The organism is Ruegeria sp. BB7 (genome assembly GCF_056539365.1).
The window spans coordinates 168,528-224,144 of sequence record NZ_JBQFUV010000003.1; the positions used below are offsets into that span (position 1 = coordinate 168,528).

The 55,617-nt window shown below is 58.3% G+C and carries 55 protein-coding genes and 1 pseudogene (2 of these 56 running past the window's edge); 37 read left to right on the forward strand and 19 right to left on the reverse strand.

Annotated elements, in window-relative coordinates; all coding sequences use genetic code 11:
* The 8 genes from ACR0D7_RS08735 to ACR0D7_RS08770 all read left to right on the forward strand — a co-directional run.
* Window positions 1–229, forward strand: the 3' end of a protein-coding gene (locus ACR0D7_RS08735) for a cytochrome c oxidase assembly protein (protein WP_170384963.1). The gene continues 347 nt to the left of window position 1, outside the view; the window shows 229 of its 576 coding nt (coding positions 348–576); the start codon falls outside the window, past its left edge; its stop codon occupies window positions 227–229.
* A 22-nt stretch (window positions 230–251) separates the two neighbouring features.
* On the forward strand, window positions 252–1,067 hold the full coding sequence (locus ACR0D7_RS08740; protein WP_170384960.1) for a cytochrome c oxidase subunit 3: 816 nt from the start codon (window positions 252–254) through the stop codon (window positions 1,065–1,067).
* Window positions 1,068–1,223: 156 nt separating this feature from the next.
* Window positions 1,224–1,901: an SURF1 family protein gene (locus tag ACR0D7_RS08745; protein ID WP_480678684.1), complete on the forward strand. Its 678-nt coding sequence runs from the start codon at window positions 1,224–1,226 to the stop codon at window positions 1,899–1,901.
* Window positions 1,898–3,286 (forward strand): threonine synthase, encoded by a 1,389-nt coding sequence (gene thrC / locus ACR0D7_RS08750; RefSeq protein WP_480678685.1) that lies wholly within the window; start codon window positions 1,898–1,900, stop codon window positions 3,284–3,286. Before ACR0D7_RS08745 ends, thrC begins: the two co-directional genes overlap by 4 nt.
* Entirely contained in the window at window positions 3,283–4,545 is a 1,263-nt protein-coding gene (locus ACR0D7_RS08755) for a M16 family metallopeptidase (RefSeq protein ID WP_480678686.1), read from the forward strand. Before thrC ends, ACR0D7_RS08755 begins: the two co-directional genes overlap by 4 nt.
* Entirely contained in the window at window positions 4,545–5,129 is a 585-nt protein-coding gene (locus tag ACR0D7_RS08760) for a GNAT family N-acetyltransferase (protein WP_170385421.1), read from the forward strand. The genes ACR0D7_RS08755 and ACR0D7_RS08760 overlap by 1 nt, the downstream gene beginning before the upstream one ends.
* Before the next feature lie 102 nt (window positions 5,130–5,231).
* A complete protein-coding gene (locus tag ACR0D7_RS08765; RefSeq protein ID WP_480678687.1) occupies window positions 5,232–6,050 on the forward strand; it encodes an MBL fold metallo-hydrolase in 819 nt (272 codons plus the stop codon).
* A gap of 38 nt (window positions 6,051–6,088) precedes the next feature.
* The gene (locus tag ACR0D7_RS08770; RefSeq protein WP_480678688.1) at window positions 6,089–7,501 is read left to right on the forward strand and encodes an FAD-binding oxidoreductase; all 1,413 of its coding nucleotides are present in this window, start codon (window positions 6,089–6,091) and stop codon (window positions 7,499–7,501) included.
* Between the two features lie 39 nt (window positions 7,502–7,540).
* Here ACR0D7_RS08770 and ACR0D7_RS08775 read toward each other — a convergent pair whose 3' ends face one another.
* The 3 genes from ACR0D7_RS08775 to ACR0D7_RS08785 form a co-directional block, all read right to left on the reverse strand.
* Window positions 7,541–8,023, reverse strand: a complete 483-nt coding sequence (locus tag ACR0D7_RS08775) for a fasciclin domain-containing protein (protein WP_480678689.1) — start codon at window positions 8,021–8,023, stop codon at window positions 7,541–7,543.
* A 168-nt stretch (window positions 8,024–8,191) separates the two neighbouring features.
* On the reverse strand, window positions 8,192–8,731 hold the full coding sequence (locus ACR0D7_RS08780) for an adenine phosphoribosyltransferase (RefSeq protein WP_170326870.1): 540 nt from the start codon (window positions 8,729–8,731) through the stop codon (window positions 8,192–8,194).
* A gap of 80 nt (window positions 8,732–8,811) precedes the next feature.
* On the reverse strand, window positions 8,812–8,946 hold the full coding sequence (locus ACR0D7_RS08785) for a hypothetical protein (protein ID WP_302477946.1): 135 nt from the start codon (window positions 8,944–8,946) through the stop codon (window positions 8,812–8,814).
* 105 nt (window positions 8,947–9,051) lie between these two features.
* On the opposite strand from ACR0D7_RS08785, the gene ACR0D7_RS08790 reads away from it, so the two are divergent.
* Window positions 9,052–9,225 carry a hypothetical protein gene (locus ACR0D7_RS08790; RefSeq protein WP_170384937.1) on the forward strand — a complete coding sequence of 58 codons (174 nt, stop codon included), beginning with the start codon at window positions 9,052–9,054 and terminating at the stop codon, window positions 9,223–9,225.
* Between the two features lie 3 nt (window positions 9,226–9,228).
* On the opposite strand, the gene ACR0D7_RS08795 is transcribed toward ACR0D7_RS08790, so the two are convergent.
* Window positions 9,229–9,858, reverse strand: a complete 630-nt coding sequence (locus tag ACR0D7_RS08795) for a LysE family translocator (protein WP_480678690.1) — start codon at window positions 9,856–9,858, stop codon at window positions 9,229–9,231.
* A gap of 217 nt (window positions 9,859–10,075) precedes the next feature.
* On the opposite strand from ACR0D7_RS08795, the gene ACR0D7_RS08800 reads away from it, so the two are divergent.
* On the forward strand, window positions 10,076–10,942 hold the full coding sequence (locus tag ACR0D7_RS08800; RefSeq protein ID WP_480678691.1) for an alpha/beta hydrolase: 867 nt from the start codon (window positions 10,076–10,078) through the stop codon (window positions 10,940–10,942).
* Window positions 10,943–10,948: 6 nt separating this feature from the next.
* Here ACR0D7_RS08800 and ACR0D7_RS08805 read toward each other — a convergent pair whose 3' ends face one another.
* Window positions 10,949–11,821, reverse strand: coding sequence for an S-methyl-5'-thioadenosine phosphorylase (locus ACR0D7_RS08805; protein ID WP_480678692.1), 873 nt, complete (start codon window positions 11,819–11,821; stop codon window positions 10,949–10,951).
* 204 nt (window positions 11,822–12,025) lie between these two features.
* Here ACR0D7_RS08805 and ACR0D7_RS08810 point away from each other — a divergent pair, with 204 nt between their 5' ends.
* Window positions 12,026–13,660, forward strand: coding sequence for a SulP family inorganic anion transporter (locus ACR0D7_RS08810; RefSeq protein ID WP_480678693.1), 1,635 nt, complete (start codon window positions 12,026–12,028; stop codon window positions 13,658–13,660).
* 136 nt (window positions 13,661–13,796) lie between these two features.
* On the opposite strand, the gene ACR0D7_RS08815 is transcribed toward ACR0D7_RS08810, so the two are convergent.
* Entirely contained in the window at window positions 13,797–14,402 is a 606-nt protein-coding gene (locus ACR0D7_RS08815) for a flavin reductase family protein (protein ID WP_480678694.1), read from the reverse strand.
* 73 nt (window positions 14,403–14,475) lie between these two features.
* On the opposite strand from ACR0D7_RS08815, the gene ACR0D7_RS08820 reads away from it, so the two are divergent.
* The 5 genes from ACR0D7_RS08820 (at window position 14,476) to ACR0D7_RS08840 (ending at window position 17,538) form a co-directional block, all read left to right on the forward strand.
* Entirely contained in the window at window positions 14,476–14,970 is a 495-nt protein-coding gene (locus ACR0D7_RS08820) for a GNAT family N-acetyltransferase (protein WP_480678695.1), read from the forward strand.
* 53 nt (window positions 14,971–15,023) lie between these two features.
* A complete protein-coding gene (locus tag ACR0D7_RS08825) occupies window positions 15,024–15,767 on the forward strand; it encodes an EcsC family protein (protein ID WP_480678696.1) in 744 nt (247 codons plus the stop codon).
* A gap of 120 nt (window positions 15,768–15,887) precedes the next feature.
* The gene (locus ACR0D7_RS08830) at window positions 15,888–16,373 is read left to right on the forward strand and encodes an NUDIX hydrolase (protein ID WP_480678697.1); all 486 of its coding nucleotides are present in this window, start codon (window positions 15,888–15,890) and stop codon (window positions 16,371–16,373) included.
* Between the two features lie 50 nt (window positions 16,374–16,423).
* The gene (locus ACR0D7_RS08835; RefSeq protein ID WP_480678698.1) at window positions 16,424–16,879 is read left to right on the forward strand and encodes a DUF1178 family protein; all 456 of its coding nucleotides are present in this window, start codon (window positions 16,424–16,426) and stop codon (window positions 16,877–16,879) included.
* Between the two features lie 20 nt (window positions 16,880–16,899).
* Window positions 16,900–17,538, forward strand: coding sequence for an SDR family NAD(P)-dependent oxidoreductase (locus ACR0D7_RS08840; RefSeq protein ID WP_480678699.1), 639 nt, complete (start codon window positions 16,900–16,902; stop codon window positions 17,536–17,538).
* Here the strand turns inward: ACR0D7_RS08840 and ACR0D7_RS08845 are convergent.
* The gene (locus ACR0D7_RS08845) at window positions 17,532–17,885 is read right to left on the reverse strand and encodes a hypothetical protein (RefSeq protein WP_480678700.1); all 354 of its coding nucleotides are present in this window, start codon (window positions 17,883–17,885) and stop codon (window positions 17,532–17,534) included. The genes ACR0D7_RS08840 and ACR0D7_RS08845 overlap by 7 nt on opposite strands.
* Before the next feature lie 163 nt (window positions 17,886–18,048).
* On the opposite strand from ACR0D7_RS08845, the gene ACR0D7_RS08850 reads away from it, so the two are divergent.
* The 6 genes from ACR0D7_RS08850 (at window position 18,049) to ACR0D7_RS08875 (ending at window position 26,846) form a co-directional block, all read left to right on the forward strand.
* A complete protein-coding gene (locus ACR0D7_RS08850; RefSeq protein WP_480678701.1) occupies window positions 18,049–19,287 on the forward strand; it encodes an aspartate kinase in 1,239 nt (412 codons plus the stop codon).
* 46 nt (window positions 19,288–19,333) lie between these two features.
* On the forward strand, window positions 19,334–21,577 hold the full coding sequence (gene ptsP / locus ACR0D7_RS08855; RefSeq protein WP_480678702.1) for a phosphoenolpyruvate--protein phosphotransferase: 2,244 nt from the start codon (window positions 19,334–19,336) through the stop codon (window positions 21,575–21,577).
* Between the two features lie 138 nt (window positions 21,578–21,715).
* On the forward strand, window positions 21,716–23,161 hold the full coding sequence (gene zwf, locus ACR0D7_RS08860; RefSeq protein WP_480678703.1) for a glucose-6-phosphate dehydrogenase: 1,446 nt from the start codon (window positions 21,716–21,718) through the stop codon (window positions 23,159–23,161).
* Window positions 23,162–23,163: 2 nt separating this feature from the next.
* A complete protein-coding gene (gene edd / locus ACR0D7_RS08865; protein ID WP_480678704.1) occupies window positions 23,164–24,969 on the forward strand; it encodes a phosphogluconate dehydratase in 1,806 nt (601 codons plus the stop codon).
* 3 nt (window positions 24,970–24,972) lie between these two features.
* A complete protein-coding gene (locus ACR0D7_RS08870) occupies window positions 24,973–25,605 on the forward strand; it encodes a bifunctional 4-hydroxy-2-oxoglutarate aldolase/2-dehydro-3-deoxy-phosphogluconate aldolase (protein ID WP_480678705.1) in 633 nt (210 codons plus the stop codon).
* 50 nt (window positions 25,606–25,655) lie between these two features.
* Window positions 25,656–26,846, forward strand: coding sequence for a pyridoxal-phosphate-dependent aminotransferase family protein (locus ACR0D7_RS08875; RefSeq protein ID WP_480678706.1), 1,191 nt, complete (start codon window positions 25,656–25,658; stop codon window positions 26,844–26,846).
* Window positions 26,847–26,881: 35 nt separating this feature from the next.
* Here ACR0D7_RS08875 and ACR0D7_RS08880 read toward each other — a convergent pair whose 3' ends face one another.
* Window positions 26,882–27,988, reverse strand: a complete 1,107-nt coding sequence (locus tag ACR0D7_RS08880; RefSeq protein WP_480678707.1) for a pyridoxal phosphate-dependent aminotransferase — start codon at window positions 27,986–27,988, stop codon at window positions 26,882–26,884.
* 133 nt (window positions 27,989–28,121) lie between these two features.
* Here ACR0D7_RS08880 and ACR0D7_RS08885 point away from each other — a divergent pair, with 133 nt between their 5' ends.
* Entirely contained in the window at window positions 28,122–28,904 is a 783-nt protein-coding gene (locus tag ACR0D7_RS08885) for a crotonase/enoyl-CoA hydratase family protein (protein WP_480678708.1), read from the forward strand.
* Here the strand turns inward: ACR0D7_RS08885 and ACR0D7_RS08890 are convergent, their stop codons facing one another.
* The 3 genes from ACR0D7_RS08890 to ACR0D7_RS08900 all read right to left on the reverse strand — a co-directional run bounded on the left by ACR0D7_RS08890 (window position 28,905) and on the right by ACR0D7_RS08900 (window position 33,733).
* Window positions 28,905–29,237, reverse strand: a complete 333-nt coding sequence (locus tag ACR0D7_RS08890; protein WP_480678709.1) for a DnaJ family domain-containing protein — start codon at window positions 29,235–29,237, stop codon at window positions 28,905–28,907.
* Window positions 29,238–29,276: 39 nt separating this feature from the next.
* Window positions 29,277–30,467, reverse strand: coding sequence for a benzoate/H(+) symporter BenE family transporter (locus ACR0D7_RS08895; protein ID WP_480678710.1), 1,191 nt, complete (start codon window positions 30,465–30,467; stop codon window positions 29,277–29,279).
* 110 nt (window positions 30,468–30,577) lie between these two features.
* The gene (locus tag ACR0D7_RS08900; RefSeq protein WP_480678711.1) at window positions 30,578–33,733 is read right to left on the reverse strand and encodes a valine--tRNA ligase; all 3,156 of its coding nucleotides are present in this window, start codon (window positions 33,731–33,733) and stop codon (window positions 30,578–30,580) included.
* 138 nt (window positions 33,734–33,871) lie between these two features.
* On the opposite strand from ACR0D7_RS08900, the gene ACR0D7_RS08905 reads away from it, so the two are divergent.
* Both ACR0D7_RS08905 and ACR0D7_RS08910 read left to right on the forward strand, forming a co-directional pair.
* Window positions 33,872–36,163: a xanthine dehydrogenase family protein molybdopterin-binding subunit gene (locus tag ACR0D7_RS08905; protein ID WP_480678712.1), complete on the forward strand. Its 2,292-nt coding sequence runs from the start codon at window positions 33,872–33,874 to the stop codon at window positions 36,161–36,163.
* Window positions 36,141–37,217, forward strand: a complete 1,077-nt coding sequence (locus ACR0D7_RS08910; protein WP_480678713.1) for a DUF2235 domain-containing protein — start codon at window positions 36,141–36,143, stop codon at window positions 37,215–37,217. Before ACR0D7_RS08905 ends, ACR0D7_RS08910 begins: the two co-directional genes overlap by 23 nt.
* A 446-nt stretch (window positions 37,218–37,663) precedes the next feature.
* Here ACR0D7_RS08910 and ACR0D7_RS08915 read toward each other — a convergent pair whose 3' ends face one another.
* The gene (locus tag ACR0D7_RS08915) at window positions 37,664–38,239 is read right to left on the reverse strand and encodes a GcrA family cell cycle regulator (RefSeq protein ID WP_480678714.1); all 576 of its coding nucleotides are present in this window, start codon (window positions 38,237–38,239) and stop codon (window positions 37,664–37,666) included.
* A 126-nt stretch (window positions 38,240–38,365) separates the two neighbouring features.
* Between ACR0D7_RS08915 and ACR0D7_RS08920 the strand changes: the two genes are divergently transcribed.
* The 4 genes from ACR0D7_RS08920 to ACR0D7_RS08935 all read left to right on the forward strand — a co-directional run bounded on the left by ACR0D7_RS08920 (window position 38,366) and on the right by ACR0D7_RS08935 (window position 42,121).
* Window positions 38,366–39,169 (forward strand): ABC transporter permease, encoded by an 804-nt coding sequence (locus ACR0D7_RS08920; RefSeq protein WP_480678715.1) that lies wholly within the window; start codon window positions 38,366–38,368, stop codon window positions 39,167–39,169.
* A 369-nt stretch (window positions 39,170–39,538) separates the two neighbouring features.
* Window positions 39,539–40,726, forward strand: coding sequence for an acetylornithine transaminase (locus tag ACR0D7_RS08925; protein ID WP_480678716.1), 1,188 nt, complete (start codon window positions 39,539–39,541; stop codon window positions 40,724–40,726).
* 67 nt (window positions 40,727–40,793) lie between these two features.
* On the forward strand, window positions 40,794–41,720 hold the full coding sequence (argF, locus tag ACR0D7_RS08930) for an ornithine carbamoyltransferase (protein ID WP_480678717.1): 927 nt from the start codon (window positions 40,794–40,796) through the stop codon (window positions 41,718–41,720).
* Window positions 41,721–41,776: 56 nt separating this feature from the next.
* Window positions 41,777–42,121: a 5-carboxymethyl-2-hydroxymuconate Delta-isomerase gene (locus ACR0D7_RS08935; RefSeq protein ID WP_480678718.1), complete on the forward strand. Its 345-nt coding sequence runs from the start codon at window positions 41,777–41,779 to the stop codon at window positions 42,119–42,121.
* 28 nt (window positions 42,122–42,149) lie between these two features.
* Here the strand turns inward: ACR0D7_RS08935 and ACR0D7_RS08940 are convergent, their stop codons facing one another.
* Window positions 42,150–42,716, reverse strand: a complete 567-nt coding sequence (locus ACR0D7_RS08940; protein WP_480678719.1) for a ferric reductase-like transmembrane domain-containing protein — start codon at window positions 42,714–42,716, stop codon at window positions 42,150–42,152.
* Between the two features lie 33 nt (window positions 42,717–42,749).
* Entirely contained in the window at window positions 42,750–43,229 is a 480-nt protein-coding gene (locus tag ACR0D7_RS08945; protein WP_480678720.1) for a twin-arginine translocation pathway signal, read from the reverse strand.
* Between the two features lie 149 nt (window positions 43,230–43,378).
* Here ACR0D7_RS08945 and ACR0D7_RS08950 point away from each other — a divergent pair, with 149 nt between their 5' ends.
* From ACR0D7_RS08950 to ACR0D7_RS08960, 3 genes are all read left to right on the forward strand, one after another.
* Window positions 43,379–44,212, forward strand: coding sequence for a phytanoyl-CoA dioxygenase family protein (locus ACR0D7_RS08950; protein ID WP_480678721.1), 834 nt, complete (start codon window positions 43,379–43,381; stop codon window positions 44,210–44,212).
* Window positions 44,213–44,342: 130 nt separating this feature from the next.
* On the forward strand, window positions 44,343–45,305 hold the full coding sequence (locus ACR0D7_RS08955; protein ID WP_480678722.1) for a pirin family protein: 963 nt from the start codon (window positions 44,343–44,345) through the stop codon (window positions 45,303–45,305).
* A gap of 66 nt (window positions 45,306–45,371) precedes the next feature.
* Window positions 45,372–46,346 carry a 2-dehydropantoate 2-reductase gene (locus tag ACR0D7_RS08960; protein ID WP_480678723.1) on the forward strand — a complete coding sequence of 325 codons (975 nt, stop codon included), beginning with the start codon at window positions 45,372–45,374 and terminating at the stop codon, window positions 46,344–46,346.
* A 7-nt stretch (window positions 46,347–46,353) separates the two neighbouring features.
* On the opposite strand, the gene ACR0D7_RS08965 is transcribed toward ACR0D7_RS08960, so the two are convergent.
* From ACR0D7_RS08965 to hrpB, 3 genes are all read right to left on the reverse strand, one after another.
* On the reverse strand, window positions 46,354–47,832 hold the full coding sequence (locus ACR0D7_RS08965; protein WP_480678724.1) for an inorganic phosphate transporter: 1,479 nt from the start codon (window positions 47,830–47,832) through the stop codon (window positions 46,354–46,356).
* Between the two features lie 92 nt (window positions 47,833–47,924).
* Window positions 47,925–48,383: an NUDIX hydrolase gene (locus ACR0D7_RS08970; protein WP_170384838.1), complete on the reverse strand. Its 459-nt coding sequence runs from the start codon at window positions 48,381–48,383 to the stop codon at window positions 47,925–47,927.
* Between the two features lie 110 nt (window positions 48,384–48,493).
* On the reverse strand, window positions 48,494–50,935 hold the full coding sequence (gene hrpB / locus ACR0D7_RS08975; RefSeq protein ID WP_480678752.1) for an ATP-dependent helicase HrpB: 2,442 nt from the start codon (window positions 50,933–50,935) through the stop codon (window positions 48,494–48,496).
* Window positions 50,936–51,065: 130 nt separating this feature from the next.
* Here hrpB and meaB point away from each other — a divergent pair, with 130 nt between their 5' ends.
* The 4 genes from meaB (at window position 51,066) to ACR0D7_RS08995 (ending at window position 54,069) form a co-directional block, all read left to right on the forward strand.
* Window positions 51,066–52,043 (forward strand): methylmalonyl Co-A mutase-associated GTPase MeaB, encoded by a 978-nt coding sequence (gene meaB, locus ACR0D7_RS08980; protein WP_480678725.1) that lies wholly within the window; start codon window positions 51,066–51,068, stop codon window positions 52,041–52,043.
* A gap of 474 nt (window positions 52,044–52,517) precedes the next feature.
* Window positions 52,518–52,805, forward strand: coding sequence for a 50S ribosomal protein L28 (gene rpmB / locus ACR0D7_RS08985; RefSeq protein ID WP_039532366.1), 288 nt, complete (start codon window positions 52,518–52,520; stop codon window positions 52,803–52,805).
* 400 nt (window positions 52,806–53,205) lie between these two features.
* Window positions 53,206–53,556, forward strand: coding sequence for a hypothetical protein (locus ACR0D7_RS08990; protein ID WP_480678726.1), 351 nt, complete (start codon window positions 53,206–53,208; stop codon window positions 53,554–53,556).
* 39 nt (window positions 53,557–53,595) lie between these two features.
* A complete protein-coding gene (locus ACR0D7_RS08995) occupies window positions 53,596–54,069 on the forward strand; it encodes a copper chaperone PCu(A)C (protein WP_480678727.1) in 474 nt (157 codons plus the stop codon).
* 88 nt (window positions 54,070–54,157) lie between these two features.
* On the opposite strand, the gene ACR0D7_RS09000 is transcribed toward ACR0D7_RS08995, so the two are convergent.
* Both ACR0D7_RS09000 and ACR0D7_RS09005 read right to left on the reverse strand, forming a co-directional pair.
* Window positions 54,158–54,766: an HdeD family acid-resistance protein gene (locus ACR0D7_RS09000; protein ID WP_480678728.1), complete on the reverse strand. Its 609-nt coding sequence runs from the start codon at window positions 54,764–54,766 to the stop codon at window positions 54,158–54,160.
* Between the two features lie 60 nt (window positions 54,767–54,826).
* Window positions 54,827–55,522, reverse strand: a pseudogene (locus tag ACR0D7_RS09005) (NAD-dependent deacylase).
* A 28-nt stretch (window positions 55,523–55,550) separates the two neighbouring features.
* On the opposite strand from ACR0D7_RS09005, the gene ACR0D7_RS09010 reads away from it, so the two are divergent.
* Window positions 55,551–55,617, forward strand: the beginning of a protein-coding gene (locus tag ACR0D7_RS09010) for a low molecular weight protein-tyrosine-phosphatase (RefSeq protein WP_170573123.1). 377 nt of this gene lie beyond the right edge of the window; the window shows 67 of its 444 coding nt (coding positions 1–67); it begins with the start codon at window positions 55,551–55,553; its stop codon lies off the right edge, out of view.

The following is a 55,617-nucleotide window of genomic DNA, read 5'->3' on the forward strand; positions in this document are numbered from 1 at the left end:
GGCTGGCGGATATTTCCAGAAAATCGCCTGTTTCTGCTTTGAAGAGCAGGTGCTTCAGCCCGGCGAACGGGTTCAGATGCCGGTAACTTTCTTTGTCGACCCGGAAATGGTCGACGATCTGGAAGCAAAGTATGTTCATACGATCACTCTGTCGTATACATTCTACGAAATTGACCTGCCCGAGGGCTACGCCGCCCTTGAAACGCAGGCAGATACAAACACGAACTAACGCCTGTAGGTGAGGGACGCTGATGGCACACGCAAAAAACCATGATTATCACATTCTGGCCCCGTCGATCTGGCCGCTGATCGGCGCGATCGGTGGCTTTGTGATGTTGTTCGGAGCAGTCCTTTGGATGCACGGTATCACGCCGTTCATGTTCTGGGCTGGTCTGGTGGCCGTTCTGTACACCATGTTCGCCTGGTGGTCCGAAGTGGTGGCGGAAAGCCGCGCGGGCGATCACACGCCAGTCGTCCGCATCGGTCTGCGCTATGGGTTCATCCTGTTCGTGATGTCCGAGGTGATGTTCTTCTTTGCCTGGTTCTGGTCGTTCTTCAAACATCGCATGTACCCGATGTACGACTATGCTGGCACCGAGTACATCCAACCGGATATTCACGCGGTTGACCCGTTCCACCTGCCGCTGATCAACACGCTGGTTCTGCTTCTGTCTGGCTGTGCGATCACTTGGGCCCACCACGCTCTGGTTCATGACAATGACCGCAAAGCGCTGATTCAGGGGCTGGCGATTGGCATCGTTCTGGGCATTGCGTTCACCGCGCTGCAGGGCTTTGAGTACTACGAACTGCTGGCCCATGAGGGTTGGAAATTCGGTGGCGATCAGTTCTATTCGAACTTCTTCATGGCAACCGGTTTCCACGGCGCGCATGTGATTATCGGCACGATCTTCTTGACCGTCTGTCTGATCCGAGCGCTGCGCGGTGATTTTACACCAGAGAAACACGTCGGGTTCGAGGCTGCTGCTTGGTACTGGCACTTCGTTGACGTTGTGTGGCTGTTCCTGTTCTTTGCAGTCTACATCTGGGGTCAGGCACCGCTGATGTAACGCCGCTCAGGTGATCCAATTGTAAAAGCCGCCCTCGGGGGCGGCTTTTTCTCTATTCGGGGCGCAAGATTGCGCCCCATACAATTGTGTGGTTGCAATTCGGCCCGCACGCCCCTTAACAAGACGCCGGTTCCCGCCACGAGGTTCGACCCTGATATGCGCCGTATTCTGTTCCTGCTGATCTTCGGTCTCGCCGGTTTGGGCGTGCTGCTGTCGCTGGGCATTTGGCAGGTGCAGCGGTTGGGGTGGAAGCAAGACGTGTTGGCCGAGATCGACGCCCGTATCTCAGCCGAACCCGTCACCTTGCCGCCTCAGGTTTCGGAAGGCGCGCATAAATACCTTCCCGTCACGATCTCGGGTGAGATGGAGCCGGGAGAAATTCACGTTCTGGTTTCGGTCAAACAGGTTGGGGCGGGGTATCGGATTATCCAGTCGTTTAACACCGGAGATCGAACTATCCTGGTCGACCGGGGCTTTGTTCCGACAACGGCCAAATCGACCGAGCGTTTGACCGGACCGATGGAGGTGACCGGTAATCTGCACTGGCCTGATGAGATTGACAGCTACACGCCAGAAGCTGATATCGACGCCAATATCTGGTTCGCCCGCGATGTGCCCAATCTGGCCGCAGCTTTGGGGGCCGAGCCGGTGCTGCTTATCGCCCGTTCCCAAACTGACCCGAACATAACGCCCTTGCCGGTAGATACGGCGGGTATTCCAAACGATCACCTGCAATATGCAATCACCTGGTTTGGTCTGGCTCTGGTCTGGGCCGCGATGACCGGGTACTTCCTGTGGCGCAGCCGTGCCAATTCTGAGAGTGACGCGACATGAAATATATCTCGACCCGCGGGCAAGCGCCCGAACTGACATTTGAAGAGGCGATGCTGACCGGGCTGGCCCGTGACGGCGGCCTGTACCTGCCCGCCGAGATTCCGGTGATGTCGCAGGACGAGATCGCGGCGCTGGCTGGTTTGCCTTATGAGGAAATCGCATTCCGCGTGATGTGGCCTTATGTTAGCGGCTCGTTTGCCGAGGATGAGTTCAAACAGATCATCGCGCGGGCATATGAAGGTTTCGGCCACGACGCCCGCGCGCCGCTGAAACAGCTGAATGAGAACCATTTCCTGCTGGAGCTGTTCCACGGTCCAACGCTGGCGTTCAAAGACTTTGCCATGCAACTGATTGGCCAGTTGTTTCAGGTTGCCCTAAAGCGACGCGGTGAACGTGTGACCATCGTAGGCGCGACCAGCGGAGACACAGGTTCGGCCGCGATTGAGGCCTTCCGGGGGCTGGACGCTGTGGACGTGTTTATCCTGTTTCCCCATGGTCGTGTGTCCGAGGTCCAGCGCCGTCAGATGACGACGCCCGCCGACAGCAACGTGCACGCGCTGGCCGTGGATGGCGATTTTGATGATTGTCAGGCTGCTGTGAAAGACATGTTCAACGATTTCGACTTCCGCGATGGCGTGAAGCTGGCCGGTGTGAACTCGATCAACTTTGCCCGTGTTCTGGCGCAGGTGGTGTACTATTTCTCGGCTGCCGTCAGCCTGGGAGCGCCGCACCGCAAAGTCAGCTTCACCGTGCCCACCGGCAACTTCGGTGACATCTTCGCAGGCTATATCGCCAAGCGTATGGGGCTGCCCATTGACCGTTTGGTCGTAGCAACGAACCAGAACGACATCCTGCATCGTTGCCTCTCGGGCGAGGGGTATTTCAAGGGCGACACCATCCCTTCGATCAGCCCGTCGATGGATATTCAGGTCAGCTCGAACTTTGAACGCGCGCTGTACTATGCCTATGGCGAGGATGGCGCAGCAGTCGCGCAGTTGATGGATGAACTCAAAACCGGCGGCTTCAACGTCAGCCAAGGGGCAATGGAGGCGCTGCGCGAGAATTTTGACTCGGGCCGTGTGTCTGAAGACGAAACGCTTGCCACTATCAAATCCACGCTGGTCCACAGCGCTGAGCTGGTTTGCCCCCACACCGCTGTCGGCATCAATGTCGCGGACGAGCACCGCGCCGCCGACGTACCGATGGTCACGCTGGCCACAGCACACCCGGCGAAATTCCCGGCGGCGGTCGAGAAGGCAAGCGACGTGCATCCGCCTCTTCCATCCCGCATGTCTGATCTGTATGAACGTCCGGAACGGGTGACCCGCATCGCCAATGATCTGGGCGCCATCGAGGATCATATCAAAAGGCATATTGCTGAGTGACTGTCAGACAAGACCAACTGAAGAACGGATTTCGTATCGTCAGTGAACATATGCCGGGGCTGCAATCTGCGGCCATCGGCATCTGGGTAACCGCCGGCGGGCGGCATGAGCGGATCGAGCAGAACGGCATCGCACATTTCCTTGAGCATATGGCGTTCAAGGGGACCGAACGCCGTTCCGCCCTGCAAATCGCCGAAGCGATTGAGGACGTAGGCGGCTATATCAATGCCTACACCTCGCGCGAGGTGACGGCCTATTATGCACGCGTCTTGAAAGACGACGTGGCGCTGGCGATGGATGTGATCGGGGACATCGTCCTGAACCCGGTGTTTGATCCGCGCGAAATCGAAGTTGAGCGTGGCGTGATCCTGCAGGAAATCGGTCAGGCCTATGATACGCCCGACGATGTGATCTTTGACTGGTTGCAGGAGCAGAGCTATCACGACCAGCCTTTGGGCCGGACAATCCTTGGACCGTCCGAGCGGGTCAGCGCGTTCTCGCGCAAGGATCTGTCGGGCTTCGTGGCAGAGCACTACGGACCCGAGCAGATGATCCTGTCCGCAGCTGGCGCCGTAGACCACGACCAGTTGATGGCTATGGCCGAAGAGATGTTTGGCCACCTGCAACCGCGCAAGGGTCTGATTGCCGAACCCGCCCGTTTCACCGGAGGTGAGGCGCGGCAGGAAAAAGACTTAGAACAGGCTCATTTCGCACTGGCGCTGGAAAGCCCCGGCTATCGTGACGATGCGATCTATACGGCGCAGATTTACTCGACCGCTCTGGGCGGCGGGATGTCTTCGCGACTGTTCCAGGAAGTTCGTGAGACGCGTGGGCTTTGCTACACTATCTTTGCGCAAACCGGGGCTTATGCGGATACGGGCACGACGACGATCTACGCAGGCACCTCGGCTGATCAAGTGGGTGAATTGGCAACGATCACCATCGACGAGATGAAGCGCGCCGCCGAGGACATGAGCCCGGAGGAGGTCGCGCGTGCCCGTGCGCAGATGAAAGCGGGGATGCTTATGGGGCTTGAGAGCCCGTCGAACCGGGCGGAACGTCTGGCGCGGCTGGTGCAGATTTGGGGGCGAGTGCCGTCTCTTGAGGATACGGTTGCCAAGATTGATGCGGTCAGCACCGAAGACGTGCGCGCATTCGCCGAAAATATGGCGGTTCGGGCCCCGGCAGCGCTGGCACTATATGGACCGGTTTCAGGGGCGCCATCATTGGCAGATTTGCAGGAGAGGCGCGCCGCGTGATGCTTTTGGGCCGACGCAAGCTGAAACTCGAAACCGAGCGCCTCAGCCTGCGCCCGCCGGTGCATTCTGACTTCAACGACTGGACAGCACTGCGACGTGCTTCCAAGGAATACCTGACCCCGTGGGAGCCGGTCTGGGCCAAGGATCACCTGACCCGAAAATCTTTTACCAACCGTGTCTACTGGGCGCAGCGGTCCGTGGCTAGCGGCACCGCGATCCCCTTGTTCCTGTTTCGGCGCTCAGATGATCTTTTGGTTGGGGCGATCACGCTGGATAACATCCGCCGCGGCCCGGCGCAGGCGGGTACGCTGGGGTATTGGACTGGTCAGGCCTTTGCGCGCAATGGTTATATGCGCGAAGCCATAGGTGCGGTGGTTCATTACGCATTCACCCGTTTGGACCTGAGCCGGATCGAGGCAGCCTGTTTGCCAGAAAACACCCCCTCGCGAGGGTTGCTGGAAAGCTCGGGTTTCAAATACGAGGGTGTGGCGCAGTCTTATCTGCAGATCAACGGGCGTTGGCGGACACATGTTTTGTACGCCAGTCTACGTTCGGATCGACGAGGCAAGACAGACGCGGGGTAGGGGGCTCTGCAGCTGCCACGGCAGGCCACGACTCCCGCGGGATATTTATTGCCAGATGAACAAAGGGCATGACTTGGGGGTGTTCTGCGCTACACTTCCGACATGCGCTGGATTGTTGCGGCATTGATGGTAATCTCGGGTGGGGCCGCAGCGCAGGAGCGACGGCCGAGCCATTGTATCGCCATCGCGGATGCTGCGCCTGGTATCGAGTATGTTTACAAGGCCGCCTGGCAAGACCCGATCCCGGACTACTCGGTGCGGATCAGTTATATCGCCCATGCCTCGTTCCTGATCCAAACGCGCGGCGGCTTGAACGCAGTGACGGATTTCACCGGATTCATTGGCAGCGCCGATCTGATCCCCGATGTAGTCACCATGAACCACGCTCACAGCACCCATTGGACCGCGCATCCCGATCCGGCCATTCCACATGTGCTGCCCGGCTGGGGCGAGTTCGGGCAGGGGATCGAACATCATCTCGATCTAGGAGAGATGCTGGTGAGGAACGTCTCGACCGATATCCGATCCGCCTACGGCGGGGTTGAGGAGCGCGGCAATTCCATCTTTGTGTTCGAGATCGAAGGGCTATGCATTGGTCATCTCGGCCACTTGCACCATGTGCCGTCAGACGAACAGTTCGCAGCTTTGGGGCGGTTGGATGTGGTGATGGCTGCGGTGGATGGGGGCACGACCATGCCGCTGCCCGACATGATCTCGGTTCTGAAGCGGTTGAAAAGCTCGGTGATCATCCCGATGCACTGGTTTTCCGGCTTTTCGCTGGATCGGTTTCTGGTCGATATCCGCAATGACTTTCCGGTCGAAAGAGACGGTGTTTCGGAATTGACCGTATCGCTGAAGACGCTGCCGGACCGGCCCACGGTCGTGGTGCTTGAGCCGCGCTATCTGATTGAATTGGAATAGGGCTTGTGGCGGTAGTGCCGCATGGGCAAGGAATAGGTATGACACTGAATCCTGCCGACGATACCCTTGCCAAACTGATCCGCTCTGAATTGGGCGACGATATCCTGCGCCCCGTCTCCGAGCGATATCTGGAAGAACCGCGCCGCCGGATTGTCGGGCGCGCAGGGCTGCTCGCCATGCCGCGGACAGTTGAGGATGTGTCGGCGCTTGTGCGGCTGGCGTCAACCGCGCGGGTGCCAGTAGTGCCCTATGGTGGTGGCACTGGGTTGGTGGGCGGGCAGGTCATGCCCGATGGCCCTGCGCCGCTGTTGATCTCGCTGGAGCGGATGACGGCGATCCGTGCGGTCTACCCGACCGAGAACATTCTGATTGCCGAAGCTGGCGCAATTCTGTCCGATGTGCAGGCCGCTGCTGAGGGGGCCAACCGGCTGTTCCCGCTGGCGTTGGCGGCGCAGGGGTCGTGCCGGATCGGTGGCAACCTTGCCACCAATGCAGGCGGGGTGAATGTGCTGCGATATGGCAATGCACGCGATCTGTGTCTGGGGCTAGAGGCGGTTTTGCCGAACGGCGATATCTGGCATGGGCTCAGCCGGCTGCGCAAGGACAACACTGGGTATGATTTGCGTGACCTGCTGGTCGGCTCCGAGGGCACGTTGGGGGTCATCACGGCGGCCTCGCTGCATCTGTTTCCGCGACCCGAAGCGGTGGGGACTGCTATGGTGCAGGTTGCCTCGCCCGAGGCGGCCATCGAGTTGCTGGCACTGGCGCGGGATCAGTTGGGGGATGGAATCTCTACATTTGAACTGATCCACCGGCAAGGGCTGCAATTCCTGACCGAGGTGCTGCCTGAAGTGCGGCAGCCCTTTGCAACGCAACCCGAATGGTGCGTGCTGATCGAGTTGGGTTTGTTTGCCGGGCAATCACCGTCAGAGGCGCTGGAAGCGCTTTACGCCGCGGCGGAGGAGGCTGGCCTTGTTGGCGATGCGGTCATCGCGCAGAGCAAGGCGCAGCGCATGGACCTCTGGGCCGTTCGTGAACGCATCCCGGAGGCGAACCGTCTGATCGGGTCGGTGTCGAGCCACGATATCTCGATTCCGATCTCGCGGATTCCCGAGTTTATTGTTCGTGGCGCCAAGGTGGTGTCGGCGCTTGGCCCGTTCCGCATAAACTGCTTTGGACATCTGGGGGACGGCAATCTGCACTACAATGTGTTCCCGCCGCTGGGTCGTAACCGGTCCGATTTCGATGGGCAAAGGCAGGCTGTGAAACACGCCGTGCATGACCTAGTCCACGCGTTTGACGGGTCTGTCAGTGCCGAGCACGGGGTTGGTCGCCTTAAATCCGGTGACCTTGAGAGATACGGGGACGCGACAAAGCTGGCGGCGATGCGCGCCATCAAAACTGCGCTGGACCCTTTGGGGATCATGAACCCGGGCGCGGTTTTGAGGTAAAGACGCGGCCCTTGGATGTGTCGGGCCGCGTTGGGGCGATTACGAGCCCGGCAGGATAACCTTGTCGATGACGTGGATCACGCCGTTCGAGGTCTCGATATCGGCCTGAACCACTTTGGCGTCATTCACCATCACTCCATTGTCCAGATCAATGGTGATGTCTCCACCTTGAACTGTGGCTGCAGTCATGTCGTCGGACAGATCACCCGACATCACTTTGCCTGACACCACATGATAGGTCAGGACCGCGACCAGTTGGTCCTTGTTCTCGGGCAAGAGGAGTGTTTCTACAGTGCCTTCTGGCAGGACGGCAAAAGCCTCATCCGTGGGGGCGAACACAGTGAACGGGCCTTCACCCTTCAGCGTGTCCACCAGATCAGCGGCCTGAACGGCGGCGACCAGGGTTTCAAAGCTGCCGGCACCGACGGCGGTATCGACGATGTCCTTCGAATGCCCATCAGCGAAAGCGGACGTGCCGACGAACAGGCTGGCCACGCCGGCGTAAGCAAGTTTGCGAAACATGATACAAATCCCTTGTTGAAATGCCTCAAGCGGCATCAACACGGATACGGGTGACCCTCGCGATAAGATCACTGAATGTGCCTATGGGATTGGGTTGATATTGCGTCGTGCCGCGCTAAGCCCGCTTGGCTTTGAATATCCACTCACGATTTTGTGAACACAGGGTGCTTAAAGCCCTTCGAATTCGCACAGAATATGTACGTCCATGCCCATCTCTTCCAGCACCTTGCGACCGCCCAGTTCCGGCAGGTCGATGATGAAGGAACACGAGACGATTTCACCGCCCAGCCGCTCGATCAGCTTGATCCCGGCGGCGGCGGTGCCTCCGGTGGCCAACAGGTCATCGACGACCAGGATTTTCTCGCCCGGTTGGATGGCGTCATCGTGGATCTCAACGATGGCCTCGCCATATTCTAGTTTGTAGTCTTGGCTGATCGTGGTTCCCGGTAGCTTGCCCTTTTTGCGGATCGGGACAAAGCCGACGCTCAGTTGGTGGGCAATCGCGCCGCCAAGGATGAAACCGCGGGCCTCAAGGCCGACGACCTTGTCGATCTGTTCTCCCGCATAGGGGTGCAGCATCTGGTCGATCGCCATACGGAACCCGCGCGGATCGGCGAACAGGGTGGTGACGTCCCGGAACATGATCCCTTCGTGCGGGAAATCAACGATAGTTCGGATGTAATCCTTGACCGACTTGTTTCTGGACATGACCAACCCCTTTGGCGTCAAAACACGCGGGCGTGTTTGGCCCATTGGGGTCAGCCATGCAAGGAAAGATTGCCGTCGCCTTACTTGCGACGTTGCGAAACAGAGTTTGGCAGGCTTTTGTACCGATAGAGCGCGGCAGGCAGCCACGACAGATGCGGTTTGCGCCAGTTGCGCTGGTCTCGCAAAAGAAATGCCTGAGCAGTATGAAGGTTCATTGCCATAATCCTTTTTTATTGTTAGGTGCTCGATAACTACAATTTCTATGCCATGTATATACATTGCATTGCTAAAAGAATCAAGTGTTCGACGGGGAAAAGAACGTGGCAAAGAAAGATGGTAAAGGTTCTACAAAGAAAAACAGTCAGTTGGTTTTGCGTCTGGACAAGGACGAGCGCGACGCATTTGTCGAACTTTGCAAGGAACTGGATACCTCAGCCGCGCGGGAAATCCGGCGCTTCATCCGTGGTTTCATGAAGGAACACGCCGAGGATTGATCCTCAGGCCGGGCGGCGCAGCACGGCGGTCGCAACCCCCATTCCGATCAGGGTCAGCCCTCCGAACCGGGTCATTGCAGTAATAACGCCGGACCGTCCAATCAGTTGTCGCAGGCGGTCCGCGAGCAGTGCATAGGCCAAGGCGTTCAGCCAGGCGAGGCCGACGAATGTTGCGATCAGGATGGAAAATTGTGGACCCAAAGCGTCATCGGGGCGCAGGAATTGCGGCACGAATGCAATGAAGAATGCGATGGATTTAGGGTTCAGTGCAGTGACGGCTGCAGCGTGACCAAAAACGCTGTGCGTGGTAACTTCCCGTAAAGTGTCCGGTGTTTCCAGCCCGCCCGAAGGCGCACTGCGCAACAATTTGATGCCCAGCCATACCAAATAGGCCGCGCCAATCCATTTCAGAATCGAAAACAGCGTGGCCGAGGCCAGAACCAGCGCACCCAGTCCCAACAGAGACGCCGTCATGGCCAACAGATCCCCCACCGCAACCCCAGTGGCCGACGCCACGGCCACGCTGCGCCCTTTGGACAACGCATAGCTTAGAACTAGCAGTACGGTTGGGCCTGGGATCAGAAGCAGGGCGGTCGAAGCGGCCACGAAGGCCAGCCAAAGGTCAATGGGCATGTGGTTTCCTGTCAGTGTGTTGCCCATACCAAGACCCGACGCAGCGTTGAGGTCAAGTCTGTAGCGCCCCTCAAGCAAAAGAGGGAAGCAAGCCAGGTATCCATGACAGTGCCAAACCTATGGAAGTTTAAGTTTGCATTAAGGCGTGCACTTCGGCCTTGAAAATACGCGGAACTTTCCCGACTTCTGGGTGAAGCCCGCAGGACCGGAGGGGATAATGACGCGCTTACATTCGTTGGAACACAAGGTGTCTTCAGACCAGCCCCAACGGTCGAAACTCGAATGGCTAAACAAGGCGCTGGTCCTTTTGGTTCTTGTTGCTGTCGTGCTTTATGCGGCCATCGTTGGGTATATGTACGCAAAGCAGGATACGCTGCTGTACAAGCCTTCTGGCGAACTGCCGGATCCAAAAGCGATCGGAATGGCAGATGTCGATGTCGTCTCGTTGCCGATGGCCGACGGGGTTATGTTGACCGCATGGTCCGCGCCTCCGGCTATTGAAGGCGCCCCTACGGTCCTGTTCTTTCACGGTCAAAGCGGCAATCTGGGCGACCGGGCTGACCGGTTGCGGGAAATCCTCAACAGCGGTTTTGGACTGCTTGCACCCAGTTATCGGGGATTTCCCGGAAGCGGGGGTGAACCCTCAGAAATCACGCTGATTTCGGATGGGGTGGAGATGTTCGATATGCTGGATGCCGAAGGCGCGGAAGTTGTCCTGCACGGGCAGAGCCTAGGCACGGGTGTTGCTGCGGCCGTGGCCGAGCAGCGACCGGATGCGCAACTTCTGGTTCTTGAGGCTCCGTTCACGGCAACCGTGGATATTGCGGCTGAACGGTATCCGTTGCTACCTGTTTCGGCGCTCATGAAAGACCAGTTCGCCACCCGAGACCTGATCAACCAGATCGCGATGCCGATCCTAATCTTCCACGGGGCCGAAGATGAAACGGTCCCGTTGCACCATGGTGAGGCACTGGCAAAAATGGCTGGAGACAATGCCCAGCTTCACGTTATCCCAAATGGGGGCCATAACGACCTGTGGTCGCATGGATTGTGGGACGAAGTTCAGAACACCCTTACGCAATAGCGCGGATTAAAGAATCCGGCCAGCGACTGCATCCAGCTTGGCCAGCAGGGCCGGGTCGCGCTTTTCGGGCGCCGTCAGGATGGCGTATTCCAGCGCCCGGTCGCAGCCATGAGGACAAGGAGCACGCTCGGCCCCCAACAGGTCGGGCAAGCCTTTGACCATCGCGCGGCCTTTTTCTGCGTTACCGGTCAGGGTGGCGATGATGGCGGTCACGTCGACCTCTCCGTGGTCCGGATGCCAGCTGTCGTAATCGGTGACCATGGCGATCGAGGCATAACAAAGCTCGGCCTCGCGGGCGAGTTTCGCCTCGGGCATGTTGGTCATCCCAATCACGTCACAGCCCCATTGTTCGCGGTACATTTTGGATTCAGCCAGTGAGGAGAACTGAGGCCCCTCCATCGCCAGATAGGTGCCGCCGCGGTGCATGGTTATGCCTGCGGCCTTGCCTGCGGTCTCACAGGCGTCCGACAAGCGGGGGCATGTGGGATGGGCAACGCTGACATGAGCAACACAACCGGTGCCGAAAAAGCTTTTCTCGCGTGCAAAAGTTCGGTCGATGAACTGATCGACAATAACAAAATCTCCCGGTGCCATATGTTCACGGAATGACCCGCAGGCAGAGACCGAGATCACATCCGTTACCCCCAGACGTTTCAATGCGTCGATATTGGCACGATAGGGCACCTCGGTCGGCGAATGTACATGGCCGCGTCCGTGGCGTGGCAGGAACGCCATGCCCACGCCGCCCAGAGATCCAGTCAAAATTTGGTCCGACGGCTCGCCCCAAGGGGTTTCTACGCTGACCCATTCCGCATTCTGCAGACCGTCAATGTCATAAATGCCTGATCCGCCGATGATGGCAATCTTGGTTTGGGTCATGGTTGCGCTCCGTTAGAAAAACCGTTGCGCAATGTCTGCTGGGCAGCAGTGGATTTGGCAAGTGGGTTCAACGGTTTGTGTTGGCTCTCAAGGTAGGTATGCGCCAGGCGCATATCAGGGTCCCACCTGACGCGGTATCTTAGGCGGGCTATGATCGCTAAAAGACCCCTTTCGCGCGAACAAAAATACCAACAGGATCGTCCCATGCCCCGAGCCATGCTGGCAAGCTTTGCCAATCGTATTGTCAGACCCGATCTGCGTTGGGTTCCGGATGAGGGGTTGACCGTTTCTCGCCTGCGGATCGAATTGCTGTCCGGTCTGACTGTGGCGCTGGCGTTGGTGCCCGAAGCTGTGGCCTTTGCCTTCGTGGCTGGAGTGCATCCGCTGGTCGGTCTCTATGCTGCCTTTATGGTCGGTCTGATCACCGCGCTGATTGGTGGCCGTCCGGGCATGATTTCGGGCGCAACCGGGGCACTAGCTGTGGTGATGGTGGCGCTGGTGGCTGAGCACGGGGTTGAGTACCTGTTCGCGACAGTTGTTCTGATGGGAATCTTGCAGGTGATTGCCGGGGCCATGCATTGGGGGCGGTTCATCCGCTTGGTGCCGCATCCGGTGATGCTGGGATTTGTGAATGGCCTGGCCATCGTGATTTTCCTTGCACAACTGAGCCAGTTCAAGGTTCCGGGGACCATGGAAAACACTGGCCACGGCGTTGGTGGTGGTGAGTGGCTTTCGGGATTGCAGCTTTACACTATGCTGGGTCTGGTTGCTCTGACGATGGCGGTTATCTGGGTCATGCCGCGCATCACGCGCATCATTCCTGCGCCGCTGGCCGGTATTCTGGTCGTCGCAGCATTGGTGATTGGATTTGGGCTGGATGTGCCGCGCGTCGGCGATCTGGCCTCCATCGAGGGGGGCCTGCCGCCGTTCCACATCCCGATGGTGCCACTGAACTGGGAAACCTTCGAAATCATTCTGCCTTACGCAGTCATTCTGGCCGCAATTGGCCTGATTGAATCCCTGCTGACGCTGAACCTTGTTGGTGAAATCACCGGAAAACGCGGTGGGGCCTCGCAAGAATGTATCGCGCAGGGCGTTGCTAATGTGGCCACCGGTTTCTTCGGTGGCATGGGCGGCTGTGCCATGATCGGTCAGTCGATGATCAATGTGAAATCTGGGGGGCGCACTCGGATTGCAGGCATCGCGGCGGCGCTGTTTCTGCTGGGCTTTATCCTGTTTGCGTCTCCGCTGATCGAGCAAATCCCGCTGGCCGCTCTGGTAGGCGTGATGTTCATGGTGGTGATCGGCACCTTTGCCTGGAACTCGTTCAAGATCATGCGGAAGGTGCCGCTGATGGACGCTTTCGTCATCGTGTTGGTGACGGTTGTAACGGTGATGGAGGACCTTGCGGTCGCTGTTGTGGTCGGTGTCATCGTCTCGGCTTTGGCGTATGCCTGGAACAACGCTAAGCGTATCCATGCGGTTACACGCGAGTCAGAGACCGAAAAAGGCGCCAAAGTCTATGAAATCCAGGGCCCGCTGTTCTTTGGATCTTCTGAAGGATTTGTTGAACTGTTCGATGTGCCGAACGACCCCGAAACAGTGATCGTGGACTTTGCCGAAAGCCGTGTTGTCGACCAATCCGCCCTTCAGGCCATCGAGAACATAGCGGCGAAATATGAGGCTGCGGGCAAACGTGTCATGCTGCGTCACCTCAGCCGGGATTGCCACACCTTGCTGAACAAGGCGGGGCATCTAATGGTCGACAGTGATGATGACCCGGATTACGAATTGGCCGTGGATTATTCGGTCCGCACCGGTATTCTGGGCGGCCACTAAGCAGTTTGCGAGGCTCTGCCTCGCGCTCCGAGATATTTTGGGCCAGATGAATTTAGGATCCATTGCTTCATCTGGCTGAAAATATCCCGGGGGAGGCGCCCAAAGGGCGACGGGGGCAGCGCCCCCTGATCCGTCACTAGTCGTCCGGACGGTTGAGTGAAAACAATTCGGTCACAGTCAGGTAATCTCGGTACCCAAGACGCGCGAGCGGTTGGAATGTCGTCACATCAAAAATGCCATCGCGGAGGCAATCGTCGCGCAGGTGAATGCCTGTTACCTCGCCAAAGACGACGCGGTTCGCTTCTCCCGGTAAAGTAACAATTTTGGTCAGTTTGCATTCCAGTGCGGCAGGGGCGCCGTCGATCCGCGCACAGGGGATGGTTTCACATTCGACCGGAGTTAGGCCGGCATGGGCAAATTCGTCCGTGCCACTTTCCAGCCCCTGAGAACTTGCATTCATAGCGTGGCGGCTGGCGTATTCCACAACGTTAACGCAGAACACTCCGGTTGCTTCGACGTTGGCAGCGCTGTCCTTTGTGCCACTTTGGTCCGGTTTGGCACCGGTTGATGCAAACATTACCTGTGGGGGTGAATAAGACACGCCGTTGAAGAATGAATATGGAGCCAGGTTATTGATGCCGTCTGCACTGCGGGTCGAAATCCAACCGATTGGACGCGGGGTGATAATGGCATTGAACGGGTTATGCGGCAGGCCGTGGCCGTCTTCGGGGCGATAGAACATTCACATCTCCAAGCGTTTGCCCAAGGCGTATCGAAGTGCTAGGGCGAATGCCAGTAAGGAAATGAGGGACGGAGTGCAGCAGTTCGGGATCAGGCCGGAAGAGCCGGATGATTGGTGGGAGGTCGAAGCCCTCTATGATCTGTGCTTTGCGCCCGGGCGCGAGGCGCTGTCCTCTTATCGTTTGCGTGATGATGTGCCGCCTGTTGAAGGCCTTTCTCTGGTCGCGCGTGACGGGCAGGGCATTCTGGCCGGTGCGATCCGGTTTTGGCCCGTGCAAGTGGGGAACCACGATGCGCTGTTGCTGGGCCCTGTGGCCGTACACCCCACCCATCAGGGTGAAGGCTTGGGTGGATATCTGATACACAAAGGGCTGGAGGCCGGGCGCGCGCGCGGTTGGGAACGGGTCATGTTGGTGGGCGATGCCCCCTACTATGAGAGGTATGGATTTTCCCGTCTGAATGGGGTCGAAATGCCGCCTCCGACAAATCCGGACCGGGTTCTGGGGCTGGAGTTGTCCCCCGGAGTCTGGAACGGAGTGAGTGGGCTTGTCACCCGCTGGATCTGCTGACCTATTGAAAGACTGGCCATAAATTCCGATGTCTTATGGGCAGGAGGGTATTTATGCAGGACGTGGTCCTTGTTGAAAAACTGGATGCCGAGGCCGAATTGGACCGATTGGCCGCGTATTATCGGTCTGCCGGAGGTCCGGGTGTTAAATTGCTCAATAGCCTGGGTGGTTCCGCGGAAACCTTACTGGATCAATTGCCAGAACCGATCAGGCAGGGCCTGACGGGCGCGACGGAGCATGCCCTATGGTTTGCAATGCACGCAGCGGAAGGATCACGCCGAGCGGTTCCAGATCAGCATCCTTGGGTGAACACAGCCGTTGCTACGGCTATGGGCGCGGCCGGGGGGCTGGGCGGTATGTCGACAGCTTTGATGGAGTTGCCAGCGACCACCGCGATGCTTTTGCGGGCAATACAGGGTGCCGCAGCGCGTGAAGGTTTCGATCCGTCCGAAGAGGGAGTGAAATTCGATTGCGTGCGGGTTTTGTCCGCTGCCGGTCCTTTGGCCAATGATGACGGCGCCGATCTGGGTTTCTTTTCAGTGCGCCTGACGTTGACAGGTCCGGCCATGCAACGGCTGATTGCTGCAGTTGCGCCGCGCTTGTCCGTCGTGCTGGGGCAGAAGCTGGCGGCCCAGTCCGTGCCCGTTTTGGGGGCGATCGCCGGGGGCGGTACGAACTATGTCTACACTCGGTATTATCAACAAATTGCTCGCGTGCATTTTGGCCTGCGGCGTCTAGCGGTTGATGCCGATATTCCCCATGATGAGCTGGTGCGTAAATTGATTGCCCGCATGTGATATCTCTGCTCAGGCTTGGAGATAGACGCATTATATGGTATCCATGATCAGAAGTTCCGCAAAATAAACGAAAATAATGCGGAGCAACAGGCGCGGTTTCCAATTGAAAGGCGGCTCTGCATGAATGATGCACGGCTATCGCCCCATGTTTCGAAAAAAGCTCGGCGGCTGCCAGTGCGTCAGCAAGCGGCTGCAATGTGCTATCGCTTTGAACACGGGCGATCCGAGGTATTGTTGGTCACCACACGCAAATCGGGTCGTTGGATTTTCCCGAAAGGATGGCTGATCGATGGTTTAACACCCTCTGAGACCGCGCAGCAGGAAGCCTGGGAAGAGGCAGGTATTCGTGGTAATTGCGACGCACGGCCCATGGGGCGTTTTCTATACCAAAAGCGGCATCGGAAAGAGGGCTCGGTGCTGTGCGTCGTGGACGTGTTCCCACTTCTGGTAACCTCGTTTTTGTCGCGGTTTCCCGAATGCGGGCAACGGAAGAGAAAGTGGGTTACGCCGAAAAAAGCAACGCAGTTGGTCAATTCTCCGGAATTGGCACTATTGTTACGAAAGCTCGAGCCTGCTAGGCACTGGGACGCCTTTCAAGGGGCTTGATCTTGCCATGCCCCTTAGGAACTAATCGGCAACCGACATCTGGATGGACCATGATTCAATATTCATTGAAATGCAGCAACGGTCATACATTTGACAGCTGGTTTCAGTCGGCCGCGGCTTACGACAAACTGGCATCTTCGGGCATGGTGACATGCGCGGTATGTGGGGGTGTGGATGTTGAAAAGGCAATCATGGCACCGCGTATACGTCCCGACCGCAAAGTCGATACACACGTAGAGCCGAAGTTGCAGGAAGCAGAAACAATTGATGTAGCCACGCCGAGTCCAGACTTTGAAAAGGCCTTTGCGGAATTGCGCCGTAATGTCGAAGAGAATTCGGACTATGTCGGTAAGGATTTCGCTCGTGAGGCCCGCAAGATTCACCTAGGCGATGCGCCTGAGCGTGCGATCTATGGCGAGGCAAAGCCGGAAGAGGCAAAAGCCCTGATTGATGATGGGGTGCCAGTTGCGCCTTTGCCTTTTGTTCCACGCAAAAAGACAAATTAAGCAGAAAGACAAACTAAATCGTGCATATTGTGATTACGGGGGGCAATCGTGGGATTGGCCGGACATTGGCGGACGCCTATCGCGCCCGCGGAGATTCTCTGACTGGTACAGCGCGGGACGGCACCGCGGAGCTGGTTCTGGACGTCACCGATCCAGCCCAACATGCGGATATGGCAGTGCAGCTAGGCGACCAGCCGGTCGATCTGCTGATCTGTAACGCCGGAGTTTATCTGGACAAAGAGCAGGACATCGATGGGTATCCCGCTGACATGTGGGCGCAAAGTTTTGCCGTGAACGTGACTGGTGTGTTCCTGTCTATTCAGGCCTTGTTGCCCAATCTGCGCGCTGCGCAAGGCAAGATCGCGATCCTTTCTTCGCAAATGGCGTCGCATACCCGCGCGCCAGGGGGGAGCTATATCTATCGTGCCTCAAAGGCTGCGGCTTTGAATCTGGGGCGCAATTTGGCCACCGATCTGCGCGATGAAGGTATTGCGGTGGGAATCTATCACCCCGGCTGGGTGTTGACGGAAATGGGCGGACCCACGGCCGAAATCACCACGGATCAGGCCGTCGAGGGCCTGATAGAACGGTTTGATGCGTTGTCACTTGAAACGACAGGTTGTTTCGAAACCTGGGATGGTCTTCCCCACGCCTACTGACGCTTCAGTGCCGCTGTGGGAATTTCGTAAACTTCATCAGGGTCTATGAAAATGACCGTCAGATCACCGCGCGTTTCGTGGCTGATCTTGGCGGGCGAGCTGCTGGATGTGGGGATTCCGTCGGAAAAGTAGATGCTGCGCACCTCACCGCCGCCCAAACCTACGGCCAGAGTGGTGGTGCCATCGTCGTGGTGACGCAGTTCAGCGTGACAGCTGGACAGAGGCGCACCACCCGTAGCGCAAGGGACAGTGCCCAGAGCGTTTTTGCCATCGGTCGCGGCCAGAGTGGAGACCTGCGCGATGGCAGGGGTGGATAGCAGGATGGCTGCGATTGCAAGGCGGAGCATGGAATACCTCTTGGAAAATGCGTCACCTAAGGCTGACACTCTGACCTACGGAAGTAAAGCGGCCCCATGACGCAATTGGGAGGGTTTTGAACACTTGCCCTTACGGCCCCCCTCGCATAAGACGCACGAGATCTGAATTCCAAGGCGCGGAGAGACCACCCCCATGCCCGTACTCGTAATGAAATTCGGTGGCACATCGGTTGCCAACCTTGACCGCATCCGCCGCGCGGCCAAACGTATCGGCGTTGAAGTGGCCAAGGGTTATGACGTTATTGTCATCGTTTCGGCCATGTCCGGAAAGACAAATGAGTTGGTGGGTTGGGTCGACGAGACATCTCCGCTGTATGATGCGCGTGAGTATGACGCAGTGGTATCCTCGGGTGAGAATGTGACCGCTGGTTTGATGGCGCTGACCTTGCAGGAAATGGATATTCCGGCCCGCAGTTGGCAAGGTTGGCAGGTGCCGCTGATGACCACCAGCGCACACAGCCAGGCCCGGATCGAGGAGATTCCAACCGATAACATCGGTCAGAAATTCGACGAAGGCATGAAGGTGGCCGTTGTCGCAGGCTTCCAGGGCATCAGCCCCGAAGGCCGCATCACAACGTTGGGCCGGGGTGGTTCGGACACCACTGCCGTGGCCTTTGCGGCCGCGTTCGATGCAGAACGTTGCGACATCTATACTGATGTTGATGGCGTCTATACCACTGACCCGCGCATTTGCGAAAAAGCGCGCAAGCTGGATCGCATTTCGTTCGAAGAAATGCTCGAACTGGCCTCGCTTGGGGCCAAGGTGCTGCAAACCCGTTCGGTCGAGCTGGCGATGCGGTATAAGGTAAAGCTGCGCGTGCTCTCAAGTTTCGAAGAACAATCCGACGAGGCCGGTACGCTGGTCTGCGATGAGGAGGATATCATGGAATCCAATGTTGTGGCCGGTGTGGCCTATTCCCGCGACGAGGCCAAGATGACCGTCGTTTCCGTGGCCGACCGCCCGGGCATCGCGTCGATCATCTTTACTGCGCTCAGCGATGAAGGCGTGAATGTGGACATGATCGTCCAGAACATTTCGGACGAGGGGCGCACTGACATGACCTTCTCATGTCCGACCGATCAGGTGACCCGCGCGGAAAAAGCGTTGCTTGCAATCAAGGAAGCGGGTGAGCTGAACTACGCCGAACTGGTTGCGGATAACGATGTCTGCAAGGTCTCGGTCGTGGGGATCGGCATGCGCTCGCAGTCGGGTGTTGCGGCCAAAATGTTTAAGGTGCTCTCGGATGAGGGGATCAACATCAAGGTCATTACAACCTCTGAGATTAAAATTTCCGTCCTTGTTGATAGGAAATACATGGAACTTGCTGTTCAGGCGCTGCATGATGCGTTTGAATTGGACAAGGCGGCCTGAGCATTTCAGCCAAGGATTTCGCCTGACACACTAATTTGGTTGGGCCATGGTGGACGGCACCGAAACAGAATCCCGCAAGCTGCTGGGGCGGCTGCGCGAAGAGATGGCGAGCGAGGCCGCCGGTCAGGAACGTCTTGACCGGATCACGCATCTGATTGCGGACAGCATCAGGGCCGAGGTCTGCTCGATCTATCTGTTCCGCGACGAAGATACTCTGGAGCTTTGCGCCACCGAAGGATTGGCACCGGAAGCGGTGCACAAGACCCGGATGCGGATGGGCGAGGGGCTGGTGGGCCGAGTAGCTCAATCCGGCAAGGTTGTGAACACGGCAAATGCTCCGTCGGCCAAAGGTTTCCGCTATATGCCGGAAACCGGGGAGGAGCGGTTCTCGTCTTTCTTGGGTGTTCCCATCCAGCGACTTGGTGAAAAGCTGGGGGTATTGGTCGTACAGTCCCGTGAGGCGCGGGAGTTTTCCGCAGACGAGGTGTATGCGCTGGAAGTGGTAGCCATGGTTCTGGCCGAAATGGCTGAGCTGGGCGCTTTTGTGGGCGAGGGTGCGGCCCTATCGCCGCTGCACCAGCAATCGGTTCTAATGCGGGGCGGTCCGGCGCAGGAGGGCGCGGCTGAGGGCCATGTCTGGCTCCATGAACCGCGTGTTGTCGTGACCAACCCCATCGCTGAAGACCCGCACCGGGAACTCGAACGGCTGACCGAAGCAGTTGATGAATTGCGTGTCGGCGTCGATAAGATGCTGGAAATCTCGCAGGGCGGTGACAAAGAACAGCTACAGGTTCTGGAAGCCTACCGTATGTTCGCCAACTCCAAAGGATGGATGCGGCGGATGGAGGAAGATATTGGTCTGGGCCTCAGTGCCGAGGCGGCAGTCGAGAAAGAGCAATCCCAGGCCCGCGCCCGAATGGGGCAGGTAACAGACCCCTATCTGCGCGAACGGCTGGCCGATCTGGACGATCTCTCGAACCGGCTGCTGCGTATTCTAACAGGGCAGGGCAACGCTAATGGCACTGACTTGCCGCCCGACCCGATCCTGATCGCCCGAAACATCGGCCCCGGAGATCTGTTGGAATATGGCCGGTCATTGAAAGGCATTGTGCTCGAGGAAGGCTCGGTCGGTAGCCATGCCACTATCGTTGCGCGTGCACTGGCCATTCCGCTGATCGTGCATGTGGGCCGCATTACAACCGAGGCGCTGAACGGCGACCATATTCTGGTTGATGGTGATCAGGGTGTGGTGCATCTGCGCCCCGAAGACACCGTGGTCAATGCCTTCCGCGACAAGATCGCGATGCAGGCCAAGGCGCAAGAGCGCTATGCCTCGATCCGTGAAACCCCAACGGTCACGCGGGATGGCGAGCGGATAAATCTGGTGATGAACGCAGGTCTGATGGCCGATCTTCCCTCGCTGGAGAATTCAGGTGCTGAGGGCGTTGGCCTGTTTCGGACTGAATTGCAGTTCTTGGTGCGAAACCAGATGCCAAAGCGTTCCGAACTGGTAACTCAGTATCAGCGGGTTCTGGATGCAGCTGGTGACAAGCGCGTGGTGTTCCGTACGCTGGATATCGGTTCAGACAAGGTTCTGCCCTACATGAAGCACGTGGCCGAGCCGAACCCGGCATTGGGTTGGCGCGCGATTCGAGTGGGATTGGACAAACGTGGCGTTATGCGTATGCAGTTACAGGCTTTGTTGCGCGCTGCCGATGGTCGCCCATTGACGATCATGTTCCCCTTCGTGGCTCAGGCCGATGAATTCCGTGAGGCTCGATGGGAGGTCAACAAGACCATCGAGCGTGAAAAACGTCTGGGGCACGTCCTGCCGGAAACACTTGAGGTCGGTGCGATGTTGGAAACCCCGTCGCTGGCCTTTGCGCCGCAGAAATTCTTTGATGAGGTCGATTTCGTCTCGATCGGTGGTAACGACCTGAAACAGTTCTTCTTTGCCGCCGACCGCGAGAATGAATTGGTCCGCCGCCGCTATGACACGCTGAATGTCAGCTTCCTGAGCTTCATCGAACGGATCGTCGAACGCTGCAACATATCGAATACGCCGCTTTCCTTCTGCGGTGAGGATGCGGGTCGCCCGGTCGAGGCGCTATGTCTGGCTGCGATGGGTATTCGAACCCTATCGATGCGCCCTGCGTCGATCGGGCCAGTTAAAAGTGTTCTGTTGCGGGCTGATCTGAAATCATTGCGCAAGATTATCGCCGACGCGCGGCACCGCGGAGAGCAGTCTGTGCGACCCGCCGTTATGGAATGGCTGCGCAATCAAGGGTGATATCCCAAATCCGGGCTTGCTTTCTGCATCTGCATTGCCTATTCAAGCGGCAAATGTTAGCGATAACATGACCTGTACCACAGGCACTGCGGAATTGTGGTGCTATGTTGGCTCAGGTGAGAACTGGAGGAGCCACGGATGGTTTCACGCGTAATACCGGTTAACCCGTTTGACTTGGTGCTGTTCGGTGCGACAGGCGACCTGGCACAGCGTAAGATTCTGCCGGGCCTCTATCACCGGTTCGAAGTGGGGCAGATGCCCGAGGACGCCCGGATCATCGGTACGGCCCGTTCGGACATGGATAGCGACGCGTTTCGCAATCAGATCCGCGCTTCGATGAAGGAATTTGCGCCGAAATTCAAAAAGGACGTGCTGGATAAGTTCTTAAGCCAGGTTGAATATGTTTCTGTTGACGCGCTGGGCGAGGCGGGCTGGACTGATTTGGCCAAATCCCTGCGTCCGGATGTGGTGCGCGCCTTCTACCTATCGGTTGGCCCCAACCTGTTTTCGGGTATCGCACAACGGTTGCATGACCATGGTATCGCCACACCAGACAGCCGTATCGTTGTGGAAAAGCCCTTTGGTCACGATCTGGCGTCGGCCAAAGCGCTGAACGAAGGATTGCGCGCGTGTTTCGAAGAGCATCAAATCTACCGGATCGACCACTACCTTGGCAAAGAGACGGTGCAAAACCTGATGGCCCTGCGCTTTGCCAACTCGCTGTTCGAACCGCTGTGGAATTCCACGCATGTCGACCACGTGCAGATTACAGTTGCCGAAACTGTTGGGGTTGAGGGGCGCGGCGCGTATTACGACCAGTCCGGTGCGATGCGGGACATGGTGCAGAACCATCTTGTGCAGCTGTTGTGCTTGACGGCGATGGAGCCGCCCTCAAAGTTCTCTCCGAACGCGGTACGCGACGAAAAGGTCAAGGTCATAGAAGCATTGGAGCCGGTGGACCCGAAAGACATTGCGCGGGGACAATATCGCGCCGTAGACGGCGCGGGCGGTTACGTTGATCATGTCGGTAACCCGGCCAGTCGCACCGAGAGTTTCATTGCGCTGAAGGTCCATTTGGGCAACTGGCGCTGGGCTGGGGTGCCGTTCTATCTGCGTACCGGTAAACGTCTGCGAGCACGGGAATCTGAGATCGCCGTATATTTCCGTGATCCGCCGCATACGATTTTCCCCAATGTTGGACCGCTGCATGGCAACGTGCTGGTGATCCGTCTGCAACCCGATGAAGGCATCACATTGCGTACCACTATCAAGGACCCCGGACCGGGCGGGTTCCGCCTGTCCGATGTGGCGCTGGACATGAGCTTTGCTGATGCGCTGGGCGCTGAAGCCAGCGCGCCGGACGCCTATGAACGATTGGTGATGGACGTCATTCGCGGCGACCAGACCCTGTTCATGCGCGGGGACGAAGCCGAGGCCGCATGGGCCTGGGTCGATCCCATTATTCAGGGCTGGGAAAATCGCGGCGACCGCCCTGCACGCTATGATCAGGGCAGTTCAGGCCCAGAAGAAGCATTGATGCTGATGCATCGCGACGGCCGTCGTTGGCGTCAGATCGGAGGTTAATCATGGTTCACTCTGTCATCACCGACGTCACAAAGCGGATCATCGACCGCAGCGCCGACTTGCGCGGCCCGCATCTAGAGCGGATGGAACAGGCGCGTTCCAAGGGACCAGCCCGTGCACATTTGTCCTGCAGTGGTCAGGCTCACGCCTACGCCGGTGCGGGCACGGATCAGCAAGCGATGGTTACTGGTACCGCTGGGAACCTCGGTATCGTAACGGCCTATAACGATATGCTCTCGGCTCATCAGCCGTTCGAACGCTATCCGGAACTGATCCGTCAAGCGATCCGCGCCGCAGGCGGCACTGCGCAGGTTGCGGGTGGCGTGCCAGCCATGTGTGATGGCGTCACGCAGGGTGAGGCCGGAATGGAGCTTTCCCTGTTCTCGCGCGATGTAATCGCTCTGGCGACTGGCGTGGCGCTGAGCCACAACACCTATGATGCAGCTGTTTTTCTGGGCGTCTGTGACAAGATCGTACCGGGCCTTGTGATCGGTGCGCAGGCCTTCGGGCATTTGCCTGCGGTGTTTCTGCCCGCCGGGCCAATGACCAGCGGTTTACCTAACGACGAAAAGGCCAAGGTCCGTCAAAGATTTGCCGCTGGCGAGGTTGGCCGGGAAGAACTCATGGCGGCTGAGATGGCCGCGTATCACGGCCCCGGAACCTGTACATTCTATGGCACGGCAAATACCAACCAGATGCTGATGGAGTTCATGGGCTTGCATCTGCCGGGCTCCAGTTTTGTAAACCCGAACACCCCGTTGCGGGATGCCCTAACCGAAGAAGGCGCGCGGCGTGCTCTGTCGCTCAGTGCGCTGGGCAACAGCTACACGCCAGTTTATCAGGTGCTGGACGAGCGTGCCTTTGTGAACGGGATTGTTGGCCTGATGGCCACGGGTGGCTCGACCAACCTGCTGATCCACCTGATCGCCATGGCGCGGGCAGGCGGTATCGTGTTGGATTGGCAGGATTTCTCGGACATTTCTGCCGTGGTTCCTCTGGTTGCACGGGTCTACCCGAACGGCCTAGCCGACGTGAACCATTTCCATGCGGCTGGTGGTTTAGGCTATTGCATCAGCACCCTGCTTGAGGATGGTCTTCTACATCCTGACACTCTGACCGTGGCGGGGCATGGCCTGCACAACTACACCAAAGAACCCAAGCTGAAAGATGGCGAACTGATCTGGGAGGAGGGCGCAGGCCATAGCCTGAACGAAAAGATCGTGCGCCCGGCCAAAGACCCGTTCCAGCCCACTGGTGGCCTGTCGCGCCTGACCGGCAATCTGGGTACTGCCGTCATGAAGGTTTCAGCCGTAGCTCCCGAGCATCAGGTGGTTGAGGCGCCCGTTCGCGTGTTCCACGATCAGGACGAGGTCAAAACAGCCTTTAAGGCTGGCGAGTTCACCGATGATGTTATCGTCGTAGTTCGTTTTCAGGGTCCCAAAGCCAATGGCATGCCGGAACTCCACTCGTTAACCCCGATCCTGTCGATCTTGCAGGGCAGGGGGCAGAAGGTGGCGTTGGTTACCGATGGTCGCATGTCCGGTGCGTCTGGCAAGGTTCCTGCTGCGATCCATGTCTGCCCCGAGGCGCTGGATGGCGGGGCCATTGCGTATCTGCAGGACGGAGACCTGCTGCGCGTCGATGCGGTGAAAGGTGAGCTGGAAATTCTCACTGAAGGCGTGTTGGATCGGGCGCCTATCACTGCCGACCTCTCGGCCAACCAACACGGGGTCGGGCGGGATCTGTTCGGCGCCATCCGCGCCAATGTCGGATCCGCTGACGCCGGCGCCAGCATTTTCGGAGCGTAATTCATGCCCAAAAACCAACGTACCCGTGAAATCTGCGGTCTGGCCCCCATTGTCCCGGTCTTGGTTGTCGACGATGCAGCACACGCCCGACCTTTGGCCGAGGCTCTGGTGGCCGGTGGCCTGCCCGCACTAGAGGTCACCCTGCGCACTCCGGCAGCGCTGGACGTGATTCGCGCCATGGCTGAAATACCCGGCGGTGTGGTCGGGGCGGGTACTCTGGTTACGCCGGATGATGTCCGCGCCGCTAAAGACGCGGGCGCGCAGTTTGGTGTATCGCCCGGTGCGACCGACGCATTGATCGCTGCCTGCGAAGCCGAGGGGCTGCCTCTGCTGCCCGGTGCCGCAACGGCCAGCGAGGCGATGGCTTTGCTGGAGAAGGGCTATGACATGCTGAAATTCTTCCCGGCTGAGGCTTCTGGCGGTGCTCCTGCGCTCAAGGCGATCGGATCGCCTCTGCCGCAAATTACCTTTTGCCCGACCGGCGGTGTTTCACCTTCAAATGCGCGCGATTACCTCAGCCTTTCGAACGTGGTCTGTGCCGGTGGAAGCTGGGTTGCGCCCAAGCAGATGGTTGTTGATGGTGATTGGGCAGGGATCGAAGCGCTGGCACGCGACGCTGCAAAACTGAAGGATTGACGCCTATTCGCGTGGCGCTAGGGTAGGATCGATTCTTACAGGTTGATCCCATGACAAAGCCGATCTCTCTCGTGTCTGGGCGCGAGTATCTGGCCATTCCCGGCCCTTCAGTTATGCCCGACGCGGTGTTGCAGGCCATGCACCGCCCGTCGCCCAATATTTATGACGGCGAGCTGATCGAGATGATGCCCGCCCTAACGCGCGACCTGAAACGCGTGGCGTGCACGGACCACAATGTGGCCATCTACATCTCCAATGGCCACGGCACGTGGGAGGCGGCTCTGTCCAACGTGATCGCACCGGGGGAAAGGGTGTTAGCTCCGGCCTCGGGCATGTTTACTCACGGGTGGGCCGAAATGGCTGAGGGGATTGGGGCCAAGGTCGATCTGATTGATTTCGGTATGTCTGCGCCCTGGGACACGGATCGCATTGCCGAAGCCCTGCGTGCCGATAATGACCATGAAATAAGGGCCGTTCTGGCGGTTCACGTGGACACCTCGACCTCAATCCGTAACAACATCCCGGCCTTGCGGGCCTTGCTGGACGATCTGAACCACCCGGCGCTGCTGATGGCCGACTGCATCGCCTCGTTGGGGTGCGACCGGTTTGAAATGGATGCTTGGGGCGTGGACGTTATGGTCACTGCCTGCCAGAAGGGGCTGATGACCCCGGCGGGCATGGGCTTCGTGTTTTTCAATGACAAAGCGCAGGCAAAACGCGCCGAGATGCCCCGCGTTTCGAACTATTGGGACTGGCAACCGCGCGTAAAGCCACAGTTGTTCTACCAGTATTTCAATGGAACGGCGCCGACACATCACCTTTATGGCCTGCGCGCCGCGCTCGATTTGATCCACGCTGAGGGGATCGAGCAGGTCTGGGCCCGTCACGAACATCTGGCCAAGGCCATCTGGACGGCGTGTGAAACATGGGCCGAGGGTGGAGCGCTGGAACTCAACGTCGCCGAGCGCACCCACCGGAGCCGTGCAGTGACTGCCTTGCGGTTGAAGGACGGGCAGGGAACACGACTGCGTCAGTTCACCGAAACTCAGTTGGGCCTAACACTTGGTATTGGGTTGGGGATGGCGGACTGGGACGGCTGTTTTCGTCTGGGGCATATGGGCCACGTAAACGGTCAGATGGTCATGGCGATGTTAGGAGGCGTGGAAACCGCTATGGCCGCGTTGAACATCCCGCGCGGTAGCGGTGCACTCGAGGCAGCAGCGGCTGCTTTGGCCGGCTAACTGACGCCACACCACCAGCAGCCTTTGCTCCTGGGTCAGGCTGAACCCTCGGCTGCCGCCAGCGCTTTCGGCAGCGCGGTGGCAAAGGCATCCAGATCAGCCGCCGTGCCACAGCTGACGCGGATGCAGCGATTCTGAGGTGCAGCAAATGGCATTCGTACAAAGATGCCTTGCGCCAACAGCCCGTCCAGAACGGATTTGGCAAAAGTATCATCCCGCCCGCAGTCAATCGCCACGAAGTTTGCGGCCGAGGGCAATGGCTCAAGACCATTTTCCCGCGCGATCTGACCGATCCGCTCACGGGCCGTATCAATCTTGGCCTGAACTTGCGAAAGCCATTCGCCATCTTGCAACGCTGCCAACGCGCCTGCCTGTGCCGCCCGGTTCATGCCGAAATGGTTGCGTACTTTGTTGAAGGCAGCGATCAGCCCCGGTGCACCAATCGCATAGCCTACGCGGGCTCCGGCCATTCCGTATACCTTGGAGAACGTGCGCATCCGGATCACGCGTGGGTCATCTGCGGCGATTGGGGCCGCCGTTTCTTTGGGGGCGCATTCCACATAAGCTTCATCCAGCACCAGTAAGCATCCTGCGGGCAAAGCCTCCATTGCTGCCACGATGTCTGAACCTCTGTGCCAACTGCCCATCGGGTTATCAGGGTTGGCAAGATAGACAAGCTTGGCATCAACCTCGGCGGCCTTTGCAAATAATGCATCCGGGTCCTCACGGTCCTCTCGGTAGGGCACCTTGTGTAACGTACCCCCGAACCCAGCCACGTGGTAGTTGAACGTCGGATAGGCCCCGTCCGAGGTCACGACTGCATCGCCAGACCCAACCAAAAGTCGGACGAGATACCCCAGCAGGCCGTCAATGCCTTCGCCGACCACGATGTTTTCCGGTCTCACCCCGTGATGCTCAGCCAGTGCATGTCGCAGGTCGTGGTTCTCGGGGTCGCCATACATCCAGATATCCGTTGCGGTCATGGCCTGAATGGCGCGGGGAGAAGGGCCAAAGATGCTCTCATTTGCACCTAATCGGGCGACAAATGGCGCGCCGCGCTGACGCTCCTGTGTTTCCGGACCAACAAAGGGGACGGTTGCGGGGAGCGACAGCGCAAGGGGAGTATAACGTGGGTCAGTCATGCAGCGAGATAAACCCATGAATGCGCATCAGGCAACCATGTGGTGTAGGATCGGCCACGCCTGCCCCGACGTTGAGGTGGAAGTTGATGGCCCTTCCGGGCATGGTTGGAACAAGCGAAACCGGGAGGCCCGCATGACACGCGTATCCGTCAAATACAAAGATCACATCGCCCATGTCACGCTGACGCGCGGTGACAAGATGAACGCGCTGGATGATGCGATGATCAACGCGCTGCTGTCCGCTGGGCAAGAGGTGGCCGCCTCGGATGTACGGGCCGTTGTCCTATCGGGTGAAGGCAAAAGCTTTTGCGCCGGGCTTGATATGGCGAGCTTTGCCAAGATGGCCCATATAGACCCGACCGAATGGCTTATGACCCGCAGCAATGAAGACGCCAACGAAATGCAGGAACTCGCGCTGATCTGGCGGCGCGTGCCTGTTCCGGTGATCTGTGCCATTCAAGGCGTGGCCTATGGCGGCGGGTTGCAGATCGCGCTGGGCGCGGATATTCGCATCGCCCATCCCGAGGCAAAGCTTGCCGTGATGGAGATGAAGTGGGGCATCGTTCCCGACATGGGCGGTATGGTGCTATTGCCGCAATTGGTGCGTTCGGACGTTCTGCGCTTGTTGACTTATACGGCCCGTCCCATTGGCGCCCAACAAGCCGCCGATTGGGGGCTGGTCACGAAAATCTCGGATGATCCACTGACCGAGGCATTGGCGCTGGCCGAAGATATTGCGGGCAAAAGCCCCTCGGCCATCCGCGCGGCAAAACGCCTGATCGAAGTGGCCGAGACCAAAACCCGCGCCGAGGTTTTGCTTGCTGAATCTGCCGAACAGGTTGATCTGATCGGCAAGCCGGATCAGATGGAGGTTGTCATGGCGCAGATGCAGGGCCGCAAACCAGAATTTAAATAATTATCGCATGAAGGCCCGGCGTGCATCACGCGCCATGTTATACCGCATCTCAAGATCGGCGATTTTGGCCATGACTGCCTTGCGTTCATCAGGATCGGTTAATCCTGCGAAGGTACTTCTGGCTGCATCAAGTGCTTTTTTGATTTCGAACTCTTCAGGAAGTACGCCTGCCTGCGCCATGATCCGATGGCCGACTGTGATGGCGGGATCGCATTGTGCTTCGCTGGAACGGTCGGGCAGGGGGTGTCCTTGGCCCTCCAAATCCTGCAATTGGCCCTCGGCCTGCGCCTTTTTGATCTGGCGTTCAATCAGTTTTCCAAGCGATCCAAACATGACGAAAGAGTACCCCAGCCTTTCCTGCGTTGAAAGTTTCTAACGTGTTCGGTTTGTAACCAGATAAGCAATGCCACCGATCAGCAGGCCCCAAACCGCGGCGCCCAGACCAAAAACGGAGATACCAGAGGCCGTGATAGCAAAGGTCAGAATAGCGGCTTCCCGTTCGGCGGGCACCTCAAGCGCGGCATGGGTGGCGTTGGCCAACACTCCAATTAGTGCGATCCCGGTGAGTGTGCCCATTAGCAACGGGTCGGCATGTACGGCAAACCCGGTGATGGCCACGGCGAAAATGCCGAACAGACAATAGAACACTCCGGCCATTGCGGCTGACCAATATCGTTGGGCCGGATCCGGGTGGCTGTCCTCGTTGGAACACATTGCGGCGGTGATCGCTGCGAGACAGGTGGCGGGCGCACCGAATGGGGCTGACAAAATGCTGGCTGCCCCGACCCAGGAAAACATCCTGCCGGGGGCAGGTGTATATCCAAAGCTGCGCATTACAGCGATGCCAGGAATGTTTTGCGTGGCCATGGTGACAATGAACAACGGGATGCTGATCCCGATGATGGACGCAAGTGAAAAGCTTGGCATCATCCAAACTGGCGCGGCGACCAGATGGGAAGGTGTAACCGATGCCTCGCCCGCATTCAGCACCACGACAATGGCTGCCGCTACCACGGCGGTGGGAACAGCGAACAGGCGATTGATCCGTCCTGCGATGAACCATGTCAGGATGACAGGCAAGGCTTGCCATGGCAGGTCAACTGCGGCCTTGAACGGGACAATGCACAAGGGCAACAAAACCCCACCCAGCATCGCCTGTGCCAAGGTTGTCGGGATGGCCGCAGCCAGCCTTCCCAACGGACGCCAAAGCCCGGCCAAAACAGTCAGCGCACCCGCACACAGGAACGCGCCTGTCGCCTCAGCAAAGCCTGCTGCGGGCATTGCAGAGGCGGCCAAGAGGGCGACGCCAGGTGTGGACCAGGCAACGCTGATCGGTTGGCGATACCAAAAGCTTAGGCCGATGGCCGTGATCCCCATAGCAATTGCTGCCGACATCAGGCCCGAGGCAGATTCGGCTGGTGACGCGCCCATGGCCGCCAGACCCTGCAAGACAATGGGGAAAGAACTGAAGAACCCGACAATGGCTACGACCAACCCGGTCAAGACAGTCTGGATCGGGGGGAATGCACGCGCCATTTGGACCTCGGGGCTTACCACCCGCACTTGCTAACAAGGGTTTGCATGAATGGACAAGTGTTTTGGGCGCAAAAGAAAACCCCGCCGTTGGATGCGCGGCGGGGTTAGGATTTTGAGTATTTGGGAAAAGATGAAGATCAGGCGATCTCGTCCAACCGAGCGAGCGCTTCGTCGAGTTTCGCCTCTTCTTCTTCGCGGGCTGCGAGATTGGCTTTTGCCTCTTCGACAACCTCTTCCGGGGCCGAGGCAACGAATTTGGGGTTGTTCAGGCGCCCGCGCAGGCCACCCAGTTCTTTGGCCAGTTTGCTTTTGGCTTTTTCCAACCGTTCCTTTTCAGCGCCGATGTCGATGATGTCGGCCAACGGCAGACCAAAGGACGCGCCGGGGGCGGCGATCGAGATGGTGCCCTTGGGCAACTCATCCGCTTTGGTCAGGCTGTCGATCCGCGCCAGACGTTTGATCAGCGCCTCGTTGCGGTCCCATGCGGCTTGGCCGTTGGCGTCGATTTTGGTCACCAGCATCGGCACATAGAGACCGGCCGGAACGCGCATCTGAGCACGGGCTGAGCGGGTGTTTTCGATCACGGAGATCACCCAGTTCATCTCACGATCGGCATCAGCATTCACCAGATCAGCGGCGGAGTAGCTCGGCCAATCGGCGTGAACAACCATCTTGGCGCGGTTGCCGGTCAGCCCCCACAGCTCTTCGGTGATGAAGGGCATGATCGGGTGCAGCAGGACCATGCACTGATCCAGAACCCAGCGCATGGTCGCGCGGGTTTCGGCCTGTGCTTCGGCATCATCGCCCTGCAGCAGCGGTTTCGACAGTTCGACGTACCAATCGCAGACCTTGCCCCAGACAAAGGCGTAAAGCCCGTTGGCCGCATCGTTGAAGCGATAGCCTTCCAGCGCCGCGTCGACCTCTTCTCGAACGCGGGCGGTTTCGCCGATGATCCAGCGGTTGACGGCGGCTTTGGGTTTCAGGTCGGCCACGTCCAGTTGCGGAACCGCGTCGGTGAAGACCTCGTTCATCTCAGCAAAGCGGACGGCGTTCCACAGCTTTGTACCAAAGTTTCGATATCCGGTGATACGCTCTTTGGACAGCTTCAGGACACCGCCAATCGCCGCCATCGAGGCGTTGGTAAAGCGCAGTGCGTCGGCGCCGAATTCATCCACAATGTCCAGCGGGTCGATAACGTTGCCGGTGGTCTTGGACATCTTCTTGCCCTTCTCGTCGCGGACGAGTTGATGCAGGTAGACGGTGTGGAATGGAATCTGATCAACCACAGCCAGTTGCATCATCATCATCCGGGCGACCCAGAAGAACAAGATGTCGAAGCCGGTAATTAGAACGTCCGTGGGGAAGTAGCGCTCCAGCTCCTCGGTCTTCTCGGGCCAGCCAAGCGTGCCGATAGGCCAGAGACCAGACGAGAACCAGGTGTCGAGCACGTCGGGGTCGCGCCAGACCGGATAAACCAGCTTGGTTGGGTCTTGATTAAGCGCATACTGGGCAAGGCTTTCAGCGAACTGATGGATCGCTTCCTGCTTGTCGGCAACTTCAATAACGGTCGCGTGGCTCAGCGGGCTGGGAATGTTGGCGTTGTCGTCCAAGAATTTCTCGGTAACAGCCTCAAGGCTGGATGCGCATTCCATGACATTGCCACGGTGCAGCATACCGCCTTCATTCAGCAAGCGGCCCAACTCGACCAGGTCGAGGTCACCGTCATTCTCATCGTCGATAAAGTCCTCGGCGGACAAGTCCAGGCCATACCAAACCGGAATCTGATGCCCCCACCACAATTGGCGCGAGATGCACCAGGGCTCGATGTTTTCCAGCCAGTGGTAATAGGTCTTCTCGCCCGACTCGGGAATGATCTTGACCGTGCCGTCCTTGACCGCATCCAGCGCGGGTCCGACGACCTTGGCGGCGTCGACGAACCACTGGTCGGTGAACATCGGCTCAATAACAACTTTCGATCGGTCGCCAAAGGGCTGCATGATCGGTTTGCTTTCGACTAGCGGCACCAGCGCTGCCGGGTCGTCATCTTCGCCCAGTTTGGTGCCCAGAGCCGGATTGTCGGCGCGTGTCATAACGGCCAGACCGTCTGCAGTGATCTCTTCCACCACTCTCGCGCGCGCCTCGAACCGGTCGAGCCCGCGTAAGTGATCGGGTACCAGATTGATCGCGTCGATCTCGTTCTCAGTGAATGCGCGCCCACGTGCATATTCCTGCGCTTTGCTTGCCTCGTCGGCATAGGGCGCGCCATCGGCCCGCATCGCGCCTTTGGTATCCATCAAGCGGTACATCGGAATGCCGCCGCGCTTGGCGACCATGTTGTCGTTGAAGTCATGCGCACCGGTGATCTTCACCGCACCCGAGCCGAAGTCGGGATCAGGGTAATCGTCCACAATAATCGGAATCTGTCGCCGATGCTCCTTCGGGCCAACCGGGATTTCGCAAAGTTTCCCAACAATTGGCGCGTACCGCTCATCTGATGGATGAACCGCGACCGCGCCGTCACCCAGCATGGTTTCAGGTCGCGTGGTGGCGATTGAAATGTAATCCCGCTCCTCACGGAAGATCACATTCCCATCTTCATCTTTTTCCAAATACTCATATGTCTCACCGCCCGCCAACGGGTACTTGAAGTGCCACATGTGACCGGCGACTTCGATATTCTCGACCTCAAGATCCGAGATTGCCGTTTCGAAATGTGGATCCCAATTGACCAGTCGCTTGCCTCGATAGATCAGGCCCTTTTCGTACATGTCGACGAAAACCTTGATCACCGCGTCGTGGAAATTTGCCGAGTTCTCATGCCCCGTGCGCGGATCGCGCGGTGCGCCGGCCATCGTAAAGGCGTTACGTGACCAGTCGCAGGAGGAACCCAGACGTTTCAGCTGTTCGATGATTGTGCCGCCGTATTCGCCTTTCCATTCCCAGACCTTGTCCAGAAACGCCTCACGCCCCAGCTCGCGCCGACCGGGTTGTTGGGTGGCGGCCAGCATCTTTTCCACCTGCATCTGCGTTGCGATACCCGCGTGGTCCTGACCGGGCTGCCACAGCGTGTCGAAACCACGCATGCGGTGCCAGCGGATCAGAATATCCTGAAGGGTATTGTTGAACGCGTGGCCCACGTGCAGCGCGCCCGTCACGTTGGGCGGCGGGATCATGATGGTAAAGCTTTCGTCGCGCGATTTGTTTGCGCCTGCCTTGAAGGCTCCGGCCTGTTCCCAGGCCTCGTATATGCGGGCCTCGGCCTCGGCCGCGTTGAATGTCTTTTCCATCGCCATGGGTGCGTCCTGCGTCATCAATCTCGGGTCAGCGCCTGCAATAGCGAATGCGTGCAGGAAGGGGAAGGGTCTGCGCGCACTGGACATGGAACCTGTACAGCCTAAGCTCGGCCCTGACACAGCCCAAAGGATCAGCCCATGGATAAGTTCGGCAAAAGCCAGCCTGTCAAACGGATCGAGGATCAGCGGTTTCTGACAGGGCAGGGGCAGTATATCGACGATGAATTGCCCGGTGATGCCCTGTTCGCGGCGTTTTTCCGAAGCCCGGTGGCGCACGGTAAGATTACTACGCTGGATCTGGACGCTGCGCGCGAGGCTGATGGGGTGCGGCTGGTCATGGCGTTTGGTGATCTGAGCGCGACCGGTATCGACACTGTATTGAACGCGACAACAGTAACGAACCGTGATGGTTCGAAAGCCGCCGCGCCTGATCGGCATATGCTGGCCAAGGATCGCGTGCGTTTTGTTGGCGAACCTGTGGCTGTCGTGGTCGCTGAAACGCAGGCTCAGGCGCGTGATGCCGTTGAACTGATCTGGATGGAGACCGACGACCTGCCCGCCAAGCTGGATTTGGACGCAGGCGGTGAAACGCTACATGAAGAAGCCCCCGATAACCGAGCATTTGACTGGGGCATGGGCGACGAGGCCGCGTCCGAGGCCGCATTTCAGGACGCTGTGCATACGGTCGAGCTGAACGTCGCCGACAACCGGGCGATTATTGCGTCGATCGAACCCCGGGGTTGTCAGGCCAGTTGGTCCGACGGGCGCTTGCACTTTGCGTATAGCGGGCAGGGTGTCTGGGCCATGCGCGGGCAGTTGGCGCAAAAGTTAAAGATGGAGGCAGAAGCCATCCGTGTCACCACTCCGGACGTGGGCGGTGGTTTTGGAATGAAGGTGATGCCGTACCCCGAGTATTTCTGTGTCGCCGTGGCCGCGATGAGGCTGGGTCAACCCGTCCACTGGATGTCGGACCGGTCCGAGGCGATGTTGTCCGACCATCACGGCCGCGATCTGACCTCATTCGCGGAAATGGCTTTTGACGCCGATCACAGGATCACCGCGTATCGTGTGCACAGCAAGGTAAATTTGGGCGCCTACAATAGCCATTTCGGGCAGGCCATCCAAACTGATCTGTTCAGTAAGGTGTTGATGGGCGCTTATGACGTGCAGACCACATATCTGCGCGTCGAGGGTTTTTATACCAACACCACTCAGGTTGACGCCTATCGCGGAGCGGGGCGGCCCGAGGCGATTTACGTGCTTGAACGCATCATGGACAGAGCAGCGCGTGAACTGGACGTCGACCCGTGGGAGCTGCGGCGCAAGAACTTCATCCAGCCCAAGGCTTTCCCCTATAAAACCGCGACAGGTGAAACCTATGACGTTGGCGAATTTGACATGGTCCTAACCCGTGCAGGCGAGCAGGTGCAGGGCTTTGCTGATCGTAAGGCCGCAGACGCCAAGCGCGGTCTGATCCGCGGGCAGGGACTTTGTTACTATATCGAAAGTATTCTGGGCGACCCTTCCGAAAACGCAAAGATTGAGCTTTGTGAAGATGGCACTGTGAACCTCTATGTGGGGACACAATCAAACGGGCAGGGGCATGAGACAGCCTATACCCAGTTCCTATCGGGTCAGATCGGCGTTCCTATGGATCAGATTACTGTTATTCAGGGTGACAGCGATCAGCTACCCAGTGGAGGCGGCACCGGCGGTTCGCGGTCGGTCACGCTGCAAAGCACGGCCACATTGGCCACAATCGACGTCATGATCGCCGCATTCACGCCTTATCTGGCCGGTAAAATGGGGGTGGAGGAAGCTGACGTGAGTTTTGATCACGAAACATTCCGTGCGCCCGGTTCGAACCTGACACCGACTCTGATCGAGGCGGCTGAGATGGCCCGCGCCGACGGTCGAACAGATCTTTTGCAGCACGAGGCACACATCACGCTTGAGGCGCGCAGCTTCCCAAACGGCGCGCATGTTGCCGAAATCGTTACCGATTCTTACACCGGCGAAACTTGGGTCGACCGTTATACGGTGGTGGATGATTTCGGTAATCTTATCAATCCGATGCTGGCCGAGGGGCAGGTACATGGCGGTGTCGCACAAGGTATCGGTCAAGCGTTGAGTGAGCACGTTGTGCATGATGCGCAGGGGCAACTGCTCACGGCTTCGTTGATGGACTATGCCTTGCCTCGGTCGGTTGAGATACCCATGATTAAGTTTACCTCGGCGCCGGTTCCGTCAACCACTAACCCTTTGGGAATGAAGGGCTGCGGAGAGGCCGGTACCGTCGGCGCGCTGGCCGCTGTGGCAAACGCGGTTCAGGACGCGCTTTGGGATCACGGGGTGCGGCAGGCGGATATGCCTTTCACACCCCACAGAGTATGGGAGTTGCTGACGCATGGTTCTGTCGCGGCTGACTAGAAAGGTACTGGGATGGCTCGGACGGCCTTTGCGGTCCGAACACTCGGCCGAGACGCTGCACCGCGAGCCCGTCAGCCATGTCATTATCCTTGACGGCACCATGTCGACGCTGGAACCGGGCTATGAAACACATGCGGGCCAGACCTATCGCCTGTGCCGTGAGATGGGCGGCAATGTTTCGGTTTTTTACGAGGCCGGGGTGCAATGGGAAAGTTGGAAATCCTCTCTGGATGTGATGATGGGGCGGGGGATCAACCGGCAAATCCGTCGCGCTTATGGCTATCTTGCGTCGCGTTACAAACCCGGCGACCAAATCTTCTTCGTCGGCTATTCTCGCGGCGCTTACGGAGTGCGTAGCCTTGCCGGGGTGATCGACATGATCGGTTTGCTCAAGGCCGAACATGCCACCGAGCGCAACATCAAACAGGCTTATCGTCACTACGAGTGCAATCCCAACGGCTCGGCGGCCCATGACTTTCGTCGTCAGTTTTGCCATGAAGAGATCGCCATCGAGATGATCGGCGTCTGGGATACCGTCAAAGCTCTGGGTCTGCGACTACCCCTGCTGTGGCGCTGGGCCGAGGATAAGCACGCCTTCCACAACCACCAGCTTGGCCCTGTGACGCGCCACGGTTATCACGCCATGGCGCTGGATGAGACCCGCGAAGTGTATGAACCGGTTTTGTGGACGTGTTCACCCGAGTTTAAAGGCCACGTCCAACAGGTCTGGTTTCGCGGCACCCACGGGGATGTCGGTGGGCAGTTGAACGGTTTCGAAGATGCCCGCCCACTTAGCAATATCTCTCTGATCTGGATGCTAGATAAGGCCGAGTTGCACGGCTTGCCGCTGCCCGAAGGCTGGCGCGATCGTTTCCCCACCTCAACCTCTGCGCCCTCGGTTGGAACCTGGCGTGGATGGGGCAAGATTTTCCTGCTGCGCAAGCATCGAAAGGTCGGAGGAGACCAATCAGAACACCTGCACGCTTCTGTTTCTGTCGATGATTTGCCGGGCTGGGTGCCGATGCCAGATTTGCCGTCACACCCGGCAGAATAGGTCTATCAATCAGTGTCTGAGGCAGACGGTCAGAATGGGCGCGAAATGCGCTTGATGTGTCTGTCTGTAAATTTTGTGTAGCGGACAGATCGGGCAGCGCATTTGGCTTGAAAAAGCAGTTTCATTGGTCTCGGTACCCGGTTGTAAGGAGTGGGTGCCAACGTTGTCGCGCAGAAGGAAAAGTTTAGAGAAATCTCGCGTGTCCACCGGATAGGGATGTAGGCGTGGCATACCCGCGTGCGTGATCCGAAGTCTCTCCCAATCCGTGACAAGGGCACATGACCCAGATCAGCCAACATTGCATGGGCTACCCGGGTATCTCTTCCTAGCGTTTGCAGTCAAAGGTGTCTTTGGTGGAGTGCTGGCCAGTTTCTGCCAGCACTAACAGGCGTTTTGCCGTGGTTAACCAGGTATCCTCCATCGCGGTCGGATCCTGGCGTAAAGTTTTACCGCCGCCGGTCGCGGCGCGAGCTCATCGGCTGGAATGCCACGCCAACATGGGCCTCGCAATAAGGTTTACCGGCTTCAACAGGCAGGCCGCAGAACCAGAAATCCTCGGTTGCGGGGTCGCCCACGGGCCATTTGCAGGTTTTCTCGGTCAGTTCCATCAGCGTCAGCTTCTTGGCCTTCTTTTCGACTTCGTTAACCTTGGCCAACGCTTCGGGGCTGATCTCATTGGCCGACGGCTGTGGCGGCAGTGGTTGACCGGCCGGGATGATCTGGCGGCGGGCTGGTACGGCAGGTTTCGCCTCGGCCGCAGGGGCTGGGGCCGGACGGGCCGGTTCCGTCTTGGGCGCGGGCTTCGGCTTGGCCTCGGCCTTGGGTGCTGGGGCCGGCTTTTCTTTCGGTTCGGTTTTGGCCGTAGAACCGCCAGTTGCGCGGTTCGACAGGCCCAGACGGTGTACTTTGCCGATCACAGCATTGCGGGTCACGCCGCCCAGTTCCTTGGCGATCTGGCTGGCCGACTGGCCCTCGCCCCACATTTTCTTCAGCAGTTCTACGCGCTCGTCAGTCCAGGACATCATTTGCCTTTCAAAAGCGGAAAGCGGCCCCGGATTCGGGCCGCCTTGGGAATTCGTCTCAGCCCCCTATTCTAATCACTGCGCCCCGAGTTACAAGCTATCTTCGAATCAGGTTGAGGTCAGACGATGCAGATTCCCCTTGAGCAGAACGAACACCGTTTCGGAGCGGTAAACTGGATGGGCCTTTACACGCTGGCACAGCGTGAAACCCTGCGCTTTCTGGCGGTTTGGACCCAGACATTATTGGCACCGCTGGTCACAGCCGGGCTGTTTCTGCTGATCTTCAATATCGCTATCGGGCCAAGCCGGTCAGACGTGATGGGGGTGCCGTTCCTGACTTTCCTGGCGCCGGGAATCATGATGATGACCGTAATCCAGAATGCCTTTGCCAACACGTCATCCTCGATGGTGATCGCGAAGGTGCAGGGCAACATCGTCGATACGCTGATGCCGCCGCTATCGCCGTTAGAGATCCTGCTGGGTTATTTGGCTGGGGGCATCATACGTGGCGCCATGATTGCCTGTGTTGTTGCCATTGCCCTGGCGTTGGTGTTGGGGCTGGTGCCTCAGAACCCCCTGATTGCGCTAATTTTCATCGTTCTGGGTGGCGCTTTCATGGGAGTATTGGGTCTGCTGGCCGGGATATTCGCAAACAAGTTCGACCAGATGGCGGCGATCACCAATTTCATCGTTACACCGCTGGCCTTCCTTTCGGGTACCTTCTACTCGGTCGAATCGCTTCCGCCTATTCTCAACCGCCTCAGCCATGTAAACCCGGTGTTCTATCTGATCGACGGGCTGCGCTTTGGTATGATTGGCGTGTCAGACAGTTCGCCGTGGTTGGGCATGGCGGTCTGCGCGGGGGCAACGCTGGTCGTGGGTGCGGTGACTTGGCAGATGTTGCGGACGGGATATCGGCTTAAAGCCTGACGCGGGTGTCGGACGAGAAACGACACGCTTGTCAGTATAACCGGCAAGGGTGGATTTCTACCGCATGGGTGCCATGGCCAAAGCCATGTGTAAATGCACCGCAAACGGTCAGCGGTAGGTTTTGCTTTTCAGAGCGGTAAACTCAATATGTAAATTTCAGGGTTTTCAGAGGCGACGCGTGTCGCTATACGCCCTCGCATGATCAAACACGCACATATCCTGCGCCTCCGACGTCGACGGTTTACCGCATAGCCGGCCTGTTTGATCTATTGCGCGCTGTAAATCCGCGCAAACTCCACCAAATCTGTTGACGAACATGGGCCATGTGTATCACTCACAGGGCTTAACTTATCTGAAAAGGATGATCCGATGATCCCGTCCGTTCTGCCGACCTATAATCGCGCGCCCCTTACATTCGTGAAGGGTGAAGGCGCCTGGCTGACCGAGGCGGATGGCCGACGTTTTCTGGACCTCGGCGCCGGGATCGCGGTGAATGCGTTGGGCCATGCGCACCCTGCACTGGTTAATGCGCTGACCGAGCAGGCCCACGCGCTGTGGCATGTTTCCAACCTGTACCATATCCCACAGCAGCAGGCGCTGGCTGATAAGCTGGTGGAACACACCTTTGCCGACACCGTGTTTTTCACAAACTCCGGCACGGAATCTTGCGAACTGGCCGTTAAAATGGCCCGCAAGTATTTCTATGACAAAGAGCAGCCCGAGCGGGTCGAGATCATCACCTTTGATGGTTCGTTCCACGGACGGTCCTCTGCCGGCATAGCCGCAGCGGGATCCGAAAAGATGACCAAGGGATTCGGTCCTTTGCTGCCAGGTTTCGTGCATGTCACCTTCGGTGATCTGGACGGTGTCACCAACGCTATTACTGATAAAACTGCTGCAATCATGATCGAGCCTGTGCAGGGCGAGGGGGGTATCCGCCCCGTGCCGGACGCTGAAATGAAGGCATTGCGTCAAATCTGCGACGAACATGGCCTGTTGTTGATTCTGGACGAAGTGCAATGCGGAGTCGGTCGGACAGGCAAACTGTTTGCCCATGAATGGGCGGGTATCGCGCCCGATATCATGATGGTCGCAAAAGGCATCGGCGGTGGTTTCCCTCTGGGTGCGGTGCTGGCCACCGAAGACGCGGCCTCTGGCATGACTGCGGGCACGCATGGCTCGACATACGGAGGCAACCCACTGGGTTGCGCAGTAGGATGTGCCGTGATTGATCAGGTTGCCACGCCTGCATTCCTCGAAGGCGTCAACCGCAAGGCAGGGTTGTTGCGCCAAAAGCTTGAGGGCCTGATTGCCGATCATCCTGAAGTGTTCGAAGAAGTGCGCGGCACAGGCCTGATGCTGGGCCTGAAATGCACGGCGACCAATACCGATGTGGTCAACGCGGGCTATGACAACGAGGTCATCACCGTCCCAGCAGCTGATAACGTGATCCGCCTGCTACCGCCCCTGACATTGACCGAGGATGATATTGCCCAGGCAATGATCCGCCTCGACAAGGCCGCGTTACAGGTCGAGGCCAGCCTCGAATCCGCCTAATCTTCATCTTTTCCCAAATACTCCGGGGGCAGCGCCCCCGGCGACCGACAGCCAAAAGCGAAACGATATGAACCATTTCCTTGATATCCACAAAACCGACGCAGTCGATCTGCGGACCATGATCGACCAAGCCGGTGCGATGAAACAGGCCCGTCTTGGACGTCCCAAGGCTGCTCTGGATGATGACCAGCCACTCAAAGACCGAATGGTGGCATTGATCTTTGAAAAGCCATCGACCCGGACGCGTGTGTCTTTTGATGTGGGCGTGCGTCAGATGGGTGGCCAGACCATGGTGCTGTCGGGCAAGGACATGCAGTTGGGGCACGGCGAAACCATCGCCGACACCGCCCGTGTGCTGTCGCGCTATGTCGACATGATCATGATCCGGACATTCGACGAAACCATCCTGACCGAGATGGCCGAATATTCCGACGTGCCGGTGATCAACGGCCTGACCGACCGCACCCATCCCTGCCAGATCATGGCCGATGTCCTGACCTTCGAGGAACATCGCGGGCCGATCAAAGGCAAAAAGGTTGTCTGGACTGGCGACGGCAACAATGTCTGCGCGTCTTTCCTGCATGCGGCGGGCCAGTTTGGGTTCGACCTGACCTTCACTGGACCGGCGCAGTTCGATCCCGAGGAAGAGTTTATGGGTTTTGCCCGCCAGAAGGGCTCGAAGATCGTGGTTGAGCGTGATCCCTTCAAAGCGGTCGAAGGTGCTGATCTTGTGGTCGCTGACACCTGGGTTTCAATGCACGATTCCCAATCCGCCAAGGAACGTCGCCACAACCTGCTTCGGCCCTATCAGGTGAATGCCGAGCTGATGTCTCATGCCAAAGCGGACACTCTGTTCATGCACTGCCTGCCTGCGCATCGCGAGGAAGAGGCGACATCCGAAGTGATGGATGGTCCGAACTCGGTGATTTTTGACGAGGCTGAAAACCGGCTGCATGCCCAAAAGGCAGTGATGCGGTGGTGCCTGGGCGTCTGAGAAACACTGAAAATACCGAGAGAGCCACATGGCTCTCTAAAAGCTCGGAGTCTCCCATGCCGCACGTCACCCTTGAATTTTCTGCAGGTCTTGAACAGTCTCACGATTTTCAAGCCATCTGCGAACAGCTTTATAAAGTTCTTGCCGGGCATGAAGAGTTTGAGCTGCCAACGCTCAAAATTCGCGCTACCCCGGTTTCGTTTTCTCGCATCGGGACCGAACCGCAGACATTCATCCATGCCACGCTCTTGCTGATGCAGGGCCGGAGTGAGGCGACACGCACCGAGCTCAACGCGATTATTCTGGACGTTCTGTCCAAGATCATGCCCGAGGTCGGCAGCATTACCGTGCAGGATGTTGAAATTACCCGCACAACCTATGCCAAACGTCTATCAGGTTGACGCGGACCCTGAAGGGTGCATCGGGCGTCTAACGCCGATGCACCTTCCAAACCCGCAATCGGGCGAGCGTTCCCACGGTCACCAAAACCACCAAAGCACACTGGGCGAACTTGGTCATGGTCTCCATTGTTCCCTCGATCTGCAGCGCGTGAACGACGCTGCCCAGAATGGTCACTATGGCCAGCACTGCATGACCCAAGCGCCAGACCCGAAACCGCAAGCTAAGGTGCCGCCGCGAAACCCCCAACGCCGCTGCCGCAAATCCCGCCCACATGGCGATGACCCCCCATGTCGAAAAAGGTGTTGCAGACACGAAGAGTAATGCGTCTATCACATCAGGCGGGCTTGTGATCCACAAGCCGATCACATGGATCAAAATGCTTGCGACAAGGGCCAAACCACACCGTCTGTGCCAATGGCGGTTGTTGACCGCAGAGAGCCCGGGCAACCAACGCCCAGCCAACAAGGGTTGTATCAGAAGAAGGCACATCCCGATGATGCCTGCAAAACCGGCGAGGATGTAAATCGGCTCACGCCACGCCAGATACGGGCTGAAAACCGCTGCTATGACCGGTACCAGAAGTGTGGCTGCCAATGTCGCCCAGATCGCAACGCGCTTTAACACCCGTCAGGAAGGCTGCAAAACGAAATGCGCAGCGAGGGTCTTGTCCTTGGAACTCGCCATGATCGGTCGCAGAAAGACAGTTTCGAATTCCCCGCTGTCATAGGCCAGATGGCCATGTGGTTGGCCGAAGGCGGGCACGATCTGAGGCATCTCCAGTCGAAATTCACCGTTCGCATCGGTTAGAGTCGCGCCGTGGCTCTGGGGGTCGCGTTCGTGACCTTCGGTGGTGTGCGCCCAAATCTGTATGCGCTGACCGGGAAGGGGCGCGCCATCGCCCGCGCGCCTTACCGTGCCGGTCATCCAGAACCCACCGCCGCCAATCCGTTCAACGATAGGCGCGCCGGGGCGGTAATTGTTAGATCCGCCGCGCATGGAAGGGGTTGGCGCCAACCCTGCAGCACGTGCAGGCAGCAGCAGGCCAGTGACGATAACTGCGCCTCCGCCAGCGATAAGTGAACGGCGAGTAAACGATGAACCAGTCATGCAAACCTCGTAAGATTTCAACTGTTCTAGAAGAATAGCACGATTGCCTTTCATTCCGAGGGGCCGTTGCGAAATGTGAATTCCTTTGACCACAAGGCTGTCGGCTGCAATCCTGATCGCAGGATGCACTTGAGCGAAAGGCCAGTTATATGACGCCGACCGACAGCATTACGCCAGACGAAATCGAAGCGTTCCGGCGTGACGGCGCGGTTGTACTGAGGTCAAAGTTTTCGAACCATTGGCTCGAGTTGTTACGGGCGGGTATCGACGCCGACCTTGCGAAGCCGACTGCCAATTTTACCCGCCATACCAAGGATTTGCGGGCGCCCGCCTATTTTGAGGACTATTGGGCCTGGAACAAGATTCCTCAGTTCAGGGAATTCGTCCACAATTCCCCGTGTGCGTCCCTTGCCGCGCAGCTTCTGGATGCACCCTCGATCAACCTTGTCATGGACAATTGGTTCTTACGAGAGGCGGGTTCGACCTCGCGCCCGCCGTTTCATCAGGACCTGTCCTATTTTGATTTCGAGGGAACGATGTGCGTTCTATGGCTGCCGTTGGAGCCCGTGACCAAGGAAAGCGGTATCGCTTTCGTTAAAGGTTCGCACCTTTGGGACAAGCTGTTCATGCGAGTTCGGTTTGCCGACGGGCACCCCAGCTATGAACCGACCGAGGTTGCGGGGCTAACCTATCACCCACCCCCTGATGTCAATGCCGACCCCGGTGCTTACGACCTGTTGCAATGGGATATGGGGCTTGGGGACTGCATCTTTTTCGACATGCGAACGTTGCACGGAGGTCTGTCCTCGGTCACGCCGTCGGAGACAGTACGCCGGTTCACGCTGCGGATGACGGCCCCGGACGGGGTCATCCGCTATCGCGGCGATTGGGCAAAGGACGAACGCGCGCAGTTCGAAGCGGCCGGTTACCACGAAGGAGACCGGATCGATGGGCCGTTCTTCCCTCAACTCTGGCCGCGGTAGGGCAACGTGTAGAGCGTGACATCTACGTTGATCTGCACTTTATCTGTGTGAAATTGCGCATACCAATGGTGTAAAACGCCCTATATCCTGCATTGGTGAACCTAATCGCCTTGATCGCAGGAGCGCAGCAATGAGTTGGAATCCCACCCACAGCCCCGAATGTCTGTCCGAGAATGCGTCTTTGGAGACATTGATTATCCCCCGTGCACGCGATTTGGGCGGGTTTGAGGTGCGGCGGGCATTGCCCTCGGTAAAACGTCAACTGGTCGGGCCGTTCATCTTCTTTGATCAGATGGGTCCGGCCGAGTTCATCACCGACGGCGGCATTGATGTTCGCCCTCATCCGCATATCGGCCTTGGAACTGTGACCTATCTTTATCAGGGAGAATTTGAACATCGCGACAGTCTGGGCACCCACCAGATGATTTATCCCGGCGAGATCAACTGGATGGTCGCCGGCCGAGGTGTCACCCACTCTGAGCGCACCAGCGACGAGACGCGCGGCAAGAAACACAGCTTGTTCGGCATCCAGACCTGGATCGCGCTGCCCGAAGCGCATGAGGATATGGCGCCGAATTTCGAGCATCACAAGCAAGGTGCGTTGCCGCATATTCAGGATCACGGGGTCAGCGCCCGCCTGATCCTTGGGTCGGCTTATGGAGAAACCAGCCCGGTCACGATGTTGTCGGAAACCTTCTATCTTGATGTGCAACTGGATCCCGGTGCGTCCTTCCCGCTACCGGATGATCATGAAGATCGGGGCGTCTACGTCACTCAGGGCTCTGTTGAGGTGGCAGGCGATACGTTCGAAGAAGGTCGGATGATGGTGTTCCGCCCCGGCGATCACTTGTCGGTCAAGGCTGGGCCACTTGGTGCGCGGTTGATGCTGTTGGGTGGCGCGACGCTGAATGAGGATCGGTATATCTGGTGGAACTTTGTTTCCTCGTCAAAAGAAAAGATCGAGACCGCAACACGTGAATGGAAAACCGCTGACTGGGCAAATGGCGCATTTCACCTTCCACCTGGGGACGATCAGGAATTCATCCCGATCTCGGAGGAGTTGGAGCGTACCAAACCGCGACTTGCGCGCTGACCACGCGTAAGGGGGCCTTGCCCGCGTTCCTGATCACGGCGATCCTTTGTGTCGGAGAGGCGTACAATGAAGATCGTGATTGCGGGCGCAGGTAGTATTGGGTGTTATTGCGGCAGTTTGCTGGCTGATGCAGGGCATGACGTCACGCTGTTGGGCCGCGCACGTATACTGGACCCAATCCGAGATAAGGGCCTGACAGTCACTGATTATTCGGGCATGCGCCGCCGCGTCGAGGCGCGGGATTTGACCCTGACCGAGTATGCAAAGTGTCTGAGTGGCGCCGAGATAGTGATCGTGACAGTCAAGGCTGGGGCAACTGCCAAGATAGCCACTGAAATTGCGCAATTCACACCAGCCTCAACCCCGGTTCTGTCGTGGCAGAACGGCATGGGCAATGCGCGGATTTTGCGTTCGGTTCTACCGGGCTATGACGTGCGCGCGGGAATGGTGCCGTTCAATGTTGTTCCCACCGAACCGGCCAGCTTTCATCGGGCCACGTCGGGTGAGATCGTCATTCAATATGGACCCGGCTCTTTGGGCGAAAAGCTCAGTTGTCCTCTTCTGCCAGTCATCGAAAGCGGCGATATCGATGCTGTGCAGTGGGGTAAGCTGGTGATCAATCTCAACAACGCCTTGAACGCCTTGTCAGGTTTGACGTTGAAAGAGCAACTTCTGGATCGCAAGTGGCGTTGCCTGATGGCTGATCAGATGGCCGAGGCGTTGGCTGTTCTCAAGGCAGCGGGCCATCCAGTGGCATCGACCACGCCGTTGCCTGCGTGGATGACGCCGCATATCCTGCGCCTCCCGACACCGATTTTTATTCGCATCGCCGCACGTATGTTGACCATCGACCCCAGCGCGCGAACCTCGATGGCTTATGATCTGATGGCGGGTCGTCCAACGGAAATAGACGATCTGCAGGGAGAGATTATCCGACTTGGCGCGCAAACCGGTGTGCAAACCCCGATTTGCGGTCAAGTGCGATCTCTGATCGAGCTGGCACCCGCAGATAAGCTGCTGCCTGAACAGATTATGCCCTAGTGTCAGCTCAGACGAAGGCTGTCAGGAAAACGAAAATCGTTGCCGACATGACCGCAGCTGCGGGAACGGTGACAATCCACGCCGCCACGATGGTCATGAAATGCGAGCGACGTACCAACTTGCGGCGCTGATGCTCTTCGCGGGCGAGTCGTTGTTCAACCGGGCGCTGCCGGTTCGATTTTTTCCAGCGGCGGTCAGAGTGCCATTCCCGATAGAACCCAACCCCGAATACGGCCCCCACGGCGATATGCGTCGAACTGACCGGCAAGCCCAGCCAGCTGGCTACGATGACAGTGATGGCTGCCGACAAAGCGACGCAAAAGGCGCGTATTGGGTTCAGCTTGGTAATCTGGCTGCCGACCATACGGATCAGTTTTGGGCCAAACAGGAACAGGCCGAAGGAAATGCCAAAAGCTCCGATCACCATGACCCAGCTTGGGATCGACACCTTCGCAGCAAAATCGCCGAACTCTGCTGCGTGTACGATCGCGGCCAGAGGACCCACGGCGTTCGCGACGTCATTGGCGCCGTGTGCGAAGCTGAGGAAGGTGGCCGAGATGACAAGCGGCAGACCGAACAGGGCTTTCACGGATTTAGTGCGGTTTTCCATTCCTTCCGACTTGCGCCGTACCCAAGGCACCGTCACGGACCAGACCAGAAGACCCGAGGCAAAACCGATCAAAAGCGCCGTTTCAAGTTCGATTTTTACGATCCGTTTCAGGCCTTTGACGGACAGATAGGTGGCAAAAGCCGCCATCATCACAGCAACGAGGATCGGAACCCAGCGACGGGCAGCTGCGATTTTGTCGTCCTGATACTGAATTTTGTTTTTTATCAGCGCCAGAAAACCGGCGGCAATCAGACCACCCAGAACCGGCGAGATCACCCAGCTGGCGGCAATCGCACTCATGGTGCCCCAACTTACGGCACTCAGACCCGCTGCTGCAATGCCCGCACCCATCACACCGCCTACCACGGAATGTGTGGTGGATACCGGGGCACCCACCCAGGTTGCAAGATTGACCCACATCGCCGATGAGATCAGAGCAGCCATCATCGCCCAGATGAAGACGTTGTTGTCCTGAACCGAGGCAGGGTCGATGATCCCTTTGGAAATTGTGGAAACGACATCCCCACCGGCCAGCAAAGCCCCGGCGCTTTCGGCTATGGCGGCGATCACAATGGCACCGCCCATGGTCAACGCGTTGGCGCCCACGGCGGGTCCCATGTTGTTCGCTACGTCATTGGCACCGATATTGATGGCCATATAGGCCCCGAAAACCGCCGCAGCGACGACGATCAGGCCACCATCTGCTTGCCCAAAGAACAAAGCTGATGACAATCCAGCCAGCGCAATAAAGGCCAGCGCGATACCGGGGGCCAGCATCGGACGTGCAACGTGGGCATTGGCATTTTCAACGCGCGAGATGCGTTTCAGATCGCTGTCCAGCGCCTGCCAGCGGTTCTTTGTGGTCATGTTTGACATGGTTTGCTCAAGAGGCTTTGGGATTGACGCAGGGCGCTAGACGGTTTCGGCCTTCTGGACAACCGCATTGTCATCAATTTTTTGCGAATTTGTTACATTTGCAGCAGCAAATCGCTCAGTTCCGGCTCGTTGACACGCTCCGCCGCTGTTGCGGGAGATACCCAGACCCGTTTGCGTTTACCCGCTTCTGGGAAATCGTCCGCAAGCTCTCGAACTTCGACTCGATAAACACTGGTCAGCACCGGTTGGGCCGAGCCGTCTTTCATGATTTTATCGTAGGTGAAATGTCCGACCGGTTCCTTGGCGGGGCTAGGCGCGCGTACGCCGGCCTCTTCCCAGGCTTCCTGCAACGCGGTCTCTGCCCCGTCCTTACCTTCAATCGGCCAGCCTTTGGGAATGATCCAACGCCCCGTGTCGCGGCTGGTGATCAGCAGGACCTCTGGTCCCTCTAGGGTGGCACGCGTGCACAGCGCTGCGAACTGCACCCGCCGAGGGCGCAGGAAAATGGGTCGTGCGACCTCTTCCCAGATTTTTCGCAGCCATGCCGACATCGTCGATTGGTTCTTTACTTTTCGTGTCTGAAACTGCCGTGACATAGCAGTGAAGCAAGGTGGTTTCAATAATGCTTAAAATAGATGCAACTTTGTTGCGAAGGGCGGAGTTACCTCCGCCTTTTGGCGCGCAGGGTCGGATCAGCCTGTGTTGGGTCTTCGGGCCAGGGGTGTTTAGGGTATTGCGCGCGCATGTCCTTGCGAACATCTGCATAGGATCCGGCCCAAAATCCGGGCAGGTCACGCGTGATCTGAATTGGGCGTTGCGCCGGGGATAACAGAGTTATTTTAAGCGCTTCGCCACCCACTACTGGATGCCGTGTGACGCCAAAAAGTTCCTGCAGGCGAACTGAAATTTCCGGCACCGCGCCGCCGTAGTCAATTGGTACCTTGCGGCCCAGCGGAGTTTCGAACGCCCCCGGAGCTCGGCGATCCAGTTCTTGAGTTTGGTTCCAATCCAGCCGGGCACGTAAGGCGGGCAATAGATCAAAGCGTTTCCAGTCCTCGGCATTGCGCACACCTGAAAGCATGGGCAACAGCCAGTCTTCAAGCGTGTCATTCAGCCCTTCAAGAGTGAAATCAGGCAGGTCAGCGCCTTCGGCTCTGATCAGCTCGACGCGGGCGGCCAATCGCGCTGCTGCCCCGTCCAGCCGCAGCCCCAAGTCACGCACGCCGCCCAGCATGGCTTGCGCCACATCTTCGTCTGGTACGGTCTTCCAGATGCGGTCGCTCAGAGTGATGGCGCCGAGTCTCTCTTGCTTACGTGCCACGACCCGGCGTTCGCGTTTGGACCATTCACAGCTATCAACCCATGTTATCTGATCGGAAAACAGATCGCGAATTTCGCGTTCAGCAATCTGAGCTGCCATGCGTACACGCGCCTCACGCGGGTTGCCATCCGTATCCGTGACCACAAGATAGGGCGCGGCAGCCAGTGTGTCGTCGTTGTCCAAGACAACGCCCTTGCCGCCCGAAAGAACATAGCGCGGCACATCGCCTTTGCGGCGTTGCCCGATCCGGTCGGGATAGGCCAGAGCCGCCATTGCGGCTGGACTCAGTCCGCTGGAGGTACCTTTGGTCCTCAGCCGTTTGGTCTCGGCCTTGATCCGGTCCGCAGCGCCCACATTCACCTGCCAGACTCGGTTGCGCTGAAACGCGCGGGTGTCGCGCAAGGCTTCCAAGCGCAACAGCATGTCCGCAGGCGCACCTTTCAGCGGATCACGCTCGGCCATCAGCGCGGCCAAAGGGGCAGCGTCTGGCCCAGCGCGTTCCAGCATATGCCCGAGGCGCGGGTGCAGGGGCAGTGCCGACAACGCCTTGCCGTGATCGGTGATACGCCCATTGGTATCCAACGCGCCCAGCATCCTCAGCAGGGCCTTTGCCTCGGCCATCGTGCCGTCGGGTGGGGGTGTCAGGAAAGCCAGATCGTTTGGTTCTGCCCCCCACAGCGCCAACTCAAGCGCCAGACCTGTCAGGTCAGCCGCTTCGATCTCGGCCGGTGGATAGGCGGCCAGCGCGCCTTCCTCGCCCTTGGACCACAGGCGATAGCATACCCCTTCGGCCACACGCCCGGCGCGGCCTGCGCGCTGGGTGGCCTCGGCCCGTGTCACGCGTTCGGTGACCAGCCGCGACATGCCCGAGCCAGGATCGAACCGCGCACGGCGCGCTTGGCCCATATCGATGACCACGCGGATGTCCGGGATGGTCAGTGAGGTTTCAGCAATTGATGTAGCCAACACCACTTTGCGCCCGGCCTCAATCGGCGCAAACGCGGCGCGCTGGGCGGCAAAGGGCATTGCGCCGAATAAGGGACGTACTGCGCAGTTACCGGGCAAATGTCTGGCCAAGGCCGCTTCGGCTCGACGAATTTCGCCTTCACCGGGCAGAAACACCAACACACCACCGCCGGTTGCGCGTGTGTCGCGTTCAGCCTGAATCACCAGATCAACCAGAGCATCCAAACGTCGCGTCTGGGCACCCAAGGGTCGATCCAACCAACGGGTTTCGACCGGATAGCTACGCCCTTCGGACGTGACCAGTGGTGCGTCCATTAGTCGGCCCACTGGTTCCGCATCCAATGTAGCCGACATGGCAACCAGGATCAGGTCATCCCGCAGCGCACCTGTGACTTCCAGACACAATGCTAAGCCAAGGTCGGCATTCAGGGACCGTTCGTGGAATTCGTCGAAGATCACCGCGCCAACGCCCGGCAGATCGGGGCTGGATTGCAGCATCCGGGTAAGAATACCTTCGGTGACGACTTCGATCCGGGTTGCTTTCGAAACCTTTGCGTCACCGCGCACCCGGTAGCCGACGGTCTCTCCGGCGCGTTGGCCCAAAGTTTCGGCCATCCGTTCGGCAGCGGCGCGCGCGGCCAGTCGTCGCGGCTCAAGCATTACAATCTTGCCGTTACACAAGCCTGCCTCAAGCATCGCCAGAGGCACACGCGTAGTTTTGCCCGCACCCGGAGGGGCCTGCAGCACGGCACGGCCCTTGGCCTTCAAGGCCGCAAGCAGGTCAGGGATGGCGTCATCAATCGGCAGGCGTGTCATGCTGGCTTTATCCGCCAAGCGATGGGCAAGGTCCAGTTCTGGCACGTGGCATCACGTTCAGCGGCGCAAGGCACTGGACAAACCATGAGTTGCTCGGTCATTTAGGCGAAAATCGAGTAAGGGGCCTCGCATGACGACTGCTGAGCTGGGTGACAGGATTTTGAATGGTGAGCGCCGCGCGCTGGCCCGTGCGATCACTCTGGTTGAAAGTGGCCGCGAGGATCACCGCATGCAGGCGACCGAGCTGTTGGCGCATGTGACCAAGGCGGGGCGTCAATCCTTGCGCATCGGCCTGTCAGGGACGCCCGGAGTGGGTAAGTCCACCTTTATCGAGAGCTTTGGCATGATGTTGATCGAGCAGGGGCTGCGCGTAGCGGTTCTTGCTGTTGACCCCAGCTCGGCCCGTTCGGGTGGCTCAATTCTGGGAGATAAAACCCGGATGGAGCGTCTGAGTCGCGAAAAAAACGCCTTTATTCGCCCGTCACCCAGCCAATCCCATCTGGGAGGTGTCGCCCGACGGACGCGCGAGGCAATTGCGTTGTGCGAGGCCGCCGCGTTTGATGTGGTGCTGATCGAAACGGTGGGTGTGGGTCAGTCGGAAACCGTGGTATCCGAGATGTCCGACCTGTTCCTGCTGCTGCTGGCCCCTGCGGGCGGAGATGAATTGCAGGGTGTCAAACGCGGCATCATGGAAATGGCCGATATTATTCTGATCAACAAGGCGGACGGAGACCTGAAAACTACCGCCACCCGAACGTGTGCGGATTACGCCGGTGCTCTGCGTCTGTTGCGCAAACGACCGCAAGACCCCGAGGGATTCCCAAAAGCCATGACCGTTTCAGCGGTTGAGGAGCATGGTTTGGAGAAGGCATGGACTGAGATGGAGTCGCTTTCGCAATCCCGCCGAGAAAGCGGGCATTGGGACGCAAACCGATCAGAACAGGCACAGTACTGGTTCGAACAGGAGGTCCGGGCGGCCCTTCTTGAAAAACTGTCAACTACACAGGCACGGGTTGAAATGGAGCGGCTGGGGACGCAGGTGCGCGCGGGTGGGCTTAGCCCTTCGGCAGCTGCCGAGAGCATGCTGGCATCTCTGATGAACCGTTGATCGGGCTTTTCACGTCCACGCATTCAAAATCTGAGAAGGGTAGTGGTTGGCGCTGACGTGAACTCAAAGCCAAGTTCATCAACCGCTTAGCGTCGCCTCGGGCGAAGGAGCCGATACCTATCGGTTCCAGTCGCTGATTTTGGGCAGTATCGACACAGATTTCAGAGCGAGTTTTGTGATATTTCCAAAACTGACAGAAAACCGGCTAGCGCCACGGTTGGCACGCAATAGCCTTCAAGGATGGCAGCAGAGGCACCAATTGCAGCGGTATCTCAAGAACTGCTAGCCGTTGCTGAAGGGGCAAGTTCACTTGGTTGATGATGTTACTGCAAAGAATCCGCGCGATCTGTCTTGACCCTTCCTGCGATTCCCACTACACGCATCCAACCAGTTTTCGGGCGCGACTTCGGGTTGCGCCCCTTGTGATTTGGCCGCAGGCATCATGCCCGGCCTCCAGAAACAAAGGAAGAAACCATGTCGCGCCGTTGCGAACTGACCGGAAAAGGCCCGATGACTGGCAACAATGTCAGCCACGCCAAAAACAGAACTCGTCGTCGTTTCCTGCCGAACCTGAACGATGTTACCCTGCAGTCCGAAACCTTGGGCCGTGGCGTCAAGCTGCGCATTTCGGCTGCTGCTCTGCGTTCGGTTGACCACCGCGGTGGTCTGGACGCGTTCCTGGCCAAAGCCAAGGACGAAGAGCTGTCGGCAAACGCGCTGAAAGTGAAAAAGGAAATCGCCAAGGCACAAGCTTCGGCCTAATCCCCTTTTTCCTGCTAAGAATTCAACCCTGTACCACAAGGTGCAGGGTTTTTTGTTGCGCATTTTGTTCCTGGGTTGGAAATAAATTGCGCTCACGGTGATGTTGTTCACATACGCTAATCTCAATCTGCTTTATGTTTAGTCATATCATCTGGCGGAGTTTACCCCCATGTCATTCAAATTCTCTGATCTCCTCTCCCTGTTGGCGGCCTTTTTTGGCAAGACGTTTGGGACATGTACTCGGATGCAGCGACAGGTGAACAGGTTGCATACCAGCCTGACCAAGGGGTCGGTCAATCGTCCCGGTTTGGACGGCTGACGATAGCACAAGGCTGCGGGCTTCTGGCGCACCTGATAGCGCTTGAAGCCCGCTTTTCTTCCTGACTATATCTGGCGCAGGATGAAACCCGTTCTGAATAAAATTCTACCGTTGGTGCTGTCGCTGCTCGTCGTTTTGACAGGGCAGGGGGTGGCGTCTTCGCGTGGAATCGACAGTGCAGTCGGGCAAATGGTTTTGTGCACGGGCACTGGACCAGTTGTGGTCTATATGGATGCCGAAGGCCAGCCGACGAAGCCTCCGCATTATTGCCCTGACTATGCGTTGAGCCTGTTGGGTGCGATAGCTTTGTCGGAGCCAGCTTTGCCGCATGCGCCGAACAGAGCCCTGCCAGCACCGTTACGCAAGGCGGAAAACCTGATTGCCCTTCCGGTTCCGTACAATCCAGCGCGTGCGCCTCCGCGTCTGGTTTGAACCTGTTTTCCAACTATTCTCTGAAAAAGGAGAGGCGCAATGTCCCTCAAATCCAAACTCTTTGCCACAATGGCTGCTGTAGCTCTGGCCACGACCGCCTTCGCCCAGGATACGATTGCCGTTGATGACGCTTATGCCCGGTCGTCGGGTAAAACTGCCAAGGCCGGTGCGGCCTTTATGATGATTAAGAATGCCGGAGAATCCGATGATCGGTTAATTGGCGCGAAATCAGATGTTGCTGCGCGCGTTGAATTGCACACCCATGAAATTGACGATGCCGGCGTGGCTAAGATGGTCCATGTAGAGGAAGGCATTACTATTCCGGCTGGCGAAACCCACATGCTGAAGCGTGGCGGCGATCATGTGATGTTCATGGGCCTGACGGCACCTTTCGAGCATGGCGCGACAGTTCTTGTGACGTTGATATTCGAACACGCAGGCGAGGTTGAGATCGAGGTCCCGGTAGATCTTGAACGTCAGGACAAGGGCGGCCACGGAACGCATTCAAACTGAGGCAACACCTGTCTTCGGGCCGCGCTGCGGCCTTCATCCATGCGTCAGGCCGGGCAATGCCCCGGCCTGTTCACTTCGTGGTCGATGCTTAGCGATTGACCACACGCATCGCGACGCGGTCATGGGCTCGTTTGAACCGTGCAGTCAGCCAGAACATCACGGCAGAAAAGGCCAGAGCACCGAAGGCAATTGCCCAGCCCAGAGCCACCATGCCGCTGCCCGGCCAGAAGATCAGCACCAGTCCGATCACCAACGCAATAATTCCCGAGTTCCGCACCGAAGATGCGTCTGGATGTTGGTCCGACATCTGTCGCCAGGCCAGCAGCGAGCCCACCCCGATGATCAGCGCCCATGCGCCCAGCAGGAAGAACGTCAGTCGCGCCACGCCCTCGGGCCAGATCAGGAGTACTAGTCCGATTAAAAGGGCTCCGACACCAACGCCTCCGATCAATCCGCGCCGCCCAAACCCCAAAAGGGTCAGGCCGCCATCCACGATCAAAAGCAGCCCGACCAATCGCAACAGTAGTGCAATGCTTCCCGTTGGCCAGAACAAGGCCGCGGCTCCTAATGCCCCAGCGAGGATGCCGCGAAGCAGGAATGTCCACCATAGTCCTGCAAGTTGGTCTCCGAGGGCATCGCGGCCGTCGAGGTTACCGTCTTCCAGGATTTCTTCGCGAGGAGGGTGGGGGTCTGGCATTTTATTCTCCCGGCTTGTTAGGCCTTCACTATAAACGGATAATTCGGCTGGTGTCTGCGATCATCTCTGGCTCAGAAGCTTATCTACCCAGCGCGGCACTGTATCCGTGGCTGGGCCAAGGATGACCTCGTCAAAACTTGAGGCACCGTCTGAGGGGTCGAGGTTAAACTAGACCGTTCGAGCGCCCGACAGGCTGGCTTCGTGGACGAAGGCGGCGGCGGGATAAACCTGACCAGACGTACCGATGGCGGCAAATATCCAAGCCTCAGCGAGATGATCATAGATGGCGTCCATGTGATAGGGCATTTCGCCAAACCAGACCACATCGGGGCGCGCTGCGGGGGCAGCGCAGGCCGGGCAGGATTCGCCGACGGCCATTTCGGGTGGCGACAGCCAGCGGTGCTCACAAGCCGCGCAAAGCGCACCGGCCAGCGTGCCGTGCATGTGAATCACGTTCCGGGAGCCACCGGCCTCGTGCAGGCTGTCGACATTCTGGGTGATGATTGCAACCTCATCGGGCCAATCCTGCTGCAGGCGGGCCAAGGCCTCATGAGCGGCGTTAGGTTGGGCCTTGGCGGCTTGGACCCGGCGCGCATTGTAAAACCCGTGGACGAGGGCGGGGTCGCGGGCGAACCCTTCGGGTGTGGCGACATCCTCGATCCGGTGTTGTGCCCACAAGCCGCCTTCGTCCCGGAAGGTGCCCAGCCCACTTTCGGCGGAAATCCCGGCCCCTGTCAGAATGACGATCTTTTCCATCTTTGCCCTTCGCGTTACACCATTGCCCATGACTCACCGTATCCTCTTTGTCTGTTTGGGCAATATCTGCCGATCCCCCGCTGCCGAGGGCGTGT

What these genes read in the sequence shown, in the direction of transcription:
- ACR0D7_RS08925 (WP_480678716.1), top strand. Translation starts at nt 39,539, where the DNA reads ATGATCCCGTCCGTTCTGCCGACCTATAATCGCGCGCCCCTTACATTC.
- ACR0D7_RS08780 (WP_170326870.1), bottom strand. Translation starts at nt 8,731, where the DNA reads ATGTCCAGAAACAAGTCGGTCAAGGATTACATCCGAACTATCGTTGAT.
- argF (WP_480678717.1), top strand. Translation starts at nt 40,794, where the DNA reads ATGAACCATTTCCTTGATATCCACAAAACCGACGCAGTCGATCTGCGG.
- ACR0D7_RS08810 (WP_480678693.1), top strand. Translation starts at nt 12,026, where the DNA reads ATGCCCCGAGCCATGCTGGCAAGCTTTGCCAATCGTATTGTCAGACCC.
- ACR0D7_RS08800 (WP_480678691.1), top strand. Translation starts at nt 10,076, where the DNA reads ATGACGCGCTTACATTCGTTGGAACACAAGGTGTCTTCAGACCAGCCC.
- ACR0D7_RS08950 (WP_480678721.1), top strand. Translation starts at nt 43,379, where the DNA reads ATGACGCCGACCGACAGCATTACGCCAGACGAAATCGAAGCGTTCCGG.
- ACR0D7_RS08830 (WP_480678697.1), top strand. Translation starts at nt 15,888, where the DNA reads ATGAATGATGCACGGCTATCGCCCCATGTTTCGAAAAAAGCTCGGCGG.
- ACR0D7_RS08870 (WP_480678705.1), top strand. Translation starts at nt 24,973, where the DNA reads ATGCCCAAAAACCAACGTACCCGTGAAATCTGCGGTCTGGCCCCCATT.
- ACR0D7_RS08815 (WP_480678694.1), bottom strand. Translation starts at nt 14,402, where the DNA reads ATGTTCTATCGCCCCGAAGACGGCCACGGCCTGCCGCATAACCCGTTC.
- rpmB (WP_039532366.1), top strand. Translation starts at nt 52,518, where the DNA reads ATGTCGCGCCGTTGCGAACTGACCGGAAAAGGCCCGATGACTGGCAAC.
- ACR0D7_RS08945 (WP_480678720.1), bottom strand. Translation starts at nt 43,229, where the DNA reads ATGACTGGTTCATCGTTTACTCGCCGTTCACTTATCGCTGGCGGAGGC.
- meaB (WP_480678725.1), top strand. Translation starts at nt 51,066, where the DNA reads ATGACGACTGCTGAGCTGGGTGACAGGATTTTGAATGGTGAGCGCCGC.
- ACR0D7_RS08890 (WP_480678709.1), bottom strand. Translation starts at nt 29,237, where the DNA reads ATGTTTGGATCGCTTGGAAAACTGATTGAACGCCAGATCAAAAAGGCG.
- zwf (WP_480678703.1), top strand. Translation starts at nt 21,716, where the DNA reads ATGGTTTCACGCGTAATACCGGTTAACCCGTTTGACTTGGTGCTGTTC.
- ACR0D7_RS08905 (WP_480678712.1), top strand. Translation starts at nt 33,872, where the DNA reads ATGGATAAGTTCGGCAAAAGCCAGCCTGTCAAACGGATCGAGGATCAG.
- ACR0D7_RS08935 (WP_480678718.1), top strand. Translation starts at nt 41,777, where the DNA reads ATGCCGCACGTCACCCTTGAATTTTCTGCAGGTCTTGAACAGTCTCAC.
- ACR0D7_RS08775 (WP_480678689.1), bottom strand. Translation starts at nt 8,023, where the DNA reads ATGTTTCGCAAACTTGCTTACGCCGGCGTGGCCAGCCTGTTCGTCGGC.
- ACR0D7_RS08995 (WP_480678727.1), top strand. Translation starts at nt 53,596, where the DNA reads ATGTCCCTCAAATCCAAACTCTTTGCCACAATGGCTGCTGTAGCTCTG.
- ACR0D7_RS08965 (WP_480678724.1), bottom strand. Translation starts at nt 47,832, where the DNA reads ATGTCAAACATGACCACAAAGAACCGCTGGCAGGCGCTGGACAGCGAT.
- ACR0D7_RS08740 (WP_170384960.1), top strand. Translation starts at nt 252, where the DNA reads ATGGCACACGCAAAAAACCATGATTATCACATTCTGGCCCCGTCGATC.
- ACR0D7_RS08770 (WP_480678688.1), top strand. Translation starts at nt 6,089, where the DNA reads ATGACACTGAATCCTGCCGACGATACCCTTGCCAAACTGATCCGCTCT.
- ACR0D7_RS08960 (WP_480678723.1), top strand. Translation starts at nt 45,372, where the DNA reads ATGAAGATCGTGATTGCGGGCGCAGGTAGTATTGGGTGTTATTGCGGC.
- thrC (WP_480678685.1), top strand. Translation starts at nt 1,898, where the DNA reads ATGAAATATATCTCGACCCGCGGGCAAGCGCCCGAACTGACATTTGAA.
- ACR0D7_RS08745 (WP_480678684.1), top strand. Translation starts at nt 1,224, where the DNA reads ATGCGCCGTATTCTGTTCCTGCTGATCTTCGGTCTCGCCGGTTTGGGC.
- ACR0D7_RS09000 (WP_480678728.1), bottom strand. Translation starts at nt 54,766, where the DNA reads ATGCCAGACCCCCACCCTCCTCGCGAAGAAATCCTGGAAGACGGTAAC.
- ACR0D7_RS08990 (WP_480678726.1), top strand. Translation starts at nt 53,206, where the DNA reads ATGAAACCCGTTCTGAATAAAATTCTACCGTTGGTGCTGTCGCTGCTC.
- ptsP (WP_480678702.1), top strand. Translation starts at nt 19,334, where the DNA reads ATGGTGGACGGCACCGAAACAGAATCCCGCAAGCTGCTGGGGCGGCTG.
- ACR0D7_RS08915 (WP_480678714.1), bottom strand. Translation starts at nt 38,239, where the DNA reads ATGTCCTGGACTGACGAGCGCGTAGAACTGCTGAAGAAAATGTGGGGC.
- ACR0D7_RS08835 (WP_480678698.1), top strand. Translation starts at nt 16,424, where the DNA reads ATGATTCAATATTCATTGAAATGCAGCAACGGTCATACATTTGACAGC.
- hrpB (WP_480678752.1), bottom strand. Translation starts at nt 50,935, where the DNA reads ATGACACGCCTGCCGATTGATGACGCCATCCCTGACCTGCTTGCGGCC.
- ACR0D7_RS08760 (WP_170385421.1), top strand. Translation starts at nt 4,545, where the DNA reads ATGCTTTTGGGCCGACGCAAGCTGAAACTCGAAACCGAGCGCCTCAGC.
- ACR0D7_RS08875 (WP_480678706.1), top strand. Translation starts at nt 25,656, where the DNA reads ATGACAAAGCCGATCTCTCTCGTGTCTGGGCGCGAGTATCTGGCCATT.
- ACR0D7_RS08850 (WP_480678701.1), top strand. Translation starts at nt 18,049, where the DNA reads ATGCCCGTACTCGTAATGAAATTCGGTGGCACATCGGTTGCCAACCTT.
- ACR0D7_RS08920 (WP_480678715.1), top strand. Translation starts at nt 38,366, where the DNA reads ATGCAGATTCCCCTTGAGCAGAACGAACACCGTTTCGGAGCGGTAAAC.
- ACR0D7_RS08845 (WP_480678700.1), bottom strand. Translation starts at nt 17,885, where the DNA reads ATGCTCCGCCTTGCAATCGCAGCCATCCTGCTATCCACCCCTGCCATC.
- ACR0D7_RS08970 (WP_170384838.1), bottom strand. Translation starts at nt 48,383, where the DNA reads ATGTCGGCATGGCTGCGAAAAATCTGGGAAGAGGTCGCACGACCCATT.
- ACR0D7_RS08765 (WP_480678687.1), top strand. Translation starts at nt 5,232, where the DNA reads ATGCGCTGGATTGTTGCGGCATTGATGGTAATCTCGGGTGGGGCCGCA.
- ACR0D7_RS08825 (WP_480678696.1), top strand. Translation starts at nt 15,024, where the DNA reads ATGCAGGACGTGGTCCTTGTTGAAAAACTGGATGCCGAGGCCGAATTG.
- ACR0D7_RS08955 (WP_480678722.1), top strand. Translation starts at nt 44,343, where the DNA reads ATGAGTTGGAATCCCACCCACAGCCCCGAATGTCTGTCCGAGAATGCG.
- ACR0D7_RS08805 (WP_480678692.1), bottom strand. Translation starts at nt 11,821, where the DNA reads ATGACCCAAACCAAGATTGCCATCATCGGCGGATCAGGCATTTATGAC.
- edd (WP_480678704.1), top strand. Translation starts at nt 23,164, where the DNA reads ATGGTTCACTCTGTCATCACCGACGTCACAAAGCGGATCATCGACCGC.
- ACR0D7_RS08880 (WP_480678707.1), bottom strand. Translation starts at nt 27,988, where the DNA reads ATGACTGACCCACGTTATACTCCCCTTGCGCTGTCGCTCCCCGCAACC.
- ACR0D7_RS08785 (WP_302477946.1), bottom strand. Translation starts at nt 8,946, where the DNA reads ATGAACCTTCATACTGCTCAGGCATTTCTTTTGCGAGACCAGCGCAAC.
- ACR0D7_RS08910 (WP_480678713.1), top strand. Translation starts at nt 36,141, where the DNA reads ATGGTTCTGTCGCGGCTGACTAGAAAGGTACTGGGATGGCTCGGACGG.
- ACR0D7_RS08885 (WP_480678708.1), top strand. Translation starts at nt 28,122, where the DNA reads ATGACACGCGTATCCGTCAAATACAAAGATCACATCGCCCATGTCACG.
- ACR0D7_RS08900 (WP_480678711.1), bottom strand. Translation starts at nt 33,733, where the DNA reads ATGGCGATGGAAAAGACATTCAACGCGGCCGAGGCCGAGGCCCGCATA.
- ACR0D7_RS08795 (WP_480678690.1), bottom strand. Translation starts at nt 9,858, where the DNA reads ATGCCCATTGACCTTTGGCTGGCCTTCGTGGCCGCTTCGACCGCCCTG.